Here is a 57,671-nt window from a genome sequence, read left to right as displayed (position 1 = left end):
ACGTTCCGATCGTCCCCCTCGTCGTCCAAGTAATCCTTCATACCTTCGACGTACCGAGTCAGGTCCTTCGGGCCATCCGTCTTCCCGTATTCGTTACCGGGTTTGACTTCCCAGATATAGACCTTGTCCTTCGTCCAGAGGATGACGTCGGCGGCACCGTCGTTGCCGGTCTTGTTTCCACTCGCGCCAGGTATGGAGTTGGCAGTCGTGCCGCCGTCACCGATATCCACCGTGACGTAGCCCTCGACCTTGTTCTCCATGGCCCATACCTGGACCGCATAGCCGGACTGGCAGACGGCCGCGTCGTGCCCGCTCATGTGGAAGGTCATCGCGCAGGCAGAGCCGACATTGCTCTTGCCGCCGTGACGAACGACCGTCTTGCCCCCGCTACCTCCCGATCCTCCGCCGGAGCCGGATCCGGAGCCTGAGCCCCCGGCCTTCTGCCGGGTGCTCACGGGCAGCCCGCCCTGGCACTTGATCAGACCCTGCATGCATTCAATGAGCGCTTCGCCGGTCGGGTCCGAGAAGGAGACCGGATTGTTGGCTGCGTATGTGTAGCCGTTGAGGGTCTGTGGCTTGTCGGTTTCGAGCAGCGGGTCAGCGCTGATGAAACGCCCCGTCACCGGGTCGTATTCGCGAGCCCCAATGTGTGTCAACCCCGTGCTCGCGTCAGCGGTCTTGCCCAGGAATCCCTTGTCATCGGGCCACTTACCCGCGCCCCCGGAGCGAGACGCCCCGAACGGCGTGGTGTAGCGCTTGGTGATGGCCTGGGTCGAGGAGTCGAGTGCGACGCTGGATGTTCCGTGCTGATCTGCCGCCATCCAGCACAGGGTGTCGGTGCCCGTCTTGTTGCTGCGCAGGGCGACCGCGTTGCCGTCGAAGCCGTAGTAGCGCTGTCCCCAGTACTTGCCTGTGGTGTTGTCCAGGTGCACTTCGGTCGTGCCCAGGTACAGCACTGTTTCCCCGGCAGCGTTACGGCGAATGAGCAAGTTGCCGTCGGCGTCGTAACCGTAGCCGGTGGTGCTGGCGCCCTCCTTCAACGAGTTCAGCTTGCCCTCTGGCGACCAGGTGAGGGACTGACTGGCGGTGCCGTCGGTGCGCTGCGTGGTGTTGCCTGCGGTGTCGTAGTCGTAGTCGGGCGTGACGCCGGCGCAGGAGGCAGCCGTGGTGGTGGCGGCGAGTGCGTGGGGTTGACCGGAGCTGTAGCAGTAGGACCTGGTCGTGGACGAGGCTGTGGTGTGTGTGGTCTCTGTAGTGCGCAGACCTGAATTCGTATATGTGTAGGACGTCCAGTAAGGGCTCGGCCCGCCCAAGCCGGACGTGCTTCGTGCTGCTTCCGCACAGTTTCCGTCGGTCGGCGTCCATGCTTCGGTCAAGCGGCGGTGCCCGTCGTACCCATAGCATTGGTTGTCTGCGGAGGAGGTTCCGCCCAGCGTCGTCGCGTCCTTGATCGAGGTGACGTTGCCCGTGTCGTCGTAGGCGTAGTTGAGTTCCTGCAGTTCGTACGGGTGGGTCTGGTCCGTCAACACTGCCTGGGTGAGCCGCCCCGTGCCTTCCTCGTAGGAGTTGGTGAGATACGCCTTCTTGGTTCCTGTCGCGCTGGACGTGCCCAGGGTGAACTGTTCGGTCTGCCCCAGGGCGGAGTAGGTGACTCCGAGGATGTATCCCGTGGTCCCGGAGAGGCTGGTCGGCAGGCCGACCCCGTTGTACTCAGAGGTGATCTTCTCGCTGCCGAGTCCGCCGACGGCCGGCTCGTTGATGTACTGCTGGGTGCCGTCGATGTTGTAGTACGTCGAGAAGTCGGTCGTGGCCTTGACGGCGCCGGACGTGACCAGTTTGTCGTCCGACGGAAGCACCAACTGCGTGTTGGTGGGGTGGTAGAGGCTGTCGTAGGCGGTGACCTTCTTGGTGAATGCGGTCCCGGTCGTCCCGTTCGTGTAGCGGGTGGTGGAGTCCAGCTGTCCCTTGGCGAGGGTGTCGTACGCCCAGTTCGTCAGTTTGTTGGCGTCCGTCTTGGAGCCCGACCATTCGTCTGTCTTTCGGCCGAGGACGTCGTAGCCATAGAGAAGGGCCGCGCCCCGCGAGTCGGTGACCTTGGCGACCTGGTCGAGGGCGGTGTATTCGGTGCTCGTCTTACCCTTGTCCGGGTCGTTCGCCGTGTTCTGCCGGCCGTAGAGGTCGTAACCGTAGGACCACACGGCGCCGTCGGGTCCAGTGACCGTGTTCTGCTTTCCGTCCAGCGTGAAGGCGAACCGGGTGCTGGTGTAGGTGGCACCGCTGCTCGCTCCGTAGTCGGTGTCGGAGGGCGAGGTCCCGGCGTACTCCCTGCGCTCGACGGTACGTCCGAGGGCATCGGTGATGTCACGGGTCGCCGAGCCGCCGGCCAGTGCGGTGGTTGCGGTGGAGTCGCCGGTGTAACTGGTCGTGGTGGACCAGCGTTTGACACCGTAGATGTAGAAGCTACTGCCCGTGGGCCGCCCCGCCGCATCGAATGCGGTCTCCGTCTGTTTGGGGGCCTCGCCGTACTCGGCACGCGCGTAGGTACCGGTCGGCGCGTGGTCCTGGTCGAAGATGTCCGCGTACGTCTCGTACGCCAGACCGCGGTTGTCGTATCGAGTGTCGGTCAACAGCCGTCCCCCCAGGGGCGTGGGGGCCTGGGTCTGCAGGGTGCGCAGCAGGGAGTCGTAGACGGTGTAAGCCGTGTTGTACGTGTCCCCGTCGGCTTTGAGCGTGCTGGTCGATGTCCAGGACGGTTTGTCGCTGTTCACCGCGTAGTCGTAGGTGTAGTTGGCGCTCTGTTGGCCCGAGTGGGACCGGTTCGGCAGCCAGACGGCTGTGGTGCGCCCGAGCGCGTCGTACGAAGTCTCGGTCAGTTCGGTGTTGACGTCGTAGACCTTGGTGATCTGTCCGCTCGCCGGGTCGTGGTACGTGTACGACTTCTGCGCCTTGGGGTTCGTCACCACGATGCGGGTCAGTGGACCTGCGGCTGCGGGCGTGTAGGCGACGGTCGTGGTGTTCTTTCCTGCATCGGTGGAGGTCAGCACGCGGCCCAGGCCGTCGAAGGTGCTGGTTCCCGTGGTCTGCCAGGCGGTGGGGTTGCGCTCGCCGTTGGTGGCCGAGGCCGGGTAGGCAGAAGCTCGGCCGCCCCAGGTCTTCAGGCCCTTGCTGGGCTTCTGGTCAGCGCTCCATGCGGTCGCCGAGGGGTTGTCGTAGTACGTCGCGGTGTCGGACAGCACATCGCCGCGGCTCGTCGATGAGGACGGCAGGGACAGTGAGGTCTCGGCGGCCGTGCACGTGCGGGCGACCGACCGGGTGCGGGAGACGAGGGAGTTGATGCCGGCGGGATCGTTGCGGGCATACCAGTTTCGGGTGCAGGTCTCGTCGCCGCTCTTGGCGGTATCGCCCGAGTCGTCGACCGTGAGAGCCATTCCGTAGTCGTCGTACGTGGTGGCAGTGGTGCGCGTGCGCCATCGGGATGTCGCCGTGAGGAAGGTATGGGTGTACGTCTTCGCTGTGCGTATGTAGTAGGACTCGGTGTCCGCATACGACTTGTGCTGGGTCGCCGTCAGCTTCGACCAGGGGTCGTTGACCGTGACCGTCACGGGTGTGGCGCCGTTGTAATCGATCTGCTCGCGCAGCATGCCGGCGAACTGATCGCTGTCTGTCTGGTCCGGGACGTCGAGGCCGACCAGATCGATGCCCTTGACCGTCGCCTGGCGTCGTGCGTCGGGGGCCAGTGTGCCGTCGGATCCGAGCAACCGGTCCCCGTTCATGCCTTGCTGGTAGATCGAGACCGTCTTGGTGGCGGAGGTGCCGGCGCCTTTTGTGGTGGTCACGGTGCCGTAGCCGCGCCAGATCGACCAGGTGCGTTCATCAGCACTGACGAGCGGGTTGTCGTTGTAGTGCCAGGCCGGGTCGGAGTAGCTGTACGCGGTCTCCACGGCGTCGTTCTTGGCAGTCGGATCGGAGACGGTGACGGCGAGAACGCGGTACTTGTGGAACCAGTCGATGCTCGACTCACTCGCGCCGTTGATACCCCAGTACTGCGGAAAGCAGGACTTGGTGTTGTCGTCCTCAGCGGCGGGCATGCGGGAGCCGCGCACGCATTCCGGCTCCGAGAGGGTGACGCGGGTGATGGATCCGGTCTCCGAGGTGATGCTCTCGATGCGCGGACGGCTCAACGGCAGAACGTCGTCGGTGGCGTCCACCCGGTTCTCCCTCATCTGATAGGTGAAGGTGATCGGGTCGAGGGTGATCGCCGCGCCGTTCTTGCCGGTTCGCTTGATGCTCTTGAGCGTCAGGGTCTGGTCGGTGCTGTCTCCGATGTCGCCCCCGTCCAGGTACTCCTGGGTGAACGCCCAGGAATCGACGGGCGTGAACGTGCTGCCGGTCGCCGACCAAGCCCATGTGTCGATCTGGGTGAGTCGCTTCCGTGTGAAGAAGGCAGGGCTGTGTGCATCACAATCCGCCCCCTTCTTGCAGACCGCGTCATAGGGCACGTCCGGCCAGTTGGAGGCGGTGGAGTCCTTCAGTTCCGTGCAGTCGGAGGCCGTGCAGCGTTCCTCATAGGTGAAGGTGACCTTGTTGGAGGTGACTCCTGTGAAAAGAGTGTCCTTGTTCTGGCCGTAGAGGATCTTGGTGAGATAGCCGCCGCGGGTGTACTCGGACGTTGCGGTGGAAGCGCCGTTCTTCGCGTAGGCGTTCACCTCCGCCGTGTACCAGTAGGTGGCCGCGTTTCCGCTGGGGTCCTCGACGTAGTCCAGGTTCCAACGCCAGGCTTGGGTCAGCGAGCGATCAGCGAAGGAAGTCCCCTGGTCGTACCCGGGCTCTCCTGCATCATCCCCGTACACCGGCACGGCCCACACCGAGTTGGTGCGCTCGGTGCCCGCACCGGAAAGCTTGTTAAGACCGAAGACGTACTTGGTGCCGTCGCCCGTGGTCACCGTCCAGTACTCGCCGTTGCCGTCGCCGTTGTCGGCTCCGGTGGATTGCGTGACGGTGGAGGCGTCATCGTTCGCCAGCCGCCATTGTCCGGTGGAGTCGTCCTTGACCAGTTCGCTCGACTTGCCCTTCAGGACGAGGGAGGCGTTGTCGTACTTCCAGCACAGGTCGTTCTTGTCGTCCTGGCCGTCCTGGTCGCAACTGCCGTACGACCGCTCGACATACGACGTCGCCGACAGGTCGAAGCCCTCACCGATCGGCGTGGTCTGATTGTTCGTGGAGGCCGTGCGGCCGTCGACGGTGCCCGAGTCGTACGACAGTTGCAGGGACGGGGCGGGTCCCGCGGCAGCTGGTGGCACGTTCATCGGATAGGACCACGTGAACGAGCCGGCGCTGCCGCCCGCTTCCCACGTCGACGAGGAGGAGAGCGAGGTCGCCTTGTAGGTGCCGGCCCCGGAGGAGGATGCAGGAGAAGTGGCCGCGAGAGCGAGGACCGTGGCGCTCTCGGTGCCCCGAGCCATCGCGACGTCGGCCGACACCGTCTGCTTCTTGATGTCGTTGCGCGAAGCCAGCGGCACCGCCTTGCGGCACTCCGCCCTGTCGGGAGTGGTCAGCGCGCACGCCGGCAGGTGCAACAGACCGAGTCGCCCGGACCAACCACCGCCGTACGCCGAGGCGAACGCCGAGTAGTCCACGGACAGCCGGGCCCGCCCGGGGTGGGTGGCCGCGGTGGCCAGCAGAACACCCTTGATCCCGACGGCCTCAGTGGTCCTGCGGTCCAGCACCTGGATCGTGGTGTCGCCCGTGGCCACGTTCCCGACGCTTCCCCTGGCCACGGTGACGGGCAGGCCCCCGACCGTGCCGGTGGCCCGGCCCGAGCGGTTACCGGGAAGGGAAGTGGAGACCCGACCGGGCCTCGGCCATGCGGAGTGCTGTTCGGTGGCTGCCCGGCCCGCCTGGGCCGCGTTCCGCTTGCGCGACGCGGCCACATCGGCGCGGGCCTTCTGCGCCCCGAGGCCGGTGACCGCTCGTACGTCGCTGTCACGCTGTTCGGGCACGGCAGGACGGCCAAGGCCCCCCGGCGCCGCCTGCACCGGCTGTGCTGCGGGCAGCACCCCGGTGACCAGCGCGACGGTCATCGTCAACACGATCCCGGCGCGTCTTCCACGCAGCCGACGAACAGCTCTCGTACCGGTGTTCACGGACATACCCCTGTCAAGGCGCGGCACGCTCACGGCCGCAGAAGAAGGACGAGTCTGAGGGTGAAGCGGACGTGCCGGTCAGCTGCCGACCAGGGTGTCGATCTGCGTGCCGTCGGCGGCTGCCCCGGCCCAGACCCGGATGTCGGAGATCCGGCCCGGCAGGTAGTGGCCCCAGGCACCGTTCACAAAGCCCTTGCCGACGGCGAAGTCCCCCGAGCCGACAGCAGCCGTGTACGAGGTGTCGGTATCGTTCTGAGTGGAGTCCAGGTACATGGCGATGGTGCCGGCCTGGGCGTCGTACACACCGGTCACCCGCACCCGACTGCCCACGACGGCCGCGCTGTCCGAGTCCACGGCAGTGAAGGTGCCATCCGCCCCGAGGCGCCCGAACCGCCAGAAGCCGACGGGGACTTCATACGGGTTGTCGTCGTCGTCGAACCGGGTTTCCGTTCCGGTCTGCTCGTACCACACCCCCCAGGCGGAACCGTCCGCGCTGCGCTGCCCCATCACCTGCCCGATGAACCCGGTTCCCTTCGCGTTCAGCGCCGCCTGGTCGAGCTCCACTTCGGTGCTCACGGTGAAGGAGCCGGTCTCGTCGACGAGGGGACCAGCCGTGGTCGCGGCGTCGTCGACACCGTCCAGCACGATCGCCTCTCCGTCGAGGAAGGCGCCGCCGGTGAGGGTCAGCGACCGGCCGTAGCCGGAAGTGGTGTCGGTCAGGGTGGTGCCGCTCGCCCCCTCCGGGTTGAAGGCAGCGACCAGTTCGGTGGCCGTCGCGGTGTCCGTGCCGTTCAGCAGTCTCGCCTCTTTGGCGATGTCGCCGGGCTCAAGGGCCTGCTGGAAGACCGCGACCTCGTCCACGCGCCCCCGCCAGTAATCCAAGTAGGTACCCGACGTGTAGCTGGCCCTGCCGAACTGCATCACTCCGTCCGGGGTCTGCTTCTCCCCGCCGGAGGGGACGGCGACTGGGCTGCCCTGGGACCGGCCGTTGACGTACAGCTGGATGGTCTTGTGCTCGGCGTCGTAGACACCCGCCAGTTGCGTCCACGTCTTCAGCACGACGCCCTCGGCCGCGGCGTTCTGGGCGACGAAGTGGCGCGTTCCGGTGGAGTCGGTCCAGGTGAAGCGGAACACCCACCGCTTGACACCGGACGAGTAGTACAGCGAGAAGCCCGAACTGTCGCTTCCGGTCTGCGACAGTATCGTTCGATAGTCGCTGCTGTCCGTGAGATACGCCCAGGCGGAAACGGTGTAGGAGGACTGGGTGTTGACCGCCGGAGCGGAGGTAGCGGCGTACCCGGAATGCCGCGAGGTGTCGGAGGTGTCGTTCAGCCACAGGGATCGGTCGCCGTCACCGCGTCGGCCGAACGAGGACCATCCGGCGCCGGTGGTGTAGAGCGTGGCGGCGTGGCGTGCGCCCTCGGCCGTGGCCGTGTCGGCCCCGGAGGCCACGGTGGATCCCGGGTCGCCGTCGTCGAAGTGCCAGCGCCCGGAGGCGCCTTGACTCTCCAACACGTTGAACCTCACGCTCGCGGTGGCGCCCCAGCGGCCACTGCCCACGTTGTCCAGCGCCCGCACTTGAAGAACTTGGGTTCCTGCCAGAGCCGGCGCGATCGCCTTCTTCACCGTGGCGCCGGAGACCGTGGACGACCAGGAAGTGGAGGACGACAGCTTGTATCGGTACCCGACGACCGTGCCCGCGTCGCCGGACGCCGGCGCGAAAGTGAAGTCGTCCTTGACTCCGGGGCCTCCGGACGCAGCGCACACGTTGGCCGCGCACGGCGTGTAGGTCGTGCCGAAGCCGATCACAGGCGCTTTCGGCGCTGTGGTGTCGACCTTGAAGTAGCAGTAGCCCTTGGATGCGGCTGTGCTGGGCGACTCGAGGAAACTTCCGTTGTTGTAGTACGAGCGCGTGAACACGCCCATCCGGTACGACGCGCCTTCCGACAACGTGACGGGTGAGCTCACCGACACCCTGTCGCCATCGCCCACGTACCCGCTGCTGGGCCGCATTGGTTCGGTGACCGTTCCCCACGTACCGTCGCTGCTCTTCTTCTGTACATAGAAGTGGGTGCGCAGGTTGGCCCCGCTCTCCCCGCCCGCCTGCGTTTGGGCCACAGCCGTGAGCGTCGGGGTGGGATCCGAAAGCACATCCGGGTCACCCGCATCGGTCTCGCAGGAGGACACCTCCCCGGAGAGCACACCAGGACTCGTGGGTGTGGCGGGAACGCCGACGTAGTCGACATCCAGTACGGCGTCGTCGTCGAAACGCTTCCAGCCGTTGGGATCCGACTCGTTGTACGCCTTCAACATCAGCGTGAAGCGGGAGAAGTCACCGGCGGCGAACGCCTTCACGGTGTTGGTGAGGTTCTCGTAGCTCTGCTTCGGGTCGTCATGAAACTCGATCGGCGCGTCCGGTTCGCTGGGATCACACGCCGAGCCCCGGCCCGCCGAGACAGTGCGGTCGCCCATGATGTCCCAGTTGCTGGTCGGGCCGGGCCACTTCGTCGACGAGGAGATGTTCGGGGTACGCACCAGCTGCACCGTGGTGTTGTCACAGGACATCGACCAACGTTCGGTCACACGGAAAGTGGCATCCAGCACCCGTTTGCCGCGCAGCGCCGTCGGCGCGAACTCGAAGTACATGCGCTGCTTGTAGCCGGAGCCACAGACATACGCGTACCCACCGGTCACGTACGTGCCGCAGTAGCCAACACCTTCACCGTCGTCACCGCCAGAGAAGTTGTAGAAGGTATCGCCGTCCGAGGACAGCAGTGTGCGCTCCGACTCGCCCCACGAGATATCGGGGTCGATATAGGCCGGCAGGACCGTTTCATCGCCGGTGAGCAGCCCGGCGTCCGGCACGACGGTGATGGAATCGCCGTCCGCGCTGACCGGCAACACCACGGATGCGTCCCCGTCACCAGGACCCGCTGCGGGATCCGGGGTGAGGTCGCCATCTGCGGCGACCGGGTCCTCTGCCGAGCCGCGCGATGACACTGCCGCCCTGGCACTGGCCGTGCCACCGGCGGAGTCCCACTGCCGAGCGGCAGGCGAACGGAATATCGCGTTGCCGTTCTCGTCCACCGCGTTCAAGCCGCCGCCGACACCGCCTTGCAGGGTCAACCCGCGCGCCTGCACGGGAAAATCGAGCTTCTTGAGTGCGTCGCCGGCTGCCGCCTCGGCGGTCCGGACGATCAGCACCTCTCGGTAGCCTTCGGTGGTCGCTGTCATTTTCAAGTCGACGCCGAGGATCACGTCGGCATATAGCGCCGAAGGCCCGTCCAGCGTCGGCTCGGGCAGCCTGCCGGGCCAACCGACCCTGAGCGACTTGCCGTCCTCGGCCACCTTCACCAGGTCGGATCCGTCTCCTCCGCCCGAGAAGGACACATCGGCCACTGCCGCTTTCGGACCGACGGTGCCGTTCTCCCGCCGCTCCAGCGTCGCGTCCGGCGCGACCCAGGAGCCATCCTTCTGCCGTACCCGGACAGGAACCGTGGACTGACTCAGCGAGGAAGTGACACCGTCCGGATTCGCATACGTCGTTGCGTATTCCGTGCGTTGTGCGGTGATTTCTACGCGTTCACCTGAATCCGCCGCCTTCGCTGCCGCCAATTCAGCCTCGGAGGCATTCTCTTTCGGCGCTGCGTACATGGAATCCGCATGCGCAACCGGGGCGGGTATGAGAACGCCAAAACCCGGAAGGGCAGCGAGCAGCGCCAACGCCGCCGTGACCGCAGGCAGCCCCAACCGCCCTCGCCTCAAGCCAACATGACAGCGCGTCACACAGTCCCCCCGGGAGAAACACACCTTCTTCATGGTGAGGTTTCAGTTTCTACAAGGGTTGATCACATCCGGTCAAGTCTTTGCTTTGACGAGAGCCCAGACCGCACCGAAATCGCAGCCATGAAGAATTGGAAGTGAACGAAAATAGAACTGGAGAGAAACTGCAGATGCCGCGCATGCTTTATCTCCTGGCATCACTGGGTTCGAGTCGTCTTCCGCCGCCGCACCCGGGTGCTGCCGCAGCCCTGAGGCTTTCCGACCTTCGGGAACTCGCATCCTGATCGAAGGTCGACGACGGCAGCAGCTTCCCGGCCGGCCACGCCACCGCGTTCACCGGGGCCGGACGAAACACGAAATTGCAGTTCAAGGTCTCCGACGTGGACGCGTGCGCTCGGCAGCAGCGCCTCCGCTGAGACGGCGGCGACTCCGGAGCTTCGCACGTCCGAAGCCGCCGCCGATCTATGCGGCCAGTGCCACGTCGAGCACCTGCGCCGCCTTCCCGATCGACCCGGGCATCAGATGCCGGTAGATCTTGAAGGTGACGTCGATGCTCTTGTGTCCCATCCACTCCGCGACATCCGTGATCGCGAGTCCGTTGGTCAGGCAGTTCGACGCGAAGAAGTGGCGGTACCCGTAGATCACCATCCCCTCGGGGATGTCGACCTCGACCGCTGCCTTCATGCGCTTCCACTGGTTCGACAGCCCCCAGTGGGGATAGGGCTTCGCCGCGTTGGTCGGCTGGCGTAGCAGGTACCCGTCGACCGTGCCGTACTTCTCGGCGTACCAGTCGATCGTCTCCCGCACTCGTGGCGGCAGCGGTACATCGCGGTACTCCCCCGCCTTGCGGTGCTTCAACGGGCCGTACTCGCCCGTCGCCTGAACCACCTGCTCGTTCACCCGGTACACGTCGTCCGCGACGATGTTCTTGAGGTTGACGGCAGCCGCTTCTCCGTTTCGCAGTCCACAGCCACTCATCAGGTCCACGAGCACCGTGAAGGCGTCATCCCCGGCCGTCCGGTGCGACCTCAGCTGCTCCAGCGAAGGGATCACTGCCCGATCCGGGTCATACTGCGGAGCCTTCACCCCATCCAGAGGGTTGTCCGCATAGAGGCCGAGCCGATGAGCATCGAGGAGGATCGCGCGCACTTTGTCGAAGGCGTTGGACTGCGTAGCCAGGCCCGCCTGCGCGCGCTCCATGGAGCGGATGAAACCGTCGACCACCTTGTGATCGAAGCTCAGCATCTTCCGGCTGCCGATCGCCGGGAAGACGTGGTGCTCCAGGAGCGAGTCGAGGTGGCGGATGGACCCGGCGGCCAGATGCCGCTGGCCCCCCTTCCACTCCTCCGCGTACTCCTCGAAACGCATGGCGCCGTACTTCGCTATGCGCTCCGCCCTCGCCTGAGACCCCGGCCTGCGCCTCTTCTCGTTGTAGATCTCCGTCAAACGGTCGATCGCGTCGTCCTGCCGCGGGAAGCCCGCCTCCTCGGTCTGCTGGCCCCCCGCGTTGCGGTAACGAATCTTGTACGAGTGCGGGCACTTCGACCACCGCGACTCAGGGTGGTCGCAGTCCTTGAAGAAGGTGCCCATACCTCGCGTGAGCTTGCGTGCTGCCATGTGGTGCTGACTCCTCGACGTCCGATGCTGACCGCCGAGGGTGTCCGATACCTCTGACCTGGGAAGAAACGGCAAACCCGTGGTATGTGGTGGAACTTCATCGGCCGCAACCAGGACGAGATCACTCAGGCGCGGGAGGACTGGATGAGTGGGTCGCGATTCGGGGAGGTGAAGGGGTACGACGGCGACCCGTTGGACGCGCCCGAGCTTCCGCCTGTTCCTCTCAAACCCCGAGGTCGAGTGCGTTGAACGGAACGCCTTGCTGCGGGCCGTCTTCATGGCCTGCTCGCGCGTCGGGGCGAGGGCGGAGAGAACCTCGATCGCCTCGCGAATGTAGCGGTAGGCCGCGCGGCTCGGCGAACCGATGACCAAGGCAGGTTGGAACAGGCTCAGTTTCTGGAATTGCCTGGAACGATCCCCAACAGATTCGTCGCCTACTGCGAGCCGGGTTCTTTGTAGGTCGGCCCGCGAGGCCCCTTCTCTGGGCTGCTGCAAGTGGGGTCAGTCTCGGTACCAATCCTCACCGTCGCTGCCGAGGGCGTTTCGCAGGTAATTTTCGAGAGATCCCGCTACCCATGTGCGGCTGTCTGTTTCGTGATCCCACACGAAGATCTCGTCGTCACGGGTCGGCCGGCGAATGAAGGCGAACTGGTCCCCGCCCCCATTGTCTCCGAAAAACATGAGCGAATCGAAGGCCTGATAGAGATCACGAAACTGTCCGTCCAGGCGAAACCCCTCGTTGCCGCTCAGAATCTTTTCGGCACTCCAGATGATGTCGGTCCCGTAGTCGTCAGTGATCCCGTTGGTCTCAAGAAGGAGATCGCGGAGGGGCTGTGGGATGGTTTGCCCCAGGCATTGCTCGATTGCTGCCAGGGAAGCCTCACCGGCCGAATCCTGAAGGCCAACGCCCGGGAACTCTGAAGTGAGTTCACGCCACATATGTCTCCGCTCCACTCATCGGGTCACTATCTGATTCGAGAACTGAAACATTTTCCGAGCCTATCATTTACGCGCGTGACGTTGGTCGAGCACCTCCCGCCTGGTCGGATTGGGATGCGTGCGACAGAACTCATTCCACGACACACGGATGTCGCTGGAGTGAACCCTACTGTCGATATCTCCCTTAGGAATTCCTAGCAAGTTTTCGAGGGGGGGGTGATTTCATCGGGTGAGAAAATTCCGGTGTAGCGCTTGAGGACCTGTTGTTCGATAGCGTGATGTACCACAACCTTCCCTTTTGAGCTCCGGATGCGTCTTCGCAGGGAGTGAGCCCGAAGGGGTCTGTCCACAGGTGCGGGTTGTGGATATAGGTGACCGGATGCGGCGCAGGCGCCAAGCCGAGGGGGTCCGGCGTAGGTATCGCGCGGTCTCCGGGTCGTACTGGCAGAAGTGGTTGTAGTGCAGGCCCGTTTCCGGGACCGTCCAATCAACGGGTCTTACAAGATTTTCGTAGGCGTTGATCGGCTGATCGGTTTCGGCCTGGTCCTGTGTTCCGGTGCGGCAGGCTGGTGGCGTGTGATGTCGAACTGACGGAACTGCTGCCACATTTGTCGTCGGTGCTGGTCGAGACGGTGGAGACGGGCGGCTCTCTGGTCAGGATCACAGTGCGGACTCCGGATTCGAGACCAATGGATTGCCCCGGCTGCGGGCAGCCATCGGAATGGGATCACAGCGGCTATGTGCGGCATGGGGCGGCAGTTGGAGGTGCTCGGCGATCTCGCTCCCGGTCCAGCCCTTGTTGATCAGGCGCAGGGACTGGTCGTGGAGGTAGCCGTACAGGTCGCGCTGGGTCTCCAGGAAGTGGATGACGCGCTCTTGTCCCCAGGTCGGCCAGTGGTGCGAGGCGAACGCGACGTCCACCGTGTCACCGAACAGGTCGATCGTCTCGGTGAGCGCGTGCGACCAGACGTGCGGGTCGCGGACGACGGCGCCGCGCAGGGTCAGCAGGTTGTGCAGGGTGTGGGTGGCGTCCTCGGCGGTGCACAGGGCCCTGAAGTCGGGGAAGTGGATGAGCAGTTCGGCGGGGGCCTCGGTGTCGGGGGCCATCTGGAAGACCATCCGGACCCCGTCGACGACCTCTTCCTGTCCCGTCGTGGAGACGGTGAGGGTCGGCGGGATGAGGGTGACGGTGCCGGTCGAGGTCGTCTGCCCGAGTCCGGCGCCGACTGCTCCCTGTGGGCCCCGGGCGAGCGCCGCGCCGTACATGTAGGCGGCGCGCCGACTCATGGCCGTGCCCGCGTACACGTTCTCGGCCACGGCGTGCTCGGTGAAGTCCTCTGGCGCGATGACCGGGGTGCGCCCGACGCGCTCGTCATTTTGTGGGCACGGCGTCGGCCCGACGGCTCAACTCCGGTCCCTGCGCTCGGGCTCAGCGCCGCGTCGTGCCTCGCTGTGGGCCACGGAGTCCAGCAGCAGGCCGATGACGGCGCCGATGAGCAGATACACCATCGCGGTGCCCGACTTGGACGCCAGGGACGCGGCGGTGGTGAAGGGGAGGAGCACCATGATCGCGGTGGCCGGCGCGACGATCCAGAAGAAGAGCCGCTCCGGGCACGGGGTCGCCACCATGAGCAGGTGCAGCAGCGCCGTTGCCACCAGCGCGGCGAGGGCGGCGCCGCCTGCCAGCGAATCGGTGGTGCCACCGGTCGAGGGCACACATACGGGGATGTCGAGCACTCCGCGTATGAGGAAGAGGGTGGCGACGGTGGTGAGCGCCGCGGCCACCGCGGCCATCACCCCTCCCGCCCACAATCGACCGGTGCGAAAGCGGGGCCGGGCCGGAGGGAGAGGTGCGGGACCGGGAAGGGGAAAGGCTGTGCTTGAGGGCGAACTCGACCGGCTGAAGGGGCTGTTCGGTGGTTTCGGTGGTTCCATGAAGAGCTGCCCTTCTGAGCCCCTGAAGAATGATTTCAGGTGAGCAGTTTCGTTTTCGCGCGGGAGAATTCCTCGTCGGTGAGTGAGCCTGAACGGTGCAGTTCGGCGAGGCGCGCGAGTTCGTCCGTTCCGCCGGCCCCGGTGTTGCTCTCGGCGGCCGTCTTACGGATGTAGTCCTGGAACTGCGCTTCCGCCTGCTTCGCTTGCTTGGCATCGCGCCGGCCCATTCCGCGGCCGCGGGCGATGACGTAGACGAGCACCCCCACGTACGGGAGCACGATGCAGAAGATCAGCCAGCCCGCCTTGCCCCAGCCGCTCAGTTCCTCGTCCCGGAAGATATCCGTGACGATGCGGAAGAGCAGGAACAGCCACACGATCCACAGGAAGAAGTAGAGCATCGTGAGGAAGAGGTCGAGAAGGGGATAGTCGTCCATGGCTCCCTCTTTCCGTCCGCGTGCAGATGATGCTGTGAAGTATCGCCCTGCGGCCGGTCGTACGCATTTCGGTGCGTGGGGTTATCGATGGCCGTGCATCCCGAAAACAGTGCGGCTTTGCCTGTTGCGCCGATCAACGCCCCACCGGGCAAAGGGAGTTCCGTGACCGGTGGAATGCGGGCCCGGTCGGCCAGGTCACGCGCCGACGCGGCGAACGAGGACCGCGCCCGACCCCCGTCTCGTCATCGTCACCCTTGAGGCGGGTCCGGGGCGGGTCCCCTGTTCGGGTCACCCACCTCGCCGAAGGGCGGGCCTGACGCATCCCATGGAGTGCAGCACGGTCGTCCCGGCAGGAGGCATCAGTGGCGCAGGGCTCACATCCCGCAGGCCCGGACGAGCAGGCGGAACTCAGGGCGTTGCGAGAGCGGGTGGCGACACTCGAGAGCGAGCGCTCCCCCGGGCGCCGGCGGCACCGGCGGCGTTCCTTCCTGGCCGCCGTACTCATCGTCGTCGGGTGTGTGCTCGCGCCGCTGTCCGTGGTCGCGGCGTGGGCGGCCGACCAGGTCGGCGACACCGACCGGTACGTGGCGACGGTCGGCCCGCTCGCCTCGGACCCGGCGGTGCAGGACGCCGTCGCGAACCGGGCGACCGACGCGCTCATGTCCCGTATCGACCTCTCGACGCTCCTGTCCGACGTGCCCGCCCAGGACCGGCCGCGCCTGGAGAAGGCGCTCGGCAGGCTCGGTGACTCGCTGGAGGGCGCCGTCCGCAGCTTCGTCCGCGACAAGGCCCGTGCCGTGGCCGGTTCCGACGCGTTCGAGACGATCTGGAAGCAGGGCAACCGGCAGGCCCACAGCGCGCTGGACAAGGCGCTGACCGGCAAGGGCGGCGGCGCCGTCCGGCTTGAGGGCAACACGGTCACCGTCGATCTCGCACCCCTGGTCGACCGCGTCAAGCAGCGCCTCGTCGACGACGGGATGACCGTCGCGGGCCGGATCCCCGAGGTCCACACCGACTTCACGCTGGTCACGTCGGAGAGCATCAGCAGTATCAGCAAGGCCAGGACGTACGTGCGGCTGCTGCAACTCGCCGGGAACTGGCTGCCCGTCATCGCCCTGGTCCTGGTCGCCGCGGGCGTCCTGCTCTCCGTACGCAGGCGAAGGGCCCTGGTCACCGGAGCGCTCGCCGTGGCCGTCGCCACCGGGCTGCTCGGCATCGGACTGCGCGTCTTCCGAGTGTTCTCTCTGGACCGGCTGCCCGCCGACGTCTCGCAGGACGCGGCCGCCGCCGTGTACGACACCATGACGCACTTTCTGTTCACCATGGTCCGCATGGTCGTCGCGCTCGGCGTCGTCGTCGCACTGGCGGCATGGCTGACGGGGCCGGGGCGCCGGGCCGGTCTGCTGCGCGGGCTGTGGACCTCCGGCATCGGCGGTGTGCGGGCGACCGCCGAACGGGCCGGGATGCGAACAGGCCCGGTCGGTCCCTTCGTCCGCCGCTACCGGACCTGGATCACCTGGGTGCTCGTGGCCGCCGCCCTGCTCACGTACCTGCTGTGGTCCTACCCGACGGGCTGGGTGGTCGTCGGGATCGCGCTGTGCCTGTTGTTCGTGCTGGCCGTCGTCGAGTTCCTCGGCGGCGCGGCACCGGCCGAGACCGGGCCGCCGCATGGACGCACCCGCTGACGTGTCCACCCCGAGCAAGGAGACATGATGCGCGCCCCTCGGACCTCCGCCGCTCTCTTGACCGGTCTGCTGTGCGCCGGACTCGCCACAGGATGCGGGGACGACGAGGACAAGGCCGATCCGATGCGCGACCAGCAGTGGGCGCTCGACACGCTGAAGCTGCCCGCCGCCTGGGACGACGCGAAGGGCGACGACACCGTGATCGCCGTCGTCGACAGCGGCGTCGATCTGGATCACCCGGACCTCAAGGACCGGCTCGTGCGCGGCTACGACTTCGTGGACGGTGACCGGAGCCCCAAGGACGGGTTCGGCCACGGCACCCACGTGGCGGGCATCGCGGCGGCGGACACCGACAACGGCACGGGCATCGCGGGCGGGGCGCCCGGCGCGAAGATCATGCCCGTACGCGTCCTCGGCTCGGACGGCAGCGGCACCAACGCCGACATCACCAAGGGCATCGTCTGGGCCGCCGACAACGGCGCCGACGTCATCAACCTCTCCCTCGGTGAGGGCCCCCTGATGTCCAACCTCCTCCAGGGCGGCATCCTCAACAAAGCCATCCAGCACGCCCACGACAAGGGCGCCGTGGTCGTGGCCGCCGCCGGGAACGACAGCGCCGACACCCAGCCCTACAAGACCGACACCCCGGTGCTCGTGGTCGGTGCGAGCGACAAGAACGGGCGCCCGGCGGACTTCTCCAACTTCGGTGCGGAGAACGCCGTTTCGGCCCCCGGCGTCGACATCCTCTCCACGCTGCCCACGTACACCGTCGAGCTGACGAAGAAGAACGACTCCGGGTACGGGAAACTCGACGGCACCTCGATGGCGGCGCCCTACGTGGCGGCGGTCGCGGCCCTCCTGCATCAGGAGGGCGAGAACCCCGACGAGATCATGAAGACCATCCGCGACACCACCACCGACCCGGGGCAGCAGAAGCGGCTCGGTCTGGGCGTGGTGAACGCGCAGGCCGCCGTCGATGCCGCCGACGACTGACGGCGGGGCAGCGTCATGGCCTCCGTAGACGCGGGCACCGTCCGCCGGATGACCGACACCCTGTTCATCGAGCGGGATCTGGGCAGCCCCAGCTCGACCCGCTTCTGGGGGCTGCTCTTCCTGGCGGCGGTCATCGCGAGCGCAGGGGTGGTGGGCGACTCGACGGCGACCGTCATCGGAGCCATGATCGTCGCGCCGCTGATGACCCCGATCCTGGGCAGCGCGCTGGCCCTCGTCCTCGCTGACCGCTCGCAGGTGGTGCGGTGCGCACTGCTGGTGCTCGGAGGCGCGCTCGCCGTCGTCGCGGTGGGTATGCTGCTCGGCTGGATCGCCGCCCCGCCGGACGACTTCGCCTCCAACAGCCAGGTGTCCTCCCGCATCAGCCCGCGCCTGATCGACCTCCTCGCCGCGCTGGCGACCGGGACGGTCGGCGCGTTCGCCCTCGTCCGCGCCGACATCTCGGACACGCTGCCGGGTGTCGCGATCGCCATCTCGCTGGTGCCGCCGCTCGCGGTCACCGGGCTGCTCCTCACGGTCGGCCGCTACCACGACGCCGGCGAGTCGGCGCTGCTGTTCGCGACCAACGTGGCGGCCATCGTGGCAACCGGGACCGTCGTCTTCCTCGTCTACGGAATCCGGGGCGCGGCCCAGGAATCCGGCTTCCTGGTGGGGCAGTTCCACGGCCGGACGCTGGTGGCGGTCGCCGTGGTCGTGCTGTTGATCGCGGTGCCGCTGACCACCGGGACGATCACCGTCGCCCAGGACCGTTCGCTCGCGGCCGACGCCCGGCCGGTCGCCGAGCGGTGGGCCGCCGCAGGCAAGTGGCAGATCGCCTCGGTCGACGCCCGCAACGGTGTCGTGGTCATCGGCGTGCTCGGCCTGCCGCCCCAGCCCGCGCCCACCGCACTGCGCGCCGCGCTCGACCGGAACGGCATGCGCGACGCGGACCTCGAACTGCATCTCGTGGGCGGGCGTACGCACTGGTGCCCGGCGGACACCGACACCTGCACCGTGCGGGAGGCCGCCCGCAGCTGAAGGACGGCGAGCCGCCGAGCCCGTGCCCCTCGCCCGCGGCGCGCACACAGCGCCGCCGTGGACGAGGCCGTCGCCGGGCTGCGCTACGGCACGCTCGGCGTCAACTGCTGGTCCGCGTTCGGCTTCCTGCTCGGCTACACGCCCTGGGGCGCCCACCCCGGCCACACCCGCCAGGACATCGGCAGCGGCATCGGGTTCGTGCACAACGCGTTCATGCTGGAGGACGTCGAGAAGACGGTGCTGCGGGCGCCGTTCGCGCCCGCGCCCCGCGGCCTGTTCACCGGCTCGCCCTCACTGTCGCCACGCCCGCCGTACTACGTCACCAACCGCACGGGCACCACGACGATGCGGCGCCTGACGGCCTACGCCACGGACCCGAAGGCGACCCGGCTGCCGGGCATCCTCGCGTCGGCGCTGCGCGGCTGAACCGGCGGCCGGGCGCTGCCAGGAGTCAACGGGTCAGGAATCGAGGTGTCAGGAATCGAGGTGCCAGAAGGTGAGATGCCAGAAGTCGACGTGTCAGGAGTTGAGAACTCGCGCCTTCTCGGTGGCGAACTCCTCGTCCGTCAGCAGCCCTTGGGCCTTGAGCTCGGCGAGCGCGGTGAGCTGGGAGACGCGGTCCGTGGCCGCGGCGGGCGGCGGTGCCGGCTGCGCCGCGGCCTGGGCCGCCCCTTGGTCCATCCACTCCTGCTGCTGGGACTGCGCGCTCATCTGCCGCTGCGCGTCGCGCTCGCTCTGCCGCCGGTTCACCCGGCCGGAGACCGCGGTGGCAGTGCCGGAGATCACCGCTGTACGAGCCATGGCGCCGAGCAGTCCCGGCCGTCCGAATCGCTGAGGCATACCGTCTTGTCCCTTCGTCGCAGATGTCGCGGATTACGGGCGGTCCGGGTCGCCGGCGCCCTGCGGAGCCGGTGTCCGGGCGGAGTCGGAGTCGAGCGCGGCGATGGCCTCGGCAATGGTGTCCCGCGGAATGCGCTCCATGAGCAGCAGTTCGCCGTCGGACGCGCGGATCGCCGTCGCCAACCGGGCCGCCCAGGTGTTCTCCCAGGCCACGACCAGCGCCGACGACTCGGGTGGGAGGTGGTCCGCGACGGCCCGCAGATCCTCGTCGCTGAGCAGATCGAACTGCGCGTCGGTGACCTGCTGGAATGCCTCCGCCACTTCTTGGTCGGCCAGCTCGACGACATCGACGGAGCCGTCGGCCGTCTTCCTGACGAAGCTCAGATCGAGGATGCGAACGGTGCCGCTCTGCTGCAGTTCCCGCAGGGCGGGCGCGACATCGCCGTTGAAGCGGTTGCCTTCGAAGGCGACCACGGCGACGTCCACCGGTCCGACACGGTCGGCACTCAGGTCACTGACCACGGGCACGGCCACCTCTCACTGAAGAACACATGAAGAACATGTAGGACATTACGCAGCATAAGGGGTGCCGGGCGCGGGCTGCGCGACTACGGGCCACGTGCACTTCCCCCACCGCGGTCGGGCATCCACCGCGCGCAGGGCGGAGTGAGCGCGAGCCGGCCCCGGCCGAGTGGGACTCGACCGGGGCCGGCTCGTGCGCGGCTGGGGTCAGCCGGCGCGCCTGCGGGAGCTCCTGCGGGCCATGATCCCGCCCACCAGGGCCAGTGTGGCGATCAGGAGCCCGAACACCGTCCAGCCCCACGAGCCGGTGTCGGCCAGGTGTTCCTTGTGGTGCTCGTGGCCGCCGGGGGTGTCGGGCGTCTCGTCGAAGGTGTTGGTGACGTCGACCGACGCCGTGTCGTCGACGACGACCTCGCCGTCCTTGCCGCCGTCGGACGCCTTGTACGTGACGGTGTCACCCGTCGGCGCGTCCTTCTCGGTGACGGTGCACTCGGCGCCCTGCGGAACGCTGATCGTGCGGCTCTCGCCGTCGCTCAGCTCGAAGGACCGGTCCCCCGGCGCGAGCGGCACGTCACCCTGATCCGTGGTGCAGTCGAGGGTGAACTCGTAGGGACCGGCGCCGCCGTTGACGACGTGCTTGGTGACGGTGAGCTGTCCGGCCGGGAAGGTGTTGGTGACGGTGATGGCCGCGTCGTCGTCCGCCGTGATGACCGCCGGATTGTCGGCGGAGCCGTGGTCGACGACCGCCTCGGCGGCGCCGCCGGTATCGACCTCCTCGGCCCAGCAGCGGGTGTTCACCGGCAGCGGCTTGATCGTGACGGGTTCATCGGCACCCACCTCGTAGGTCTTGTGCAGGACGAGGTCACTTGCGGCGCCGGAGGCGTTCGGCAGTGCGCAGGAGACGGTGACCTCGAAAGTGCGGCCGTCCGCGTACCGGGCGGCGTCGCCTTCGACGTCCTTGATCAGTTGCAGGGCGCCGAACTCGAAGGTGTTGGTGACCCGGGCCGTCTGCACGGACGTCCTGCCGATGCCCGGCTTGATGGTGACCTCCACCGGATCGGAGGCGGGGTGGTCGGAGCTGCCGCCGCGGGCCGAGGTCTCCCACACCTCGCACTCGGCGCCGGCCGGGATGCCCTCGATCGTGACCGGCTTGTCGACGGAGACCCGGTAGTCCTTGTCGACGACGGTGCGCTTGCGGCCGCCCTGCGGATCGATGGTGCAGGTGACGTGGAACGAGAACGGGACCTTCTTCAGCGGCCCGTCCAGCTGGTCGGGGTGCTCGCCCAGGCGCTTGACCAGCTTCAGGTCACCGTAGGCGAGGGCGACACCGACCTGAATGGGCTCGTTGGCCTGCAGGACGCGCGGGGAGCCCGCGCGGTCGGTGGTCTCGTTGTGGGCGTAGGAGTTCCAGGCGATGGTCGGGTCACCGTTCTTGGTGACATCCAGCGGGGTGTCCATCGCGTAGGTGATGTCCACGGTGTCGCCTGGCGCGAGCCCGGGGGCGAAGGCGAGCTTCATCTCGGCGCCCTTGGCCCGCGCGCTGTAGTTGTCGTCCCAGGTGCCGGAGGAGCACTGGGCCGCGGTGGAGCCGGCGCCGCCCATGTCCAGGTCGTCGGTGCAGAGCGGCTCGTTGTTCTCGTACTCCACGCTCATGGTCCCGGGACCGTCGAGCTGCGGCCGGGAGGCGAGGGTGGGCCGCTTGTCCCAGGCGGTGCCCCGGCTCTGGTCGAGGATGACGCCCTTGTCGCCCTGGACGGGGAACCGGTCGACGATGCGCATCGCGGTGCCGGACTCGGTGCCGGCGTTCTGGATGCGCATCAGGTAGTGGTACTGGTCGCCCGGGTTGACCAGGGCGATGCACGGGTTGGCGGTGTAGCGGCGGCCGTCGGCGTCGGTGGCCGTCAGGCACGAGTCGTCGCCGACGGGGACGACCTTGCGGGTGCGGGTGTTGTACCAGCCGAGGTCGTCGTTGCCGGAGACCCACTTGCGGGCCTGGAAGGCGGCGCCGGACTTCGCCGTGAGGGTGGCGTCGGCGACGCAGTACAGGCCGTCACCGAAGTCGCCGTCCCGCTGTGAGGTGCCGTCGCAGGCCAGGTCGGGGTCGGAGGAGGTGGCGCCCATGGTGTTGGTGACCACGTCCCCGGCGTTGATCCCGGCCTCCAGCTTGACGTGGATCTCGATGGTGAACGTCGCTCCCGGCGCGAACTGCCACGCCTTGCCGCCCGCGTCCTTCGAGAAGTCCCAGCTGAGCCGGGAGACACGGCCGCCGCTGGTGGTCTCCTTGAACACCGGGGTCGGCACGGCCGGGGTGCCGCTCGGCACCTTGGCACCAGTGATCTTGTACGGCTGTCCGTTGTCGCCCTGGAAGGTGTCGACGAAGGCGATGCCCTCCGGCAGGTCGTCCTTGACCACCAGATTGGGGACGTTGGCCGTGCCGGTGTTGGTGACCTTCAGGTAGAAGGGGGCGTCCTCGCCCGGCGCGAGCACGGTGTTCGGCGTCTTGCTGACGTCCAGCACCGGGTCGCCCTTGACCAGGTTGAGCGTGGCCGTGACCGGGTCGATGGCCTTGGGCTTGTCGTCGTCCTCGACCTTGGTGAGGAACTGGCCGCTGACCGTGTCCTCCAGGTGGCTGGGGACCGGCCCTCCGGTGCTGCGCAGCGCGGGGCGCGGGCTGACGTCGAGGACCAGGACGCCCGCGCAGCTGTTGCCGGTGCACGGGGTGATCGTGTAGCCGTCGTTGGAGGTGCTGGTGGAGGTGTAGGTGGCACGGATGCCGGTGACGTCCGCGGCGCTCACGCCCGAGGGCAGGGCGGCGGAGGAGGCCGGTTTGCCGTTGACCCACTTTCCGTCGACGTAGGCGTCGATCTGTACGCGGTCGGCGCCCTTCGGCATCTGGTTGGACTTGATGGACACCAGGTCGACGGCGTCGAAGAAGTCCTTGTCCTGGTCGGTCATCCGCAGGTACTTCGCCGACATGTTGCCGGTGTTCAGCACGGTCAGGGTGGCGTCCGCGTGCTGGCGCGGCAACCCCGGTACGTACTGCGGGAGTTCACCGGGGCTGATCGACTTGTTCAGGGAAGCCGAGTCGTCGGCGGGCCCGGTCGTCATGTCCGGCGAGCACACGTTGTCGCCCGGCTCGTAGTCGCCGCCCGCGGAGATGGAGTAGCAGTTGGAGAACGTCTCGCCGTTCTCGACGCCCCGGCGGCGCTCGGTGACGATGTTGACGGTGAAGCTGGACTGCGGCGGCAGGTTGCCGTCGTAGGAGGCGCGGACGCCGGTGGCGCGGTGCCGGACCGTGGTACTGGCGTCGTCGTAGGCGACCCAGGCCCCGCTGCCGCCGCCGGCTTTCGGGTCCCACAGTTCGATGGTGACCGGGGCGCTGGAGGGGGAGACCGTCACGGAGTCGATCCGCAGGATGTCGAAGGGGCTCTCCCCGGTCGGCTTCCCGTCAGGTCCCGCGGGCGGGTCGGTGATCACCGGGTCGACCAGCGGCTTGTTGCCGTTGTTGGTGACCTTGAGATGCATGGGGATCGGCTGGCCCGCGGGGACGTCGGTCTGGTCGACGGTCTTGGTGCCGGAACCGGAGGTGTTCGGCGACTCGACCGGCAGGTTCTGGCAGGCGGTGCCCGAGGCGGTACCGCTGCCGTCGGTGCGGCCGGCGTCGCCCTTGAACCCGGCACAGTTGTCGACGCCCGGGCTGGAGCCGGAGGACAGGTCGTCCTCGGTGACGGCGTCGGTCAGGGTGCCGTGCAGGTCGAGCCCGGCGTCGGCGCCCGCCTTGATGGTGGGATCCCCGTCCGCGCCGACGCCGGTGTAGGTCACCTCGACCTTGGTGACGGTGGTGCCGGCCTTGGCGACGTCGACGGTCGTGTTCTCGGTGTACGTCTTCGTGGTGCTGGTGCCGTCGGCGTAGGTGACCGTCAGCTTCGCCGTGGTGGCTCCGTCGGGGAAGCGCAGCCGCACCTTGTCGACGTCGAGCTTGTCGAACTCACTGGTCGCCGTCGCGTCCGGTTCGGTGATCGTGATCGACTTCACCGGGAACGGCGAGTTGTTCTTGACGTCGACCACCGTGCTCACCGGTGAGTTCTCGCCGATCACGGCGTGCTCCCCGGTCTCCTGGCTGAAGTCACCGTCGGTGTCGGGGAAGAATTTCTTGGTGCCGTTCATCACCAGGGTGTCGGGGAGGATGTCGTACGTGTCGCAGGCCTGGGCCCCATCGACGTCGCCCTCGGTGGCCTCCTTCACCGCCGGTGTCGCGCAGTTGTTGACGGTGATCTTGTCGGTGGGCTTGAGGTCGGAGCCGTCGGAGCGCTGGGTGTCGCGCAGCTTCAGGCCGACCTTGACGGTGCCGCCCGTCGCGTCGTACGGCAAGGGGTCGCCGTCGCTGTTGGTGAAGACGACCTCGAAACCGACGACGTCCCCGGCGTCGACACCGCGCGGCAGCGGCAGTTCGCCCGGCGCGGTGATGGTGGCGCCGGTGTGCTGGGTGCCGTCCGCCGTGGTGACCACCAGATGAGCCTCGTCGGCCCCCTTGGGGAAGGCCGTCACGGTGGCGGAGGTGAAGTCGAAGTACTCGAAGGTGTCCTCGCCGGAGTCGGACACGCTCAGCTCGGTGACCTCGGCCGAGGTCGAGGAGTTGTTGCGCACGTTCAGGGTGATAGTGGACGCCTCGCCGGTGCCCGCGATCGCCGAGCCGTCCTCCCACGACTTCGTCGCCACCGGCTTGACCACGCGCGGGATGGTGACGGTGATGTCCGTGTCGGAGGTCTTCGGATCGGCGTTGTCGGCGGAGACCTCGGCCTCGTTGTTGATCACGGTGCCGTCGGCGAGCTGGGTGTCGGCCGGCACACGCATGCCGATCTCCACGGTGCCCGCCTGCCCCGCGCGCAGACCGGTCTTGCCCTCGGGGTTCTGCAGGGGCTGCTTGTAGACGATCGTCAGCTTGCGCGTCGCCTCGTCGTAGGTGACGTCCCGGGTGGTGGTCGACTGCGGCAGGCTGGTGACGTCCAGGCCCGCGGGGAGCGTGTCGGTGACGGTGAAGTCGACGCAGTCCACGGTCAGCCCGGAGCACTGCCCGTCGAGCGTGTAGATGAACTCGTCGCCCGGCTCAAGCGGCCCGCCCGCGTCATTGGTCTTCGTGATCCCGACCGCACTCTGCGGGTCATCCGCGACCGGTGCCATCGGGACCGCGGCGGCCTGCGAGCCGAACAGCAGACTCAGCACCATGGCGATGCCCAGGGGCAATCGCGCCAGGGTCTGCGGATGTCTGGGCATGTAACGGGGCCTCCACCTATGTCGCCGGATCTTGAGCGACCGTAGGGTGCGAACCCGGTCGAAAAAGGGCGGCCACGCCATAGAAGTGATGAGCCGTCAATTAGTTGAGCCGTCCGGACCAAGGGCGGCGTACGGCCCGGCCGGTTCGCTCGGCGTTCAGCCGCACAACTGCTGGGCACGAGCCTCGGCTTCCAGCGGTCGGCTCCCTCGCGCCGCCAGTAATCCCTCAGTAACGGCGGCTTTCTAGCGTGCGAACTCCCCGTTCCGTTCCCGGAGGAGCACCCCGATGCACCTGCCCCGACCGCCCCGGCGCAGAACCGCCGTATGGGCGGCGGCCGCGTTCACCGCGACCGCACTGGCCGCCGGCGTGATGCCGGCCGTCGCCGCCGACACCCCGTCCGCCCCGGCCACCGCGAAGATCGGCTCGTCGCTGAGCAGCGCGGTGGCCAAGGGCGGCGACGCGACGTTCTTCGTCGTCCTCAAGGACCAGGCCGACCTGTCCGGCGCCAAGAGGCAGAACTCGCACGCCGCGAAGGCCAAGGCCGCCTTCAAGGAACTGCGCAGCCACGCCGAGAAGAGCCAGGCCTCCCTGACGTCGTTCCTGGACCGCAAGAAGGTCGGCCACCAGGACTACTGGATCGCCAACGCCGTCGAGGTGACGGGCGGTCAGGATCTCGTCGCGCAGCTCGCGGAGCGCTCGGACGTCGCAGAGATCGTCAAGGAGCAGAAGTACAAGCTCGACGACCTGGAGTCCTCGACCAAGAACGTCGAGAAGACGAAAACCTCCGTCACGGCGGCGGCCACGGATGACGACGCCACCCCGGAGTGGGGTGTCAAGGACATCGAGGCCGACAAGGTCTGGGACGAGTACGACGCGCGCGGTGACGGCATCGTCGTCGCCAACGTCGACTCCGGGGTGCAGTACGACCACCCGGACCTGGTCGCCAACTACCGCGGCAACAACGGCGACGGTTCCTTCACGCACGACTACAACTTCTACGACCCGACCGGTGAGTGCCCGACCGCCGCCCCCTGCGACAACAACGGCCACGGCACCCACACCATGGGCACGATGGCCGGCAAGGGCGGCGTCGGTGTCGCCCCGGACGCGACCTGGATCGCCGCCAAGGGCTGCGAGTCGGAGAGCTGCTCGGACACCTCACTGCTCGCGGCGGGCCAGTGGATCCTCGCGCCGACCGACCACAACGGGCTCAACCCGCGCCCGGACCTCGCCCCCAACATCGTCAACAACTCCTGGGGCGGCGGCGACACGACGTTCTACCAGGACATCGTCGAGGCGTGGAACGCGGCCGGCATCTTCGAGGCGTTCGCCTCCGGCAACGACGGCGACGGGCAGACCTGCTCCACCGGCCACGCGCCGGGCTCGCAGGCCCCGTCCTACGGTGTCGGCGCCTATGACTCCGCCGGGTCCATCGCGTCCTTCTCCGGCTTCGGCCCGTCGCTGGTCGACGGCTCGGCGAAGCCGAACATCTCGGCGCCGGGCGTCGACGTCCGTTCCACCTGGCCGGGCAGCACGTTCAACACGATCTCCGGTACGTCGATGGCGACGCCGCACGTCGCGGGCGCCGTCGCGCTGTTGTGGTCGGCGGCTCCCTCGCTGATCGGTGACATCGATGCCACGCGCCGGCTGCTGAACGAGGGCGCGCGCGACATGGACGACACGCACTGCGGCGGCAGTGCCGGCTTCAACAACGTCTGGGGCGAGGGCAAGCTCGACATCTACGCCTCCGTCCAGAAGGCCCCGCAGAACGCCTCCGCCGTCACCGGCACGGTCACCGACCGGGCCACCGGCAAGGCGCTGTCCGGCATCGCCGTCAAGGCCACCGACACGGCGGGCTCCGTTCGTACCGTGAAGACCAAGGCGGACGGCGCCTACCGGCTGACGCTGCCCGAGGGCACGTACTCCTTCGCGCTGCGCGGCTACGGCTACGCGGACAAGACCGTCAGTGGCGTCGAGGTCACCAAGGACCAGGACGTCACCCGGGACTTCACGCTCGACGCCGTCGACGAGCACGCCGTCACCGGCACCGTCCTCGACGTCCAGGGCCGCCCGCTCGGCAAGGCCACGGTCCAGGTCGAGGACTCCCCGGTGGCACCGGTCACGACGGCCACCGACGGCACGTTCACGCTGCCGAAGGTCGCCGCCGGCAGCTACACCCTGTCCGTCACGCCGACCGCCCCGGTCCTGTGCAACGGCGTGTACCGCGACGCGCTCACCGTTGACGGCGACGAGACGGCGAAGATCAAGCTGCCCGCCCTCGCCGACACGTACGGCAACACCTGCACGCCGGTCACGTACTCCTGGATCAAGGGCACCACCAAGGTGGCGCTCACCGGTGACGAGGACGCCAAGTCCCTCGCGCTGCCGTTCCCCGTCTCGCTGTACGGCGTCTCCTACACCAGCGCCTCTGTCACCACCGACGGGCTGATCAACTTCCTGTCGCCGCGCGTCGGCGACTACGAGAACACCGCGCTGCCGGCCGCTGCCCGGCCCAACGGCACCGTCGCCGCTCTCTGGGACGACCTGGTCCTCGACAACAAGTCCAGCGTCCAGACAGCCACCACCGGCGCCAAGGGCAACCGCAAGTTCGCGATCGTCTGGAACCAGGCCGCCTATGCGAACGGTTCCGGTGACCGCGCCACCTTCGAGGCCGTCTTCGACGAGGCCACCGGCTCGGTGACCCTCCAGTACAAGACCGTCGGCGACCGCGGTGCGAGCGCCACGGTCGGCATCGAGAACCAGACCGGCACCGACGGCCTCCAGTACGCCTACGACCAGGCGGTCGTCACCGCCGGTTCGGCCGTTCACTTCGCCCAGGAAGACAAGTGATGACAGCCCATGACTCGCGGCGCGCCCTGCGGCTCGCCTCCCTCCTGGTCGCGGCCGGTCTCGCGCTGACGGCCGCCCCGCACGCCCTGGCCGCCGACTCCGGCAGCGACGCCATGCACCTCACGAGCAAGCAGGCCGACACACTCGCCAAGCGGCTCCAGTCGGACGGCCCGGTCGACGACAAGGCGGCCGACGACGCGCAGAGCAAGACCGGCGCCGCGTCCGGCACCGGCGCCTCCACCGACAGCAACTCCCTGTCCATGACCGCCACGTCGAAGATCGAGGGCGTGCGCGGCTACGGAGCCACCGTCCCCGTCGGCAACAAGAAGGGTGACTACTTCACCCTGCACACGCTCGGCCACATCGCGCGGACCACCGCCGACGGCACCGAGCAGTGGAGCCGCGACAGTGCCTCGCTGTACGCGGACTGGAAGGTCAAGCACCTGCGCGTGTGGGAGACCGAGTTCTACCCGCCGCGCCTGCTGATGGGCTACAACGCGGTCTCCCCGTTCACGCCCACCTCCGGGCAGGGTTACGACACCGGCGACCTGACGGGGGACGGCGTGCCCGACGTGGTCTTCTCGGCGAGCGTCGGCATGAGCCCGCCCTCCGGGGTGGTGGTCCCCGGCACGACGATGACGTCCGGCACCTTCGTGACGATCCTCGACGGCGCGACCGGCAGGACGATGTGGTCGAAGTTCTACGCCTTCGCGGGCATGGTCAAGATCGTCGACGGTGCGCTGCTCGTCGCCGACGCGCCGCGGCAGAACGACGACGCCCCGGCCACCGCCACCGCGAAGATCACCGGCACCCGTTTCTCCTACGCCGGCGGCGCCCTCGGCGAGGCCAGCTCGTGGACGTACGACACCGGTGAGGTGCAGCCCGCGACCTGGGGCGCGGTCCAGGACCTCGGCGGTGGCAGAGCGGCCGTCTCCTGGAACCTGCGCAAGACCGACATCACCACCGCGCGCGGCCGCACCCTCGTGCTCGACACGAACGACGGCTCCGTGCAGTGGCAGACGGACAGTGCGCTGTACGGGCGTCAGCTGGGCCTGGACTCCGGGCGCGGCCGGCTCGTCGCCGTGGAGCAGGCCGACCTCTCCGACGAGGTCCGCTACCAGGTCGCCGCGTACGACCTGAAGACGGGCCGCCGCACCACGCTGACCGACCGCGTCAATGTGCTGCCCACCGCGTTCACGGTCGGCGACCTCAGCGAATCTGCGGCCGACGAGTACGCGGTCAGCGAGTCCTCGCTCACGGACAGCCTGTTCGTCAACGCGAGCACCGTCCGGGTCCTGGACGGCGACGACCCCGACACGGCGCTGTGGCAGCACACCACAAAACGCGCTGCGGACAACGGCCATGACGGCCCCAGCACCTGGCGCCTCACCGTCGTCGGCAGCAAGCTCGTGGCCGCCGGCCAGGACGACACCAAGTTCGGCACAGCGATCAACGCGGCCGGCCGGTACGGATCGCTGACGGTGTTCAACGCCAAGGGCAAGGTCGCCTGGCAGACCAAGGGCGCCACCGCGTCACCCACGTTCCAGGACATCTTCAAGGACAAGGCCGGCCGGCACATCCGGACCGTCGACAGTGACCAGAACGTCCGCACCTACGACCTGGCCGGCGGCGCACAGCAGCAACTGACGCCGCTCCAGGCCGACATGGCGTACGGCAAGGCCCTCGATGTCGACGGCGACAAGAAGGCCGACCTCATCGAGGGCGGCCAGTCGAACGGCGTGTGGGCCTACTCGGGCACCTCGCTGCTCGACGGCAAGCCGAAGCAGTTGTGGCGGGCCGCGCTCCCGGGCGCGGTGCACCGCATCGAGGTCGCCGACGTGACCGGGGACAAGACGCCGGAGATCGTGGTCGCCGCGGACAGCGCGGTCGTCGTCCTGGACTCCCGCACCGGCGCCACGCTGCGCACCATCGACGGCGGCGGCCACTACGTCCGCTCCGTCGCCCTGTCCGACCTCGACGGTGACGGCAAGAAGGACATCCTCGTCCCGACGAACAAGCTGACCGCCTACAAGGGCAGCGGCAAGCAGTTGTGGTCGTACGCGGCCCCGGCCGACGCAGGGGACGTCTACTTCTCCGACGTGTCGGTCAACGACGGCCATGTGTACGTGCAGTACGCCAGTGACCAGGCCTTCACCCTCGACAACCCGACGCTCAAGGCCGTCCAGCTGGACGCCGGGACGGGCGCCCTGGGCTGGGCCTCCGCTCCGAAGGCGCCGGCCGGGGCTCAGGACGGCCGGGTCCGTGGAGGCCTGTTCGACAACGCCGTGTACTCCTCCCCCGCCATCCCCTACGCCGACGGACACGGCGTCGCCTACACGTGGGTCGTGTGGGCGCCGGCCGGCGCGACCGCCTCCGACGGCTTCAGCCCGTTCAACGTCACCGAGATCCGTGACGGCCGTACCGGCGAGATCCTGCACACCGCGATCGGCGGCGGCCTGTGGACGCACAGCAACTACCTCAACGGTGACGGCGTCCTGCTCGAGGCCGGGACCGCGGCGATCCGCACCTACGGCCCCGACGGCAAGGACAACCGTGTCGTCCTCATCCCGCCGACCGGAACGGCCACCTGGTTCACCGCCCCGGGTGGCAGGAGGGTGGTCCTCACCGGCACCGCCGGCGGCCCCTACCTGTGGGACCCGGCCGTCCTGAGCGGCGGGCAGGACTACCCCGACTACCTCGGCAAGAGCCCGACCATCAGCGGCTCCCGCAACTTCGTCACCGGCGACTTCGACGGTGACGGCGACGACGAGGTCGTCGCCCTCAACTTCGACGACCGCGGCGTGAACCAGACGGCGGAGCAGACCGGCGGCGGCTACTACGTCCCGAACAACAACATCCACGGCGTGACCGCGCTCAAGGTGTCCTGACCCCCGCCGCCCGACCACGAGCATCCGGACCCCCTGGGCCTCGCCCAGGGGGTCTCAGCCTGCTCGGTTACGCTGGCGCCCTCATGAACGCGCAGCAGACGGACAGCACGATTCCGGCCACTCCCCTGCTGCGCCTGCACCTTTTCGGCGGTTTCGCGGCTACGCGTGACAGCGGGCCCGCGCCCGCCGGGCGCTGGACCCGACCCAGCGCCCAGACGCTGGTCAAGCTGCTCGCCGTCGTCCCCGACCATCAGCTCCATCGCGAGCAGGTGCGGGACATCTGCTGGCCGGACGCCGACCAGCAGTCCGCGACCGGCAGTCTGCGGGTCGCCCTGCACGCCGCGCGCCGCGCCCTGCAACCCGAACTCGCCCCGCGCGCCGCCTCGTCGTACCTGATATCCGACGGCGCCCTGCTGCGCCTCGATCCGGCCACCGTACGCATCGACGCCGACGAGGCCGAGGCGACCGCCCGGACCGCCCTCACCACCCAGGACCCCCACACCCTCGCCGCCGCCCTCGTCCTGTTCACCGGAGAGCTGCTGCCCGAGGACCGGTACGCGAGCTGGGCGCAGTCCCGGCGGGAGCAACTCGTCGCCCTGCGCGAGGAAGTGCTGCTCGCGCTCGCCGCCGCGCACATGGCGCAGGGGTCTCCCGCCGAGGCGATCACCGTCGCCGAGCAGGTGCTTCTCGCCAGTCCCGCCGAGGAAGCCGCCCACCGCATCGTCATCGAGGCCCTCCTGCGTCAGGGGCTGCGGCGTCGGGCCGTGCACCAGTACCACGTGTGCCGATCCGCCCTCGACGCCGAACTCGGGGTGCGACCGGGCCCGGAGACCGAACGGCTGCACCGGGCGGCTCTGGACACCGCGCCCGCGGCGGCGCCGTCCGCGCCCGTGCTGCCCGCACCGCTGCGCGCCGAGGCGGCGCCGGTGCACGGCCGCGACGAGATCCTCGCCCGGCTGCTCGGCGCGGGCGGCCCGCCCATCACCCTGCTCACCGGCGAGGCGGGCATCGGCAAGACCCGGCTGGCCGGCGAGGTGGCGCGGCGGGCCGCCGGGGCCGGGGCCGCTGTGCTGTGGGGCGGCGGGCACGACGCGGAGGGGCACACGCCGTACGGGGCGTTCGCCGAGGCCCTCGACGGCTGGCTCGTCGACCGGAACGCCGGGGAGCGGGCCCGGGTCGGCGCCGAGTACCCCGAACTGGCCGCGTTCCTGCCGTCGCTCGGCCGGGTACACACCGGTGAACGGCGCGGCCCCGAGGAAGAACGCGACCGGCTGTTCCGGGCCGCGTCGGGCGTACTCGGCGAACTCGCCGCGAGCCGCCCGGTGTTGGTGGTCCTGGACGATCTGCACGCCGCCGACGAGGGCTCGTACCAGCTGCTCAGCCATCTCGCCCGGCGGGCCGCCGCCACGGGCAGCGCCTTGCGTTTTCTGGTGACGTACCGCGCCGAGGAAGTACCCGAGGGCGACGCCCGGCGTCTCGCTCTGGCCCACCTGACCCGCCAACACCTGATCACTCAGGAGGAGTTGGGCCGTCTCGACCGAGAGGCGTGCCTTGCCGTGGTCCGCGACGCCGCGCCGCGGACCCGCTCCGACGACCGGCTCGGACAGGTGTGGGAACTCTCCCTCGGCAACCCGCTGTTCGCCCTCGAACTCGCCCGGGGCACCGGCGGCGACGAAGCACCCGACGGCGTACGGCAGTTGGTGGCCGGGCGGCTCGGCCGGCTCGGCCGTGAGACCCGCCGGGTCGTGGAGGCGCTGTCCGTCGCGGGCGGCGAGGCGGCGCTGAGCGAGCTGCTCGACGTCGCCGCGCAGGGGCTGCGGCCCGCTGTCGACGCCGCGGGCGCCGCCGACGCCATCGAGGACGCCATCGGCGCCGCGCTCATCGAGGAACGCAAGGTGGTCGTCGCCGGACGGGCCGAGGCCGGCCTCGCCTTCCGCCATCCGCTGGTCCGCCTCACCTGCTACGAGCAGTTGAGCGACGTACGGCGGCAGCAGCTGCACGCCGCGTTCGCCCAGACCGTGCTGCGCCGCCGCCCGGACGCCGTGGACACGCTCGCCTCGCACTTCACCCGGGCCGACGATCCGCGCGCCGCCGCGTATCTGCGCCGGGCCGCGGAGCGCGCCGCCGCCGTGTACGCCAACGACACCGCCGACCGCTACTACCGCGACCTGGTCGCCCGGCTCGACGTGGACGCCGCCCGCGCCCGGCTCGCGCACGCCCAAGTGCTGCGCCGGATGGGTCACTTCGGTGCTGCTGCCGACGTACTGCGGCGCGCGCTCGCCGAATTCGTACGGCGCGACGACCACGACGACACCGTGCTCGCGGCGGCCCGGCTCGCGGAGACCCTCGTCAAGGCCGAGGACGCGCAGGCCGCCCACCGCGTACTGGCCGCGCACCCGCCCACCGAGGACACCGCGCCCGAACCGACGGCGACCCACCACCTCACGCGGGCGATCGTGCTGGGCGTTCAGGGACGGTACGCGGACGGCTACGCGGCCGCCCGGCACGCTCTCGCCCCCACCTTGCGGGTGCCGGGCTTGACCGGCCAGGGGCTCCTGGCACGCTGCTACTCCGGACAGGCCACCAACCTGGCGCTCGCCGGCCGCTTCAACGAGGCCCGCGAGGCCGCCGATCTGGCACTCGCTCCCGCCCGCGCATACGGGGACTCCGCGCTGCTCGGCTCCGTGCTGTCCGTACTACGGGAGAACGCGCGGCGCAGCGGGCGGCTGCGGGAGGCGGTTGCCACCGGACAGCGGGCGCTGGTCCTCGCCGAGGAATCCGGGGACCCGACGGCGGCCGCGTTCGAGCGGGCGAATCTGGCCGAACTGCGGCTGCTGCTCGAGGAGTTCGATGCCGCCCGCGAATTGGCCGAGGCAGCGGTGGCGGGCGCCGACACGAACGACGCGTGGTCGCTGCCGTATGCGCTGGCCGCGCTGGCGCGGGTGCTGATGCGGGCCGGGGAGCCCGAGCGGGCGGCCGGCCCGCTGGATCGTGCGGAGCAATCGGTCGGCATGGCACGTGACCAGCAGGCCCGCTTCGAGGTACGCACGGCACGGGCCGAACTGGCCCTGCGCCAGGAGCGTCCCGAACGCGTCCGCGAGCTGCTGCGCGAGGACGAGGCACCCGTCCTGATGGCGTGGGCCCACGTGCTCGCCGGTCGACGGGAGGCGGCACAGCTGATCGCCGCCGGGGAGATGGAGCGGGCCCGCGGCAGCGGTGAGCGCCTTGCCGAAGTGGATGCCGGGGTGGTGCATGCGGTGGCCCTGGGTGGCAACGCCGGGGCCCGGGCCCTGGAGGTCGCGGAGGCGCTGGCCCGGAGCCTGCCCTACCCGGCGGGGATGGGGCGGATCGCCGAGGCCCGGAGGGCTTCGGCGCGGGGGTGACCCCGCGCCGGGCCTTGGCCCCTGGCCACGAAGCGCACGGGGACGGCGGCACGGGGATCCGAGCACGTCTCTGCCTGCGTCACCGAGCGACGACCCCGCAGGGATACGGATATTTTTCATACACTGATGACGTTATGCCTGAATTCGTAGAATTTAATCGGAATGACGCTGCTGCCCCGGCCGGCTCTCCGCCGGTCAGCGCGCGCTTGCTCCTGGTCGACCGCGATTCCGCCCGACTGCGGCGGCACACTCCTCGCCGCCTGCGCCGTCGCAGCCTTCGTCGCCGAGCTCCGCCACGCAGACATGACGTGGCAGAAAACCGTCAAAACCGGAAAGGTCGACACGGATGAGCCCGCACGGTGAACCGCGCCCACAGCCACCGGTGACAAGCGAAAGCCCCACAGAAGCCACCCTGCGCCATCCCGAACTCGCCCGCCGCGCCGCCCAGTACACCGAATCCGACAGCCGACAGATCCGACGCCTGCTCTGGAAGGAAGCCACCGTCGTGGCACTGGTGGTGCTGCTTCTCGTCGCACGAGCACTCTGGTTCGCCTGACCGAGCCGACCCGGATCTGGCGGGCCTGCAACCAGACGCGATCGTCTCGTCGATCTCGTAGAGGTTGTCGACGCCCTGGAGCAGGGGGCCGTGCGCTCCAGGCCCATGCCGGAACTCCATGGAGCGGTCCTCGTCGACCGCCGGGCTCAGCACGCGGCCCGGACCGCAGGGGCGGAGAGCGGGGTGAGGGAGGCGTACTCCAGGGGTGCGGACGGGTCGATGGACACATCGAGCGGGGCCGGTTCGGCGCCGGATCGTACGAGCAGGTCCCCCACGGCGGCGATCATGGCGCCGTTGTCCGTGCACAGCGTCATCGGCGGCACCCGGAGTTCGATCCCGGCTGCGGCGCAGCGCTGTTCCGCCAGGGCGCGTACACGGGAGTTGGCCGCCACTCCGCCGACCACGATCAGCGTGCGCACGCCGTGGTCGCGGCACGCGCGGAGGGCTTTGCGGGTGAGGACGTCGGCGACGGCTTCCTGCAGTGCGGCGGCCCCGTCGGCGACCGAGGGTTCCTCGCCGCGCAGGCGGTGCTGTTCCACCCACCGGGCCGCCGCCGTCTTGAGGCCGGAGAAGGAGAAGGCGTACGGGTCGTCGCTGCCCTTGGTCAGCGGACGGGGGAAGGCGACCGCGTCCGGGTTGCCGGCTCTCGCGGCACGGTCGATGGCGGGGCCGCCCGGGTAGGGCAGGCCGAGGATGCGGGCGACCTTGTCGAAGCACTCGCCCGCCGCGTCGTCGAGGGTGTCACCCAGGTGCAGGATCGGCTCGCGCACCAGATCCCGGACGAGGAGCAGCGACGTGTGACCACCCGAGACGATCAGGACGACGCACGGTTCGGGCAGCGGGCCGTGCTCCAGGGTGTCGGCGGCGACGTGCCCGGCCAGATGGTGCACCCCGTAGAGCGGGACGCCCGCCGCGTAGGCGAGAGATTTCGCTCCGGCCAGGCCGACCTGCAGCGCGCCCGACAGACCCGGACCGGTAGTGACGGCGACCGCGTCGATCTGCCCGAGCCGCAGCCCGGCCTCGGCCAGAGCCTGTCGCACGACCGGCGTGAACGCCTGGAGGTGCGCGCGGGACGCGATCTCGGGGACCACGCCGCCGAAGCGGGCGTGCTCGTCCATGCTCGACGCCACCACGTGGGCCAGCAGCTTTCCGTCCTGCACGATGCCCGCGCCGGTCTCGTCGCACGACGACTCGATCCCCAGCACCACCGGTGCGCTCACCACGACCTCCTTCTGCACATTCTGCTTAGTTGCAATATATGTGCAGTAAGAAAGGGCGGATCGCCCGGTCTGCCCAGCGAGTCGGTTCGCGCAGTCGCCGACAGAGGGGAGGGTGTACCCCCCGCCGCCTCACCCCGTGCTGAGCGATGCAGTGAGTTCCTGACGATGAAAACGAGCCGCCGCGGCCAACAGGTCCTCGTTCGCCTCTCGTTCCCCGATGGTGATCCGGACGCCGTCCCGGCCGTAGGGCCGCACGGTCACCCCGGCGTCGCCGCAGTGCTCGGCGAACGCGGCGGTCTCCCGACCGAGGCGGAGCCAGACGAAGTCGGCCTGGCTCTCGGGCACGGTCCAGCCCTGCTCAAGAAGTGCGTCACGGACGCGCACGCCCAGGACGGTGGAGCAGTCGGAGCCGTTCGGCGACTTCAGCGTCACGTAGCTGCCGTTGGACGCCGCACCGCCGAGGTGGCCCGAGGCGGAGTTGATGAACTTCCAGCCCGGCTGGGTGAATTGGGTGACCCGCGCGGTCGCCCAGGTGCTCTCACCGATCGAGTACGCCGCGATCACCCCGAACCTGCCCTACGCCGCAGGATCGACCGGATCACCGCGGGGGCGCCGGAGTCCATGTCGTTCGAGCCGCCCTCGCCGGCCCACAGCGGCTTGCCGCTGTCGCGGGTGGACACCGACTACGGACGGTCGGGTCAGCCGCGCGACAGTGTGGTGTCGTGTTGAATTTGCCGTCAAGCTCCATGCCAAAAGAAACAAGTGCCAACGAAAAAACAAGCCTTGTCGCACGGTGAGTCCAACGGGTGCGTCAGGCCCGGTTCGGCACGCGATCCCAACTTCGGTGCGGCGGACGCGACGTGACCCGTTCGGCACCGTGCCGGTTTCAGCCTGTGGCGGCGTTGAGGAGGTCGAGCACGCTCTGCTGGCAGCCGTAGTCGGTGGCGCCGCCGCCCCCGCTCCAGTGCGGGCCGTACTGGTCGAGCGCGTTGCGGTCCTTGTCGTAGGCGCTGTTCGCCCAGCGGGTGAGGGCCGGGGCGTAGGGGTGGTCGGAGAGTTGGCGGTTGAGCGTGCCGAGTCCGCGGACGTAGGCGCCCTTGAAGCTCGGGCCGTCCCCCGTGCAGCTGTCGCCCTCGCCCGGTTCGCGCAGGACGCCGTTCGTCTGGAGCCGGACGGTGGAGGCATCGGCCAGTTGCCGTGCCGTGGTCAGGAGAGCGGCGTCGCCGGTGGCTCTGTGGAGTTCGGTCAACGCCCCCAGGATGACGCCCTGGTTGTACGTCCAGGTGGGCTGGCCGTTGTTGGCGCAGGAGTCATTGAGACCGTCGTTGATCATGTGGCCACCGTTGATCATGCCGCTGTTCCGGAACCAGTTCCATTCGCTCTTCGCCTGGTTCAGGTACACGGTGTCGCCGGGGATGCGGTTGTGCAGGGCCGAAGTGAGACGGAGGAACAGCTCGTTGGTGATGGCGTTCTTGTAATTGCCATTCGTGTTCCAACGGACCCCGCCACCACAGGTGTTGTTCCAGTTGGCGTTCATGTGGTCCGCGTCGGCCCGCGCGGTGGCGAGATACCGGCTGTCGCCGGTCGCGTCGTAGGCGGCGATCCAGGCAAGCCCCCACCACCCGGTGTCGTCGAGGTACTCGTTCCGGAACTGCCCTCCCTGCGCGTTGACGTTCTTGTCGTATGTCTCGGCGATGGCGTAGGTGTAGCTGCCCATGCCGCTGATACGGCTGTTGTCGATGATCGCGGTCAGTGCGTTGGCACTGGTCCACCAGCCGTTTCCGCCGAAAAGCTTGCTGGTCCGGTCGAACGACATCATCAGCGCGGTGGCTGCCGCGGTGCTCCGACTGCCCGCGTTCCAGGTGGTCCGCGCCCACGCTGTACACGCGATGGCTCCGCCGGCCGGCTGGCCGCAGGCCCGAAGGGCTCCGACTCCCCGGGCGTTCCAGTCGTCGACGTTGTACATCTGTGTGCGCCAGCCCCGCCCTCCGGCCGGTACGGCGGTGTCGCCGAGGCGGCTGCCCGAGGCCCAGGTCCGTCCGCCGTCCATGGACCGGTCCAGCCACACGCGATCGCCGGGTCCGCCGTTGTCGATGGACGCCCAGCCCATCGCGTCGGTGTCGTCGAAGTGCAGCGCGACCGACCGCGCGGAGACCGTGGTGCTGACGGGAACGCGGTCCTGGGGGCTCAGCGAGGGGTCCCGGGCGTCGCAGTACTTGTTGCACAGGGACGTCGGCGCCGCGGCGGCGGGTGGTGACGACACCCCGCCGATCAGCAGTGCGGACAACGTTGTCAGAGCGGCCGACACGGCGACCGATGTGGATCTCAATGGGTTCATGGAAGAGGCTCCCGACACGTCTTGGCATGGTGGGGACGCGGTGTGTGCGAGTACAGGAGAGCGCTTCCGAAGCTAGCTATGCGACATGCCCACGTCAATGCATACGGCACCGCACAGGTCCAGGGCGGAACACCAGGAACCGGCGCCGCATGCGGCGCAGGGCTCTTGACATGTACGCACCCTGAAGGTCTGATGTGGTTGTTTTTCGTTCAGGCTTGTTGAATTGTGCGCCAAATACCCTCTAGGAGCCGCACATGCCTCTCGGACAGCACAGTTTCAGAGAACGTTTCGCGGCTTCGGCCGCCTCGCTCGCGCTTGCTGTCGGTGGCCTGGCAGGTGCGGCCGCGTTGACGTCGGGGGCCGCGATCGGGGTGCAGATCGCCGCCGCGCCGGAGGCCGCCGCGCTGGAGAACGGCCTGGCTCGGACCCCCCAGATGGGCTTCAACAACTGGAACACCACGGGCTGCGGTTCGCAGTTCAACGAGGCGATGGTCAAGGGCATCGCCGACATCTTCGTGTCCAAGGGCCTCAAGGCCGCCGGTTACACCTACGTCAACCTCGACGACTGCTGGGCGCTGCCCTCGCGGGACGCCTCCGGCAACCTGGTCGCCGACCCGGCGCGCTTCCCGAACGGCATCAAGGCCGTCGCGGACTACGTGCATTCCAAGGGCCTGAAGTTCGGCCTGTACTCCAGCGCGGGCACCAAGACCTGCGCGGCCAACGGCTTCCCCGGCGGCCTCGGGCACGAGAAGCAGGACGCCACCCTGTGGGCCTCCTGGGGCGTGGACTACCTCAAGTACGACAACTGCAACAACACGGGAGCCGACGCGCAGACCCGGTACAAGACGATGGGGGACGCGCTCAAAGCCACCGGCCGCCCGATCCTCTACAGCATCTGCGAGTGGGGCTCCAACCAGCCCTGGAACTGGGCGCCGCCCATCGGCAACTCCTGGCGCACCACCGGCGACATCAGCGACAACTGGTCGAGCATGATCGGCAAAGCGCACCAGAACCAGCCGCTGGCGCAGTACGCCAAACCTGGCGCATGGAACGACCCGGACATGCTGGAAGTCGGCAATGGCGGCATGACCGACACCGAGTACCGCACCCACTTCAGCCTCTGGGCGCAGATGGCCTCTCCCCTGCTCATCGGCAGTGACATCCGCACCGCGAGCCCGGCGACGCTGACCATCCTGAGGAACACCGACGTCATAGCCGTCGACCAGGATTCCCTGGGCAAACAGGGCACCGTCGTCTCCTCCTCCGGCGGACTGGTCGTGATGTCCAAGCAGTTGTCCAACGGCGACCGCTCGGTCACCCTCACCAACGAGGGCAGCGGCACGGCCACCGTCAGCACCACGGCCACCGCGGCCGGACTGCCGGCCGCGTCCTCGTACCGGCTGACCAACCTGTGGTCCAAGGAAGTGTCGTCGACGAACGGCACGATCAGCGCATCGGTGCCCGCCCATGGCACGGTGATGTACCGGGTCTCGGCCGGTACCGGCAGCAGTACGGGTACGACGCATTCCCTGATCAGTGCCTCCTCCCAGCGCTGCCTGGACGCCGAAGGCGGTGGGACGGAACCCGGTACCAAGATCGAGATCTGGGACTGCCACAGCGGCGCAAACCAGGCCGCGACGCTCACAGCCGCCGGTGAACTGCGCCTGCACAACGGCTCGCAGTGCATCGACGCCGACGACAATCAGACGACTCCGGGCACCGCGGTCCAGCTGTGGACCTGTAACGGCGGAGCCAACCAGCAGTGGCGACTCAACCCGAACGGAACCATCACGGGCACCCAGTCGGGACTGTGCCTTGATGTGACGGGCGGCGACAAACCCGCAGGGAACGTCAACGGCACCGCGCTGGAGTTGTGGACCTGCAACGGGGGCGCCAACCAGCAGTGGAACCTGGGCTGACCGGTGTTCCGCCCCGACCGGAAGCGTTCCGGCCCGCACGCGACGGCATGCGGGCCGGATCGGCGCAGCCCCAGATGCCCAGGCCGGCGCCCAGCATGTTCTGTCGCCGTTGTCGACCGATGGAGCCGGTGGCCCGGAGGCCACGCCGACCTGCGCCCGTGCCCGATCCGGTGGGATGTCGCCGGGCGCGACGTGATCTTCGGCAGGCCGGTGCGGGAGCGCAGCCCCGGTCGGCGCGGCACGCGTGCACACACGCGACGGGGCGTCAGCCGACGTCGAGAGCGCGTCGTCCCCGTCCGCTGCGTCCGAGGGCGAACCGGAGCGGGAGCTGTGCCAGCCAGCACCACATCGCCGCCGCGGGCGAGGCGAACGCGATCGGGATGGTGATCGCGAAGACCAGGACGGTCGAGCCCAGGTCCGCGACGATCCCGCCTGCGACGTGCGGAGCGTCCGGGCGGGCCAGGTTCGGGCGGCGGTGGATGGCGAGCAGCAGAGCCAGCTGGAGCAGGTCGATCACGATGATGGTGGCCGCGTAGACGACGACGGCGAGCGGCTGCGAGGCGTACTCCGACAGCATGGTGGTCGGGAAGGGCAGCAACGCGATCACCCCGAGCCCGGCGAGGGCCAGACGGACGGTCACCGCGTCCGTTCGTTGCGCCTGCTGCAGGATCCTGCGGTGGTCACGCCACAGATTGGCCAGGATCGCAAAGCTCAGCGCGTAGGCGCCGACCTTGGGCAGCAGGTCGTGCAGCATGTGCCGGAATGCGTCCGCGTCCAGCCCGCTGGTGACATGGATGTCGAGGACGAGCAGCGTCATGGCGATGGCGAAGATGCCGTCCGACAGCGCGGTCAGCCGATCCAAGTCCTTCGCGTCCACTGAAGAGTCGTTCACAGCGAGCAGAGTAGTCGCGGCGTCTGCACCTGCCTGGGTGAGCTGCTGGTCAGCGGGCAGGGGTCTCCGGCATCGGCACCTCCGCCCTTTCCTCTCGGACGCCTTTCAGAATGCGCCGCGTCATAGGGTGCAGTACTCGCGGAGCCGGTTGTCCCGCCCGGCCAGTGGTTGCCGTGCGTGACAGGGAGCCGGTCGGTTCCGGTCAGACTTGCCGGACAAGCGCCGCCGGGTCAGGAGGGGTTGGCATGGAGGAAAGGTTCACCCGCCGGAGGCAGAGCCGGTGGGGCGAAGGCGCGGCGTTGAAGGAGGAGATCGTCCGGGCCGCGGCACGGATGCTGACGGAGTCGGGCCGGGAGAGGGACCTGTCGCTGCGTGCGGTGGCGCGGGAGGTCGGCATCTCGGCCCCCAGCATCTACCTGCACTTCAAGGACCGGGCGGCGTTGGTCGCGACGGTGACGCAGCGAGCCTACGGGCGTCTGGCGTCCGAGTTGCGGGACGCCTGGACGGACGAGCGGGAAGCCGGGCCGTACAACGCCCTGCGTGCGCTGGCGCAGCGCTACTGCGCTTTCGCGCTGGACAATCCACGGGTGTACCGGCTGATGTTCGGCATCGAGCGGATCGAGGTGCCGCGCGACGAGGCGCCCTCGCATCCGCTGTGGACGGTGCACGCGGTGTGGAACGACGCGGTGGCCGCCTGCCGGAGCGGCGGCGGGTCCGCGGCCCCCGACCGGTCGACTCCTCTGCTGTGGGCGTCGGTTCACGGGCTGGTGGCCATGGCGGCGGCCGTGCCCTTCGCAGCGGACCGGAAGCAGCTCGAGGGAATGGTGGATGAGCTCCTCGAACTGGTGCTGGCCAGATGACTCACCACCGACGGTCACCTTCCGTCATTTAGCTGTATGGGGCCACTAACACTGTTAGGAATATGGGGCACGCGATCCTTCCCCCTCACGGAGGCACGCATGACCCCCACCGCGGACACAGCCGTCGGCCTGCCCGAACTCCCCGGCACCCGGGCTGCCGGCTGCCCGTTCGACCCCCCGCCCGCACTGCACGCGCTGCAGACGGACAGCCCCGTCACCCGCGTTCGGATCTGGGACGGGAGCAGCCCGTGGCTGATCACCCGCCACGACCACATGCGCACGCTGCTGGGCGATCCGCGCGTCAGCTCCGACCCCGCACAGCCCGGCTTCCCGCACCGAAGCGCGGGGATGCGGGAGCGGGACCGTCGAAGCCCCACCTTCATCAACATGGACGACCCCGAGCACGCCCGACTGCGCCGCATGGTGACCGCGCCGTTCGCGGTCAAGAAGATGGAGGCGCTGCGGCCCGCGGTCCAGAGGATCGTCGACGACCTGATCGACGGCATGCTCGCCGGGCCGGGCCCCGTCGACCTGGTCGAGGCGTTCGCGCTGCCGATCCCCAGCCTGGTCATCTGCGAACTGCTCGGCGTGCCCTACGAGAAGCACGACTTCTTCCAGCGCCACACCAAGGTCATCATCCGTCGGTCGTCCACGCCCGAGGAGGTGCGTGAAGCGTCCGAAGGCCTCACCGACTACCTGTACGACCTCTTGACGGTGAAACGCGCGACGCCCGGCGACGACCTCCTGTCCGAACTGGCCGTCAAACGGGTGGCCACCGGAGAGATGACCCAGCGGGAGGCCGCACGCATGGGCGTCCTGTTGCTCGCCGCGGGGCACGAGACGACCGCCAACATGATCGCGCTGGGCACCCTGGCGCTGCTGGAGAACCCTGCCCAACTCGCCCTGCTGCGCGAGGCGGAGGACCCCAAGGCGGTCGCAGGCGCCGTCGAGGAGTTGCTGCGCTATCTGAACATCACGCACAGCGGGCGCCGCAGGGTGGCGCTGGAGGACATCGAGGTCGGCGGCCGCACCATCCGCGCGGGCGAGGGCATCATCTTCGCCAACGACATCGCGAACCGCGACCCCGACGCCTTCCCCGACCCCGACCGCCTCGATCTCACCCGGGACGCCCGCCGCCACGTGGCCTTCGGGTTCGGCGTCCACCAGTGCCTGGGCCAGCCGCTTGCCCGTATCGAATTGCAGTGCGTCTACAGCACCCTCTACAAGCGCATCCCCACCCTGCAGTTGGCCACCCGGATCGACCAACTGGAGTTCAAGCACGACGGCTTCGTCTACGGCGTCTACGCACTCCCCGTCACCTGGTGACCCCACCACGCCCGGCGCCTACTGCCCCCACCCCCATCAGCGGAGACGAGAACCTCATGCGCGTAGAAGTCGACCAGCCCAAATGCGTGGCCTCCGGACAGTGCGTCCTCCTGGCCCCCGACGTCTTCGACCAGGACGACGACGGCATCGTCGAGCTCCTCACGGAACACCCCGATCCCGCCCACCACGACGACGTGAGGGAGTCGGCGGCCGTCTGCCCGGCCGCGGCGATCCACCTGGCCCAGGCCTGAGGACCGCACCACCGGGAGGGGTTCGGCCGGCCCCTGTGACCGGTCCGGCCGAACCTGGTGGCGCCTCGTACCGAAGTCAGGTGGTGACCGGAAGAGTGGTCCACCGCTGGTTCGGGCCGCCGGTGCAGTCCCAGAGCACCACTTGGGTGCCGTCGGTCGTGGACGAGCCCGGGTCGTCCAGGCAGCGGCCGGAGACCGGGTTGCGGTAGCCGCCGTTGTACGCCTGCCAGACCTGGTTGGCGCCGCCGTTGCAGTCCCAGATCGCGGCCTTGGTGCCGTTGGCCGTGCCTCTGCCCGTCGCGTCCAGGCACTTGCCGAGCGCCCGCAGGGTCCCGTCCGAGCGCGCTGACCAGACCTGCGCGGCGGTGCCGTTGCAGGACCATATCTGGGCGGCCGTCCCGTTGGCGGAGTTGCCGCCATTGACGTCCAGGCACTTGCCGTCGATCCCGGAGCGCACCGCGCCACCCACCGCGACGGGCGGCGCGATCCAGCCGGCCGCGTCGGCGGCCTGCACGCCCGCGTCGAAGGCGTCGGCCATCTTGCTGAAGCCGCTGTCGTTCGGGTGGAGCGCGTCGGAGAGATCGGCGGCGGTCAGAGCACCCATGTCGACGAGCCGCACGTGCTTGCCCGCGGCCGCCTTCGACTGGACGATCTGCGTCAGCTTCTGGTTGAACTCCGGCCGGTAGGCCTCCTCGGTCGCACTGGTGGAGACGATCACGGTGCCGACCAGCACGGTCGCGTCGGGCGCGGCGCGCAGGACCTGGTCGATCAGCGCGCTCATCCGGTCGGGCGCGGTCGGGACCTGGTAGCTGCCGTTCAGGTCGTTCGTGCCGATCTCCAGCGTGATCACGTTGGGGCGGTACTGGGGCAGCACGGAGTCGGCGATGGAGGCGATCTGGTCGATGCGCCAACCGGAGTGGCCCTCGTTGTCCGGGTCGGACATGGAGCCGTTGCGGCCGGACCCGACGAAGTCCAGCGTGTGCCCCTGGGCTGCCAGCTTGTTCCCCAGGAAGCCCCGGTAGCTGTTGCCCGAGGGGCTTCCGACCCCCCAAGTGATCGAGTTCCCCAGCGGCATCAGGCGTAGGGAGGCCGGGGCGGCGGCCGAGGATGCGGTCCTTGCCGTGGCGGTGGCCGTCGTCGGCAGGGCGATGCCCGTGCCCAGCACGGCCATCACCGACGCGACCAATGCGGCTCTGAGTCTCTTCATGATCGGTTCCTCACTGCTGGGGGGACAGTGGTGCGGGCGGGCCGACGGCCGACTGCTGACATCGTTGTCGATAGCCGGCCGCGCGACACCCGAGACAGGTGCCGAAGGAAAGTGCGTGGGGCTCTCTTGCGTCGCGGATTCGTGCGGAAGACCGGAGCGATGACACGCAGACAACGCGGTGGCGCCTCCAGGAAGTTAGCCAGCGTGCCACTCGACGTCAATGGTCCGAGCAGCAGCCCACATGGCCCCGCCTTTACCGGCCAACTCTCCTGCACAGGCGCCTAGTTGGAGGCTCGTAACGCGACTCTGTTCGGCCAGTGCGCCCATGTCGCCCTGCTGTCGCGCCGACGTGACGCGGAACGAGGGCGGCCCGCATGGACAAGGCGCGCGAGGGGAACTCTCGACACGCTGGACGTCTCGAAACATTTGAGGGCCCAAGCCGAATCTTGATCCTCTGATTGACGAGACTCCGCCATTAATCTGCGCCATCTTTGCGCCGCCGAGCCTCAACTGACCTGTGAAGTAAATCAGGTTGGGTCAGCACCAGTGAGCGAATGTTTCGGGGCGAGTGCCGAAACTCTTGACAGTTGGCAGGGTCAGATCAAAGCTATCGCCGGCGGCAGGACCCCACCCCTGCCGCTCCGGGCCGCCCCACCTGTCGGTCACCGACGCCCCGCAGGTTCGTGTCACGCCGCCCGGCTCCCATCGGCCTCACAAGGACGAGGAGGACGCCCGCACATGAACGAACGCCACCTACCCCAGCGCCCAGGTCCTGACCGCCAAACCCAACGGCAACGGCACACCTTCGGCGTCACCATCCAGCACAACGGCAACACCACCTGGCCCACCGTCTCCTGCACCGCGAGCTGACCCCCACCCTCTCGATGTCGAAGGAGCACCCCAGCATGAGAAACCGAAGAACCCGTCACTCGCTGCGTTCCCTGATGACCAAGGTGGCTGTCGTGACCATGGCTGCCGCGAGCATCCTGACCGTCCATGCCGCCGTTCCCGCGCAGGCCGCCGCCTGCAACGGATACGTCGGGCTCACCTTCGACGACGGCCCGTCCGGCAACACCCCTGCCCTGCTCAACGCGCTCACCCGGAACGGGCTGCGGGCCACCATGTTCAACGAGGGCCAGTACGCCGCCGCCAACCCGTCCCAGGTGAAGGCACAGGTCAACGCCGGAATGTGGGTCGGCAACCACAGCTACACACACCCGCACCTGACCACGCTCGGGCAGGCGCAGATCGACTCGGAGATCGCCCGGACCCAGCAGGCCATCGCCGGCGCGGGCGGCGGTACACCGAAACTGTTCCGGCCGCCCTACGGCGAGACCAACGCGACGTTGAAAGCGGTCGAGGCCAAGTACGGCCTGACCGAAATCATTTGGGACGTGGACTCGCAGGACTGGAACGGCGCAAGCACCGACGCGATCGTGGCGGCCGCCGGCCGGCTCACCAACGGCCAGGTCATCCTGATGCACGACTGGCCCGCCAACACACTCGCCGCGATCCCGCGGATCGCGCAGGGGCTGGCCGCGCGCGGCCTGTGCGCCGGCATGATCTCGCCGACGACCGGCCGCGCCGTCGCGCCCGACGGCGGGTCAGGCGGCGGCGGTGGCAGCGGCGCATGCACCGCCGCACTCTCCGCCGGCCAGTCATGGAGCGACCGCTACAACCTCAACGTCGCCGTCACCGGCTCCAGCAACTGGACCGTCACCATGAACGTCCCCTCCCCCGCCAAAATCCTCTCCACCTGGAACACCAACGCCACCTACCCCAGCGCCCAAGTACTGACCGCCAAACCCAACGGCACCGGCAACACCTTCGGCGTCACCATCCAGCACAACGGCAACACCACCTGGCCCACCGTCTCCTGCACCACGAGCTGACCTCGGATCCGGGCGCGCTCTCACCCTGTCGGCGGTACGCGAAGCCGACTCAGGATCCTCACCGGGTACGGATGGCGGGCACGCCCGCTTCCATCCGTACCCCATTGTGTGAGGAGTCCAAGCGTGGAGACCCCCGACGGCCCGTACGGCCGCCCTGTCCCTCCGCACCACGACCCGTCGTACACCGCGGCGACGTACTACTCGTCCGATTCCGCCCGGCCCGCGCCGACCTCGCGGGTCGACGCCGGACGGCTCTGGGCCGGCGGTGCCGTGACGGCGCTGGTCGCCGCTCTGACCGCGGCCGTCGCCCTCCTTTTCGTACGAGGAATCCTCGGTATCCCCGTCTTCGCGCCGGAGGGAGACGGTGCCATGGGAAACGCCACCACCGGTGTGCTCGCCGGAGGCGCGGCCGTGGCCGCCCTCGCGGCGACGGCACTGCTGCACGTCCTGATCGTCCTCACGCCGCAGCCGGGCCGGTTCTTCACCTGGATCGTCGCCCTCGCCACCGCGATCATGGTGCTGCTGCCGTTCACGACGAGCGCGGACCTCTGGGCAAAGATCGCGACGGCCGCCGTCTACCTCGTCATCGGCGCGGCCATCGGCTCCCTGCTCTCCGCGGTGGGACGCAGCGCCTACCGGCGGGGCTGAGGGACTGACCTGAGCGGGCGGCCGGAGCTCTGGAGCTGGAGGTCAGTGGAGTGAGCCACCGCGCGGGTGCGGGGCGGCTCACTCCACAGGGCGGGAGAGGCGTAGTCATTTCAGCGCCGTGGGCCGGCGCGCCAGCCGTACCGCGTCATCCACGTCCGTGATCAACCGCAGCCGGTACGTATAGGCGTAGTCCCGGTCGGCGAGCAGCTTGTACGCGTCGTGTGTGTGCGCGCCCCAGCTGTTGTCGCCGCCGACACCCATCTGGCGGTGGTTGACGCGCAGCACCACCTCGTCGCGCGGGGTGAGCTGGTAGTCGTGGCGGGCGCCGACCGACAGATCCTCGGGGGTGAGGTGCGAGGCGTTGAGCTCCAGGAGTTCCTCGCCCCACACGAGCAGGCCGTGCCCGCGCCGGTCGGTGAGAGCCGCCCAGCGCACGTCGGTCTTGTTGCCGTTCTCCTGCGGCCGGATGTACGGGGTCCATTGGTCGCGCACGGTGGAGGACCACCGGCCCACGTCCGTGCCGTCGTTGCGGTCCCAGTGGTTCTCCTCGGGGCCGCGGCCGTAGTAGTGCAGCTGCTCGAAGGCCGCGGGGAGGTGCAGGAGGGTGCCGACCTCGGGGAGGTAGGGGAGGTTCGCCGCGCCCGGGTGGAGCGTGTTGTCGACCTTGATCTCGCCGTTGCCGAAGACCGTGTAGGTCGTGCTGTACGTCGACGCGGTGGTCGTCGGCAGCGTGCCCTTGACCGTGATCTCGACCGCCCGGCCGTCGAGGTCACGCACCGTCACGCCCGTGACCTCACGCCGCGCGCCCGCGTCCCGCCAGGTCTGGTTGCGGGTGTGCTGGCCGTTGCCGCGGTCGTTGTCGATCGGGGCGCGCCAGAAGTTCGGGACCGCGCCCGAGACGAGGAGTTTCGTGCCGCCCGACTCGAACGTCGTGATGAGTCCGGTCGACTTGTCGACGACGACCTTGAGGCGGCTGCCCGTGACGGTGACGTTCGCGTCACCCTCCTTGCACGACAGCCTCGGCACCTGCGTGAGCGGTACGGGTACGACCTCGGGGCTGCCCGCGTCGAGGGGCAGTTGCACGCGCGCCACCTCGAACCCGGTGTCCGCCCACGGGGTGCGCTCCTTGGTCGTGAAGGAGAGCTGCAGGAAGTACTCGGCGCCGGGTGCCGGGTTGCTCGGCAGCTTCACCGGCAGCGTGATGTCCTTGCTGGTCAGCGGGGCCACGTCGAGCTGGGCCCGGCTGAGTTTGCCGCGCCGCTCGACCCGGCCGTCGACCGCCAGCTCCCATGCGCCGTCCCAGGCGCGGAGGTTGGTGAAAAGGTTCTCGTTGGTGAGGGTGATCTCGCCGGGGGCGCCCCCGGCCTTGGGTGCCGCGGCGATCGCCTGGTAGATCCGCTTGACCTCGGCGGCCTTCCCGGTGTGGCCGCGGTCGGGCAGGACGATGCCGTCGCCGCTGAAGGCACCGTCGTTGGGGTTGTCGCCCCAGTCGCCGCCGTACGCGGGGAAGGTCTTGACCCCGGCTTTCTTCGTCTCGTGTCCGACCGTGCCCGCGTCGAACCAGAAGCGCACCCCGTCGCCGTCCGGGCCGCGCCCGCCGTCGGCGAGTTCGCCCGCGCTCAGCGCACGGGCGTAGACCCGGGCCCGGCGGATCGTGCCGCTGAACTCCCGTGTCGCGTTGTCGACGTCGCCCGCGAGCGACAGGGGTGCGGTGTTGGCGGTCGGCTTGCGGGTGGTGGCCTTGGTCGCCTTCGCCGCGCCGTCCACATACAGGGTCAGCGTCCCCGCGTCGGCGTCGAAGACGCCCGCGACGTGGTGCTCGTTCCCCGTCCAGCCGTCGTCCGGAGTGGCCCAGGACGCGGTGATCCACTGGCCGTCCGCGTAGAGGAAGAACTCGAGCGTCTTGCCGGACTGCTTCAGGGCGTAGTGAGTGTCGCCCTTCGTCAGGATCGGCTGGTCGGAGTAGCGGACGTGCGGGGTCACCCAGGCCTCAAGGGTGAGGGAGCCGCGCAGATCGAGCCGGTCGTCGCGGGCGAAGACGGTCGCCCCGCTGACTCCCTTCTCACGGCTGAACGAGCCCGAAGGGTTGATGACCTCGCCCTTCAGTCCTACGGGACCGGTCTCGGTCAGCAGGGTGCGCGCCGGGGCCGGCCAGTTCAGCGCCTGGTCGACGAAGTCCCATATCCAGCCGCCCTGAAGGACGTCGTGGCGGCGGACGACATCCCAGTACTCCTTGAAGTTGCCGGTGGAGTTCCCCATCGAGTGGGCGTACTCGACCATCACGTACGGGCGGGTGTCCTTGGTGTCCTTCGCCCGGGCCTCCACCGCGGTCGGCGACTCGTACATCTTGGAACGGATGTCGCTGGTGCCCGGACTGTCGTCGCCTTCGTAATGGATGACGCGGGTCGGATCGTAGCCGTGGATCCACTCGTGCATGGCTTTGAAGGAGGAGCCGCCGCCCGCTTCGTTGCCGAGCGACCAGATGACGGCGCAGGCGTGGTTCTTGTCGCGGTGCACCATGTTCTGCGCACGGTCCACGCACACCTTGGTCCAGTCGGGGTCGTTGCCCGGGTACTTGTTGTTGATGCCGTGGGTCTCCAGGTTGGTCTCGCCGACGATGTAGAGGCCGTATTCGTCGGCGAGTTCGAGCCAGAGCGGGTTGTTGGGGTAGTGCGAGGTGCGGACGGAGTTGATGTTCAGCCGCTTGATGATCCTGATGTCCTCGACCAGGTCGGCGCGGGTGAGGGCAGAGCCGTGGTCCGGGTGCATCTCGTGGCGGTTGGTGCCGCGCAGGGAGACGGGCTGTCCGTTGATGCGCATCAGCCCGTCCTTGAGCGCGAACTCGCGCAGGCCGATGCGGTGCGAGAGCGTCTCGACGACCTTGCCGGAGGGGTCGCGCAGCCGGAGGACGGCGGTGTAGAGGTAGGGATCCTCTGCGGACCAAAGGCGCGGTGCGGGAACGGACTTGGTGGCCTCGACGTTCACCTCGGACGCGGAGAGGGCCGCGGACTTCGCCAGCGGCCGGGTCCAGACGGCGTGCCCGCCGGCGTCGTACAACTGCGTCTCGACCGTGTACGTCTTCCCCTTGGCGTCGCCCGCGTAGTCCCGCACGCTCGCCGTGACCGACAGCTCCGCCGACGTGTGGCCGTCGCCGAGCGGCGTCTCGATCTTGAAGTCGCGCAGGTGGACGCCGGGCGTCGAATACAGGTACACGGACCGGAAGATGCCGCTGAGCCGGATCATGTCCTGGTCCTGCAGCCAGTCGCCGTCCGAGTAGCGGTAGACCTCGACGGCGACCTGGTTGGTGCCGTCCTTGAGATACGGGGTGATGTCGTACTCGGCGGGGGTGTACGAGTCCTCGTGGTATCCGGCCAACTGGCCGTTGACCCAGACGTAATGGGCCGCCTTGACGCCCTCGAAGTGCAGGAACGTCCGCCGGCCCGCCCAGCCCTTCGGCACGGTGAAGGTCCGCCGGTACTGGCCCACGGGGTTGTACCGGGTCGGCGCGGCGGGCGGCTGGGCCTCCTCGCCGAGCCCGTTGGGCCCCCACCACGGATAGGTGATGTTGATGTAGATCGGGGCGTCGTGACCGTGCAGCTGCCAGGCCGACGGGACCGGGGTGGTCTCCCAGTCGGAATCGTCGAGGTCGGTGCGGTAGAAGTCGTCGAGCTTGTCGGCGGGCCGGTCCACGTACGCGAACTTCCAGTCGCCGTCGAGACTCTGCCGGAACGGGGATCTGGTGCGGTCGGCGGCGAGGGCCTGGCCGACGGTCTCGTACGGCATGAGGGTCGTGTGGGCGGGCTCGGTGCCGAGCCGGAAGAGGTCGATGTGCCCGTTCCACTCGTCACGGCCGGCGGTGACGTCTCTCGCGGCGCCGAACGCCGGGGCCGCGGGCAGCACGCCGGGCAGCGCGAGCGCGCCGAGCACGGCAGCCCCCGCTTCCATGAGGCGACGACGGCTTACGTACTCGCTGTGCGGGTGCGGCATGAATGTGCCTTTCCTCAGGTGCAGGGACATGCAACTGGTGAGGCCAGGAAAGCCTGTTGAGCCGCGCCCACCCTAGAAAGAGAACACAACCGAGACAATATCAACGTCAGATTCTGTGGCTTCCTGAGCGCCGACGCCCACACCCGTATCCCGCCCGAGCGGCCGCGCGCGTCACCCCCATGCCTGCCCGCGCACCACGTCGTACGGCGACCGCCCGGCCCGCGCTTCGGCGACCGCTTCCTCGACCGGGGTCCGCGCGTCGTCCCAGTTGCTCGCCGACCAGTCGTCCCCCACGGCGAGGATCGTGCGGCCACGCCCTGCGTCGATGTGCACGAACGTGCCGGTGACCACGGCGGCCACCAGTTCATCGACCACCTCCAGCAGGTTGGCGGAGCCGTCGTCACAGGCGTCGCAGCCACAGTCGGGCAGCACCCCCAGCGTCGTGGCCGGCTCGCCCGCCCCGACCACGACTCCCGTGCGGGGCACTCCCCCGATGGCGGAGAACCCGAACACCAGCGGAACGGCGTCCGCACGCACCGGGCGCAGCCGTACCGCGCTCCCGACACCGGTTTCGGGGGCCCGCCGCCACAGCGCCGCGGGGTCGGCGGCCGGCTCCACCGCGGCGAGGCCGAGCCGGCACAAACCTTGCGTCCACGCCTCCGCGCGGGCCGCGAGGATGCGGTACTTCTCCGGCCGCAGGCACCGCGAGTACTCCTCGTCCCGTACGTCGGCACCGGCATGAGGATCGGGCCAGGGCGGGGTGCCCGCCCCGGTGACGGTGAACGCTTCGTCGACTGCCCTGCGCAGCAAGATCCGATCCATACGGGGACTTTACGCACTCCACAGGGGCTGACCGGGGGCCGGTCAGGGGCTGACCGCCCGACGGTCACGGCGTAGTCTTCGACCGGATTCGGCGCCGAGGACCGGCGGCGGGCGGGGGGAGATGCGCGATGACGGACGCGACGCAGCCGTGGGGATCGAAGCTCACGTCGGTGGTGGTGTACGCGCGCGGCGCGGTGTGCCGGCGGCTGGCCCGGGGCACGGTGGCGGCCGACGGCCGGGTACGGGTGAGCGGCCTGCCGCGTTCGCTGGACCCCGGGTCGCTCCGCGCCACCGTCGTGGACGCGCCCGGCATGCGGGTCACCGAGGCCCGGATCGCCGTCGAGGCCGAACCACTCGCTCCCGACGCACCCCAGGAACTGCTCCGCGAGATGGAGCGGCTGCGCGAGGCGCAGCGGACGGTCGAGGCCCGCCGGGACCGGCAGGCCCGGCGGATCGAGGAGGTCGCGGCGGTGCGCCCGGTGCCGCCGGCGCGCAGGCGCGAGGACCCGCACCGGCGCACGCCCGCCGAGGCGTGGCTCGAACTCGCGGAATTCGTCGACGGGCGGTTGGTGGCCCTGCACGCCGGACTCGTCGAGCTGGACGAGGAACTCCGCCGCCTCGGACACGCACTCGACCTCGCCACCGACCGGCTGGAGAACGCTCCTACGGATACGCCGACGTCGCCCGTGCAGACCTCGGTCTCGGCCGTGCTCACCCTGGCCGATGCCGATGCCGATGCCGATGCCGATGCCGACGCCGGACGCGGTCCCATGGCGGTCGAGGTGGAGGTCGAGTACCGCGTTCCCGGTGCTGTCTGGGTCCCTTCCTACCGACTGACGCGCCGTCAGGGCGAGGACGGTGGACGGCTGGCGCTGCGCGCCTCGGTGGCGCAGCGCACCGGCGAGGACTGGAGCGGTGTGCGCATCGGCCTGTCCACCGCCGACCTGCGGCGCCCCACCGGGGTGCCGAAACTCCGCTCGACGCGGATCGGACGCCGCCAGCCCACACCCGCGCCGTCCGGCTGGCGCGAGCCTCCGGCGGGGCTCGACGCCCTGTTCACCGGATACGACGCGGCAGGGCCACGACCGTTCGAGCCGCGTTACGGGATGCCGATGGCGGCCGGCGGCTTCGCGCAGGAGTCGTCGGAGCCGGCGCCCGTCGCAGCCGCGCCCGCCCCGCCGGGAGCCGCTCGCCCCCGGTCGGCCGGCAGGTCGAAGGCGAGCGTCGCGCCACCGAGTCCCGGGGAGTTCGGCCCGCCCCTCGCCTTCACGGGTCCCCCGCCTTCCGGCGGCGCGGCCGCGCCGCCACCGCCACCGCCACCGCGGCTCGGGCCGCCGCGCCCCAGCGACACCGAACTCGACTACGCAGACCTGATCCTGTCCGGCCCCGACGCGCCCGGCAGCGACCGCGGCCTCCTCGCGCCCGGGACCCCCACCGACCCGGTGGCCGCCGAATACCGTCGCCGCGCCGAGTCGGTGGGCACCCTGCCGCTGCCCTCGTACGCGGTGCGGACGCGCGAATCGGCCGGATCCTTCGACCATCGCTACGATGCCGAGGGCCCCGCCGACATCCCCTCCGACGGCACCTGGCACACGGTCACCGTCACGGAACTCCCGGTCGGTCTGCGCACCGAGTACCTCTGTGTACCGTCGGTCGAGGAGACCGTGTACGCGACCCTGGTGCTCACCAACGCCACCGACCGGGCGCTGCTGGCCGGCCCCGTGGACGTCACGGTCGACGGCGACCAGCTGCCGACCGTGACGTCCGCGAACCTGCCCACCATCGCCCCCGGCGGCACCGGGCACGTAGGGCTCGGTCCCGCCGAGGCCGTCCGCGTGAGCCGCCACACCGAGCTGCGCGAATCCACCTCGGGCCTGCGCGGCACGACCACCGTGCTCGACCACCGGGTCCACGTGGAGCTGGCCAACCGCCTCTCCGCGCCGGTCACCGTCGAGGTCCGCGAGCGCGTGCCCGTGACCGATGAAGGCGACATCCGCATCGACGAACGGGCCGGCTGGACGGCACCGCGGGACGGCGGTGACGGACCCGAGCGGCTCGTCCCCGGCACGCGTCTGTGGCGGGTGGACGTCCCCCCGGGCGGCACCGCCGCGCTCGACGGCGGCTACGAGATCCGTATCCCGGCCGCCAAGGCCCTCACCGGCGGCAACCGGAGGAGCTGACACCCGCCATGCCGACACCCCCGACTTCCGTAGCCCCCGCGCCGATCCCCCTGCCCGTCACCGCGGTGACCTGCCTGGAGGACCGCGCCCACATCGAGCGGGTCGCCGCCCTTCAACTGGAGCCCGGTGTGCAGCGGTTGCGGCTCGGTCCGGTCAGCGCGCTCGCCGTCGACCGCAGCCTGCACGCCGAACTCACCGGCGGCCCGGCCGACGCCACCGTCCTCGACGTACGCCTGGTGCGGGCCTGGACACCGCGCGGGCCGCAGCCGCCCGGCGACGAGGATTCCCCGCTGCGCCGCCACACGCACGCCCTCGAAGAGGAACGGCGGACCCTGGAGCAGCGTCGCGACCGGCTTCGGTCCCGGCTGGATCTCCTGGGCAGGCTGGCCGCCGATCTGCTGCGGGAGATCGGCGAGGGAGCCGGTTTCGGCGAGTCCGAACCGGTGCGCTGGGAAAGGGAGTTGGACCGGGCCGACGCCGAACGCGATACATACGAGGACGAACTCGGCCGCGTAGAGGCGCGGTTGCGCGTGCTGGCAGACGAACTGACCGAAGCACATCACGCGTTGCAGATCAGCGAGGACGATCCGTCGGAGCTGACCGCGCACGTCGATCTTACGGTGCGCGCGGCGGCCGCGGGGCCCGCGCAACTGCGGCTGAGCCACCTCACGCCCTGCGCGTTGTGGCGCCCCGCCTACCGCGCCACGCTCGACGCCGGCCAACTGGCCCTGCAGACAGACGCGGTGGTGTGGCAGCGCACCGGCGAGGACTGGTCCGGCGTACGCCTGACACTGTCGACGGCCCGGTCGGGTTCGGCCACTGTGCCGCCGCGGCTCGTCGAGGACCGGCTCACCCTCCGGGACCGCTCTTCGACCGAACGCCGTTCCGTCGACGTCGAGTTGCGTGAGGAGGAGATCACTGACCTGGGTCCTGCGCCGGTCTCCGGGCTGCCGGGCGTGGACGACGGCGGCGAGGTCCGCGTCCTGCACGCCCCCGCACCGGCCTCGGTGCCCGGTGACGGACGTGCCCACCGTGTCCCGCTCACCACCAGCGGCGGTGCGGCGCACAGCGCGTACGTCTGCGCGCCCGAACTCTCCCCGCTGGTCACCCAGGTGGTGCGGTTCACCAACTCCGCCGGCCACGCACTGCTCGCCGGGCCCGTGGAGCTGGTCCGCGACAGTGGGTTCGTCGGCCGCGGCACGCTGGACTTCACCGCTCCCGGCGCTCCCGCCGAGCTGGCGTTCGGCAGCTCGGACAGCCACCGGGTGCTCCGGGAGACCGAGGAGTCCCGGGACACCACCGGCCTCACCCAGCGGACCGTGGTCACCCGCACGGTCCGGCTGCACCTGTCCCGGTTCTCCGCACCCGGCGAGAGCGACGACCGCGTGATCACGCTGCGCGAACGGATCCCGGTCTCCGAGGTGTCGGACGTCGAGGTCCGCCTGCGCAGGGAGGCCTGCTCTCCCGCGCCGGACACGCTCGACACCGAGGGCGTCGCCCGCTGGGACGTCTCCCTCCCGCCGGGCGGCCGCCGCACGGTGACGCTGGTCTACGAGTTGTCGGCGAGCGCGAAGGTCACCGGACTGTAGGAGTCGCGTCTCGTCCTGCCCGGCGCAGGGCACTCCTCGACCCGCTCGATCCCCGCTGAACAGCACGGAAGAGGAAGACTCGTGGCCCAGACCGAGGACGAGGCGTCCTACTTCACCGTCCGCGACGACACCCTCGTCCCCGGGCCGCACGCGCGGGGCTGGTGGACGCCCGACACCGTGCACGGCCGCCTCCTCGGCGGCCTCGCCGCGCGGGCGCTGGAGCGCGCACACGCCGCCGACGGGATGCACTTCGCCCGGCTCACCGTCGATCTGTTCCGCAGCGCCCCCTTCGCCCCCGTCCAGGTCAGGACCGAACGGGTCCGCGACGGGCGGCGCATCCGCGTCGCCGACGCCGTCGTGCACAGCGGCGACGGCGTGCCGGTGGCACGGGCCAGTGCGGTGCTGCTGCGTACCGGCACGCCGCCGCCCGGACACATCCCGAGCACCGGGCCGTGGGACGCGCCGCCCCCGGAGGAGCTCTCCGTGCCCCACGGCTCCCGCCTGCTGTGGCGGTTCGACGAGGAGCTGCGGCCGGTGCGGACGTGGTCCGGCGACCAGCGGCGCCGGGCCTGGCTACGGGAACCGCACCCCCTCGTCGCGGGGGAACCCCTCTCGCCCTTCGTCCGCGTGGCGCTGGCCGCCGACACCGCAAGCCCGATCGCCCACGCGAGCGACGAGGGACTGCACTACATCAACGCGGACTACACCCTGAGCCTGAGCCGGCTTCCGCTCAGCGACGAGATCGGCCTCGAGGCCGGAGCGCACACCGCCGAGGACGGCATCGCGGTCGGCCACTGCACGCTGTACGACACGGCGGGCCCGATCGGCTACTGCGCCACCACGGCCGTCGCCAATACGGCCCCTACCCGGTGACGGGATCGGTTCCCGTGACCCGGGAGACCAGGTCGATCCAGCCCGCTTCCAGCCGCTCCAGCGGCATCTCGCACGTCTTCGTCAAGTAGTGGATCAGGGCAGGGTCGAGGTAGCCCATCAGCGCCTGTGCCTGTAGCGCACAGTCGGCCTCCGGCACGAGTTCCCGCAAGAGGATCGTGACGTGGGTGGCGAGCACCCGGTGCGAGGGGTGCGCGAGCCGGCGCTCCGGCTCCGGCTGCGCGGCCAGGTGCAGGTCCAGCTGCTCCGCCGACCAGCGCAGGACCGCGACGCCGAAGGCCCGTAGCCGGTCCGCGGCGGGTGCTCCAGGACCGAGCGGCGGGGGCCCGCCGAGCAGGGCGCCCTGCAGCTGCTTCGTGGTGTGGTCGAGCAGCGCCGTGAGCAGCCCGGTGCGGTCGCCGAAGCGGCGGAAGACCGTGCCTTTGCCGACCGACGCCGCGACGGCCACGGCCTCCATCGTGACTCCCGCCGCGCCGTGCTCGGCGACCAGCCGCCCGGCGGCTTCCAGCAGCCGGGCGCGGTTGCGCGCGGCGTCGGCGCGCAGGAACGGTACGTCGTCCGCGGCGAAGCCGATCTCGAGCAATTGGGGCACGCCTGCGGGGTCGGGCGACGCCGGGAGGTGCGGCAGGCTGCTGGGCATGAACACAGCGTAAAGCATTCCGGGCAGAACTGGACCGCGGTCCGCTTAGGGTGGTAGACCTTTAAACGGACCTCGGTCCGGATCGTCGAGAGCATCGCAGAGCGCGATGGCTCAGCACCCCTGGAGCCCCC

33 protein-coding genes and 6 pseudogenes (1 of these 39 only partly in view) are annotated in these 57,671 nt (G+C 69.4%); 19 read left to right on the top strand and 20 right to left on the bottom strand.

The window, feature by feature from the left end; genetic code table 11:
* The 3 genes from ACIREE_RS13335 to ACIREE_RS13325 all read right to left on the bottom strand — a co-directional run.
* A protein-coding gene (locus ACIREE_RS13335; protein ID WP_404150461.1) for an RHS repeat domain-containing protein crosses the window boundary here: on the bottom strand, positions 1-6,080 show its 5' portion. The gene continues 382 nt to the left of window position 1, outside the view; only the first 6,080 of its 6,462 coding nucleotides appear in the window; the start codon lies at positions 6,078-6,080; the stop codon falls past the left edge of the window.
* A 141-nt stretch (positions 6,081-6,221) separates the two neighbouring features.
* Positions 6,222-9,542 carry a LamG-like jellyroll fold domain-containing protein gene (locus ACIREE_RS13330; RefSeq protein ID WP_404150459.1) on the bottom strand — a complete coding sequence of 1,107 codons (3,321 nt, stop codon included), beginning with the start codon at positions 9,540-9,542 and terminating at the stop codon, positions 6,222-6,224.
* Between the two features lie 846 nt (positions 9,543-10,388).
* Positions 10,389-11,543 carry a tyrosine-type recombinase/integrase gene (locus tag ACIREE_RS13325; RefSeq protein ID WP_404150510.1) on the bottom strand — a complete coding sequence of 385 codons (1,155 nt, stop codon included), beginning with the start codon at positions 11,541-11,543 and terminating at the stop codon, positions 10,389-10,391.
* Between the two features lie 84 nt (positions 11,544-11,627).
* Between ACIREE_RS13325 and ACIREE_RS13320 the strand changes: the two are divergent.
* Positions 11,628-11,792 (top strand): annotated as a pseudogene (locus ACIREE_RS13320) (pirin family protein); the annotation flags it as partial.
* A 3-nt stretch (positions 11,793-11,795) separates the two neighbouring features.
* Here the strand turns inward: ACIREE_RS13320 and ACIREE_RS13315 are convergent.
* From ACIREE_RS13315 to ACIREE_RS13290, 6 genes and pseudogenes are all read right to left on the bottom strand, one after another.
* Positions 11,796-11,888 (bottom strand): annotated as a pseudogene (locus ACIREE_RS13315) (IS5/IS1182 family transposase); the annotation flags it as partial.
* 156 nt (positions 11,889-12,044) lie between these two features.
* Positions 12,045-12,482, bottom strand: a complete 438-nt coding sequence (locus ACIREE_RS13310) for an SMI1/KNR4 family protein (RefSeq protein WP_404150457.1) — start codon at positions 12,480-12,482, stop codon at positions 12,045-12,047.
* Between the two features lie 319 nt (positions 12,483-12,801).
* Positions 12,802-12,962, bottom strand: a pseudogene (locus tag ACIREE_RS13305) (RHS repeat-associated core domain-containing protein); the annotation flags it as partial.
* Between the two features lie 270 nt (positions 12,963-13,232).
* Positions 13,233-13,844: pseudogene (locus ACIREE_RS13300) on the bottom strand (MBL fold metallo-hydrolase); the annotation flags it as partial.
* A gap of 42 nt (positions 13,845-13,886) precedes the next feature.
* Positions 13,887-14,417: a DUF6069 family protein gene (locus tag ACIREE_RS13295; protein WP_404150455.1), complete on the bottom strand. Its 531-nt coding sequence runs from the start codon at positions 14,415-14,417 to the stop codon at positions 13,887-13,889.
* Positions 14,418-14,452: 35 nt separating this feature from the next.
* The gene (locus ACIREE_RS13290; protein WP_404150453.1) at positions 14,453-14,851 is read right to left on the bottom strand and encodes an SHOCT domain-containing protein; all 399 of its coding nucleotides are present in this window, start codon (positions 14,849-14,851) and stop codon (positions 14,453-14,455) included.
* A 362-nt stretch (positions 14,852-15,213) separates the two neighbouring features.
* Between ACIREE_RS13290 and ACIREE_RS13285 the strand changes: the two genes are divergently transcribed.
* The 4 genes from ACIREE_RS13285 to ACIREE_RS13270 are packed head-to-tail and all read left to right on the top strand — an operon-like array spanning position 15,214 to position 18,990.
* On the top strand, positions 15,214-16,536 hold the full coding sequence (locus ACIREE_RS13285) for a hypothetical protein (protein WP_404150451.1): 1,323 nt from the start codon (positions 15,214-15,216) through the stop codon (positions 16,534-16,536).
* 24 nt (positions 16,537-16,560) lie between these two features.
* Positions 16,561-17,529, top strand: a complete 969-nt coding sequence (locus ACIREE_RS13280) for a S8 family peptidase (protein WP_404150449.1) — start codon at positions 16,561-16,563, stop codon at positions 17,527-17,529.
* Positions 17,530-17,577: 48 nt separating this feature from the next.
* Positions 17,578-18,564 carry a DUF389 domain-containing protein gene (locus tag ACIREE_RS13275; RefSeq protein WP_404150447.1) on the top strand — a complete coding sequence of 329 codons (987 nt, stop codon included), beginning with the start codon at positions 17,578-17,580 and terminating at the stop codon, positions 18,562-18,564.
* Positions 18,565-18,621: 57 nt separating this feature from the next.
* The gene (locus tag ACIREE_RS13270) at positions 18,622-18,990 is read left to right on the top strand and encodes a hypothetical protein (protein ID WP_404150446.1); all 369 of its coding nucleotides are present in this window, start codon (positions 18,622-18,624) and stop codon (positions 18,988-18,990) included.
* Positions 18,991-19,083: 93 nt separating this feature from the next.
* On the opposite strand, the gene ACIREE_RS13265 is transcribed toward ACIREE_RS13270, so the two are convergent.
* From ACIREE_RS13265 to ACIREE_RS13255, 3 genes are all read right to left on the bottom strand, one after another.
* Positions 19,084-19,404, bottom strand: coding sequence for an SHOCT domain-containing protein (locus ACIREE_RS13265; RefSeq protein WP_404150444.1), 321 nt, complete (start codon positions 19,402-19,404; stop codon positions 19,084-19,086).
* 33 nt (positions 19,405-19,437) lie between these two features.
* The gene (locus tag ACIREE_RS13260) at positions 19,438-19,926 is read right to left on the bottom strand and encodes a DUF6325 family protein (protein ID WP_404150442.1); all 489 of its coding nucleotides are present in this window, start codon (positions 19,924-19,926) and stop codon (positions 19,438-19,440) included.
* Between the two features lie 207 nt (positions 19,927-20,133).
* A complete protein-coding gene (locus ACIREE_RS13255; RefSeq protein WP_404150440.1) occupies positions 20,134-25,200 on the bottom strand; it encodes a DUF5979 domain-containing protein in 5,067 nt (1,688 codons plus the stop codon).
* Positions 25,201-25,486: 286 nt separating this feature from the next.
* On the opposite strand from ACIREE_RS13255, the gene ACIREE_RS13250 reads away from it, so the two are divergent.
* From ACIREE_RS13250 to ACIREE_RS13235, 4 genes are all read left to right on the top strand, one after another.
* Positions 25,487-28,051: a S8 family serine peptidase gene (locus ACIREE_RS13250; RefSeq protein WP_404150438.1), complete on the top strand. Its 2,565-nt coding sequence runs from the start codon at positions 25,487-25,489 to the stop codon at positions 28,049-28,051.
* Positions 28,051-30,939: an FG-GAP-like repeat-containing protein gene (locus tag ACIREE_RS13245; RefSeq protein WP_404150436.1), complete on the top strand. Its 2,889-nt coding sequence runs from the start codon at positions 28,051-28,053 to the stop codon at positions 30,937-30,939. The genes ACIREE_RS13250 and ACIREE_RS13245 overlap by 1 nt, the downstream gene beginning before the upstream one ends.
* A gap of 83 nt (positions 30,940-31,022) precedes the next feature.
* Positions 31,023-34,322 carry an ATP-binding protein gene (locus tag ACIREE_RS13240; RefSeq protein WP_404150434.1) on the top strand — a complete coding sequence of 1,100 codons (3,300 nt, stop codon included), beginning with the start codon at positions 31,023-31,025 and terminating at the stop codon, positions 34,320-34,322.
* Positions 34,323-34,704: 382 nt separating this feature from the next.
* On the top strand, positions 34,705-34,878 hold the full coding sequence (locus ACIREE_RS13235) for a hypothetical protein (protein WP_404150432.1): 174 nt from the start codon (positions 34,705-34,707) through the stop codon (positions 34,876-34,878).
* Between the two features lie 146 nt (positions 34,879-35,024).
* On the opposite strand, the gene tsaD is transcribed toward ACIREE_RS13235, so the two are convergent.
* The 3 genes and pseudogenes from tsaD to ACIREE_RS13220 form a co-directional block, all read right to left on the bottom strand.
* Positions 35,025-36,086 (bottom strand): tRNA (adenosine(37)-N6)-threonylcarbamoyltransferase complex transferase subunit TsaD, encoded by a 1,062-nt coding sequence (gene tsaD / locus ACIREE_RS13230; protein ID WP_404150509.1) that lies wholly within the window; start codon positions 36,084-36,086, stop codon positions 35,025-35,027.
* Between the two features lie 141 nt (positions 36,087-36,227).
* Positions 36,228-36,479, bottom strand: a pseudogene (locus ACIREE_RS13225) (aminotransferase); the annotation flags it as partial.
* A 505-nt stretch (positions 36,480-36,984) separates the two neighbouring features.
* Positions 36,985-38,436, bottom strand: a complete 1,452-nt coding sequence (locus tag ACIREE_RS13220; protein ID WP_404150430.1) for a glycoside hydrolase family 76 protein — start codon at positions 38,434-38,436, stop codon at positions 36,985-36,987.
* Positions 38,437-38,690: 254 nt separating this feature from the next.
* Between ACIREE_RS13220 and ACIREE_RS13215 the strand changes: the two genes are divergently transcribed.
* Complete coding sequence (locus ACIREE_RS13215) at positions 38,691-40,355, top strand: glycoside hydrolase family 27 protein (RefSeq protein WP_404150428.1); 1,665 nt, start codon at positions 38,691-38,693, stop codon at positions 40,353-40,355.
* Between the two features lie 265 nt (positions 40,356-40,620).
* Here the strand turns inward: ACIREE_RS13215 and ACIREE_RS13210 are convergent, their stop codons facing one another.
* Positions 40,621-41,247 carry a TMEM175 family protein gene (locus ACIREE_RS13210; RefSeq protein ID WP_404150427.1) on the bottom strand — a complete coding sequence of 209 codons (627 nt, stop codon included), beginning with the start codon at positions 41,245-41,247 and terminating at the stop codon, positions 40,621-40,623.
* Positions 41,248-41,492: 245 nt separating this feature from the next.
* Between ACIREE_RS13210 and ACIREE_RS13205 the strand changes: the two genes are divergently transcribed.
* The 3 genes from ACIREE_RS13205 (at position 41,493) to ACIREE_RS13195 (ending at position 43,684) form a co-directional block, all read left to right on the top strand.
* Positions 41,493-42,107 carry a TetR/AcrR family transcriptional regulator gene (locus tag ACIREE_RS13205; RefSeq protein WP_404150425.1) on the top strand — a complete coding sequence of 205 codons (615 nt, stop codon included), beginning with the start codon at positions 41,493-41,495 and terminating at the stop codon, positions 42,105-42,107.
* Between the two features lie 99 nt (positions 42,108-42,206).
* Positions 42,207-43,433 (top strand): cytochrome P450, encoded by a 1,227-nt coding sequence (locus tag ACIREE_RS13200; RefSeq protein ID WP_404150424.1) that lies wholly within the window; start codon positions 42,207-42,209, stop codon positions 43,431-43,433.
* 56 nt (positions 43,434-43,489) lie between these two features.
* Positions 43,490-43,684 (top strand): ferredoxin, encoded by a 195-nt coding sequence (locus ACIREE_RS13195; RefSeq protein WP_404150422.1) that lies wholly within the window; start codon positions 43,490-43,492, stop codon positions 43,682-43,684.
* Positions 43,685-43,760: 76 nt separating this feature from the next.
* On the opposite strand, the gene ACIREE_RS13190 is transcribed toward ACIREE_RS13195, so the two are convergent.
* A complete protein-coding gene (locus ACIREE_RS13190; RefSeq protein WP_404150420.1) occupies positions 43,761-44,891 on the bottom strand; it encodes a ricin-type beta-trefoil lectin domain protein in 1,131 nt (376 codons plus the stop codon).
* A 745-nt stretch (positions 44,892-45,636) separates the two neighbouring features.
* On the opposite strand from ACIREE_RS13190, the pseudogene ACIREE_RS13185 reads away from it, so the two are divergent.
* From ACIREE_RS13185 to ACIREE_RS13175, 3 genes and pseudogenes are all read left to right on the top strand, one after another.
* Positions 45,637-45,761: pseudogene (locus tag ACIREE_RS13185) on the top strand (1,4-beta-xylanase); the annotation flags it as partial.
* A gap of 98 nt (positions 45,762-45,859) precedes the next feature.
* Positions 45,860-46,783, top strand: coding sequence for a polysaccharide deacetylase family protein (locus ACIREE_RS13180; RefSeq protein ID WP_404150507.1), 924 nt, complete (start codon positions 45,860-45,862; stop codon positions 46,781-46,783).
* Between the two features lie 123 nt (positions 46,784-46,906).
* Positions 46,907-47,431, top strand: a complete 525-nt coding sequence (locus tag ACIREE_RS13175; RefSeq protein WP_404150418.1) for a DUF6069 family protein — start codon at positions 46,907-46,909, stop codon at positions 47,429-47,431.
* Between the two features lie 105 nt (positions 47,432-47,536).
* On the opposite strand, the gene ACIREE_RS13170 is transcribed toward ACIREE_RS13175, so the two are convergent.
* On the bottom strand, positions 47,537-51,418 hold the full coding sequence (locus ACIREE_RS13170; protein ID WP_404150416.1) for a glycoside hydrolase family 2 TIM barrel-domain containing protein: 3,882 nt from the start codon (positions 51,416-51,418) through the stop codon (positions 47,537-47,539).
* A gap of 171 nt (positions 51,419-51,589) precedes the next feature.
* Positions 51,590-52,240, bottom strand: coding sequence for a DUF6226 family protein (locus tag ACIREE_RS13165; protein ID WP_404150414.1), 651 nt, complete (start codon positions 52,238-52,240; stop codon positions 51,590-51,592).
* 128 nt (positions 52,241-52,368) lie between these two features.
* On the opposite strand from ACIREE_RS13165, the gene ACIREE_RS13160 reads away from it, so the two are divergent.
* The 3 genes from ACIREE_RS13160 to ACIREE_RS13150 all read left to right on the top strand — a co-directional run bounded on the left by ACIREE_RS13160 (position 52,369) and on the right by ACIREE_RS13150 (position 56,882).
* Positions 52,369-54,420, top strand: coding sequence for a DUF4139 domain-containing protein (locus ACIREE_RS13160; RefSeq protein ID WP_404150412.1), 2,052 nt, complete (start codon positions 52,369-52,371; stop codon positions 54,418-54,420).
* An 8-nt stretch (positions 54,421-54,428) separates the two neighbouring features.
* Positions 54,429-56,009 (top strand): mucoidy inhibitor MuiA family protein, encoded by a 1,581-nt coding sequence (locus ACIREE_RS13155; protein ID WP_404150410.1) that lies wholly within the window; start codon positions 54,429-54,431, stop codon positions 56,007-56,009.
* Positions 56,010-56,090: 81 nt separating this feature from the next.
* Positions 56,091-56,882, top strand: a complete 792-nt coding sequence (locus ACIREE_RS13150; RefSeq protein WP_404150408.1) for a thioesterase family protein — start codon at positions 56,091-56,093, stop codon at positions 56,880-56,882.
* Here the strand turns inward: ACIREE_RS13150 and ACIREE_RS13145 are convergent.
* Positions 56,872-57,558, bottom strand: coding sequence for a TetR/AcrR family transcriptional regulator (locus ACIREE_RS13145; RefSeq protein WP_404150406.1), 687 nt, complete (start codon positions 57,556-57,558; stop codon positions 56,872-56,874). The two genes, ACIREE_RS13150 and ACIREE_RS13145, sit on opposite strands and share 11 nt — an antisense overlap.
* Positions 57,559-57,671 lie beyond the last annotated feature (113 nt).

Origin of the sequence: Streptomyces sp. NPDC102467, assembly GCF_044765445.1 — a bacterium.
Classification (GTDB): domain Bacteria; phylum Actinomycetota; class Actinomycetes; order Streptomycetales; family Streptomycetaceae; genus Streptomyces.
The sequence above is the reverse complement of the archived record's forward strand: the minus strand, read 5'-3'. Positions and strand labels throughout refer to the sequence as shown.

Excerpts from the sequence above, each read along its gene's own strand:
- ACIREE_RS13325 (WP_404150510.1), bottom strand. The coding sequence starts at position 11,543 with ATGGCAGCACGCAAGCTCACGCGAGGTATGGGCACCTTCTTCAAGGAC.
- ACIREE_RS13310 (WP_404150457.1), bottom strand. The coding sequence starts at position 12,482 with ATGTGGCGTGAACTCACTTCAGAGTTCCCGGGCGTTGGCCTTCAGGAT.
- ACIREE_RS13295 (WP_404150455.1), bottom strand. The coding sequence starts at position 14,417 with ATGGAACCACCGAAACCACCGAACAGCCCCTTCAGCCGGTCGAGTTCG.
- ACIREE_RS13290 (WP_404150453.1), bottom strand. The coding sequence starts at position 14,851 with ATGGACGACTATCCCCTTCTCGACCTCTTCCTCACGATGCTCTACTTC.
- ACIREE_RS13280 (WP_404150449.1), top strand. The coding sequence starts at position 16,561 with ATGATGCGCGCCCCTCGGACCTCCGCCGCTCTCTTGACCGGTCTGCTG.
- ACIREE_RS13275 (WP_404150447.1), top strand. The coding sequence starts at position 17,578 with ATGACCGACACCCTGTTCATCGAGCGGGATCTGGGCAGCCCCAGCTCG.
- ACIREE_RS13265 (WP_404150444.1), bottom strand. The coding sequence starts at position 19,404 with ATGCCTCAGCGATTCGGACGGCCGGGACTGCTCGGCGCCATGGCTCGT.
- ACIREE_RS13255 (WP_404150440.1), bottom strand. The coding sequence starts at position 25,200 with ATGCCCAGACATCCGCAGACCCTGGCGCGATTGCCCCTGGGCATCGCC.
- ACIREE_RS13250 (WP_404150438.1), top strand. The coding sequence starts at position 25,487 with ATGCACCTGCCCCGACCGCCCCGGCGCAGAACCGCCGTATGGGCGGCG.
- ACIREE_RS13245 (WP_404150436.1), top strand. The coding sequence starts at position 28,051 with ATGACAGCCCATGACTCGCGGCGCGCCCTGCGGCTCGCCTCCCTCCTG.
- ACIREE_RS13240 (WP_404150434.1), top strand. The coding sequence starts at position 31,023 with ATGAACGCGCAGCAGACGGACAGCACGATTCCGGCCACTCCCCTGCTG.
- ACIREE_RS13220 (WP_404150430.1), bottom strand. The coding sequence starts at position 38,436 with ATGAACCCATTGAGATCCACATCGGTCGCCGTGTCGGCCGCTCTGACA.
- ACIREE_RS13215 (WP_404150428.1), top strand. The coding sequence starts at position 38,691 with ATGCCTCTCGGACAGCACAGTTTCAGAGAACGTTTCGCGGCTTCGGCC.
- ACIREE_RS13205 (WP_404150425.1), top strand. The coding sequence starts at position 41,493 with ATGGAGGAAAGGTTCACCCGCCGGAGGCAGAGCCGGTGGGGCGAAGGC.
- ACIREE_RS13200 (WP_404150424.1), top strand. The coding sequence starts at position 42,207 with ATGACCCCCACCGCGGACACAGCCGTCGGCCTGCCCGAACTCCCCGGC.
- ACIREE_RS13195 (WP_404150422.1), top strand. The coding sequence starts at position 43,490 with ATGCGCGTAGAAGTCGACCAGCCCAAATGCGTGGCCTCCGGACAGTGC.
- ACIREE_RS13190 (WP_404150420.1), bottom strand. The coding sequence starts at position 44,891 with ATGAAGAGACTCAGAGCCGCATTGGTCGCGTCGGTGATGGCCGTGCTG.
- ACIREE_RS13180 (WP_404150507.1), top strand. The coding sequence starts at position 45,860 with ATGGCTGCCGCGAGCATCCTGACCGTCCATGCCGCCGTTCCCGCGCAG.
- ACIREE_RS13170 (WP_404150416.1), bottom strand. The coding sequence starts at position 51,418 with ATGCCGCACCCGCACAGCGAGTACGTAAGCCGTCGTCGCCTCATGGAA.
- ACIREE_RS13165 (WP_404150414.1), bottom strand. The coding sequence starts at position 52,240 with ATGGATCGGATCTTGCTGCGCAGGGCAGTCGACGAAGCGTTCACCGTC.
- ACIREE_RS13160 (WP_404150412.1), top strand. The coding sequence starts at position 52,369 with ATGACGGACGCGACGCAGCCGTGGGGATCGAAGCTCACGTCGGTGGTG.
- ACIREE_RS13155 (WP_404150410.1), top strand. The coding sequence starts at position 54,429 with ATGCCGACACCCCCGACTTCCGTAGCCCCCGCGCCGATCCCCCTGCCC.
- ACIREE_RS13145 (WP_404150406.1), bottom strand. The coding sequence starts at position 57,558 with ATGCTTTACGCTGTGTTCATGCCCAGCAGCCTGCCGCACCTCCCGGCG.